Genomic DNA, 55,424 nt, shown 5'->3' on the forward strand with positions numbered 1-55,424 from the left:
GCCAGCCCCTGCCACGATTCCGGGCGGGTGTAGTGCGGGCAGTCCAGCAGGCCGTCCAGCGCTGCATTGAAGCTGTCCTCCTGGTGGCTGCCGGCGTCGTTCAGCACGCCGGGCTGCAGCCGGGCCACCGCGTCGAGCAGCGCCATGGCTGGGATCTCGCCGCCGGAGAGGACGAAGTCTCCGAGGCTCAACTGCACGTCCACATGGGCGTCGACGAACCGCTGGTCCACGCCCTCGTAGCGGCCGCACAGCAGCACGGCACCGTTGCCGGCAGCCCAGCCCGCCACGCCTTCGTGGTCCAGCCTGCGCCCGACCGGCGAGAACATCACCAGCGGCGCCACGGCATCGGGCGCCTCGCCGCGGTCCGCGCGGATGGCCTGCAGGCAGCGCTCGAGCGGCTCGGCCATCATGACCATGCCCGGCCCTCCACCGAAGGGGCGGTCGTCCACGCGGCGGTAGTTGCCCTCCGCGTAGTCGCGCGGGTTCCAGAAACGCACGTCCACGAGCCCGGTGGCATAAGCCCGCCGTGTCACGCCGCTGGCGAGAAACGGCGCGAACAGCTCCGGGAACAGCGTGATGACGTCGAAACGCACGGCGGGCTCAGTAATCCGGTTGCCAGTCCACCACGATGCGGCGCCCGGCGATGTCCACCTTGTCGACGAAGGCGGAGACGAAGGGAATCATGCGCTCCCCCTCCTTGCCGCCGTCCTGCGGGAACGACAGCACCAGGGTCGTCTGCGGACCCGTCTCGAGCAGCTCGCGCACCGTGCCGAGCGCCACGCCCTCGCGGTTGACCACCTCCAGGCCGATGAGATCGACCCAGTAGTACTCGTCCTCGGCCGCCGTGGGGAAGCTCGAGCGGGGCACGAAGATGCGGGCGCCGCGCAGGGCCTCGGCAGCATCGCGGTCATCCACGCCCTGGGCCTGCGCGACGACGGAGTCGGAATGCTCGCGCGCCTGGCGGATGGACAGCAGCACGGTCCCCGTGAAAAAGCTCTTGGCGCCTTTCTCGCTGGGCTGCAGGTACCAGCGCTTGGAGGAGAAAAGCGCTTCGGGGTCGGCGCTGTAGGGCAGCACCTTGAACCATCCCTTGACGCCCCAGGCGTCCGCGATGCGCCCCACTTCCACCGCATCGGCGGGCAGGTCGGCGGGATCGAGGATGGGAAGGGCGGGCATGGCGAAAAGAGGGATGAAAAGAAAAAAAGCGGGCTCCGTCTGCCGTGGCAACGGAGCCCGCCTCGTTCCGGGAAGATGGATCTCCCGGCTCGACGACCGAGGATCAGGCGGCGACGGCCTTCTTGGCGCCCTGCCTGATCAGGCGCTCGACGGTGTCGGACGTCTGGGCGCCCACGCCCTTCCAGTACGTCAGGCGGTCCTGGGCGATGCGCAGGCCCTCTTCGCCTTCCTTGGCGGTGGGGTTGTAGAAGCCCAGGCGCTCGATGAAGCGGCCATCGCGGCGCACGCGCTTGTCGGCAACGACGATGTTGAAGAACGGACGGCCCTTGGAGCCGCCGCGGGAGAGTCGAATCACGACCATAATGAATCCTTCGGGTGGGTGACAGCAAAATCTGTCGAGGTTTTGCGGCGTTTGAGACACGCGACATGGCCACCCGGCCAGCGACACGCTGCAAAGCCCGCGATTATATCCACATCCCGACGTATGCCAAATATCCGCCCGAGCCGCGACGAAGATCTCCCCACCATCACCGCCATCTATGGCCACCATGTGCTGCACGGCACGGGCACCTTCGAGACCGATTCGCCCAGCGCCGCCGACATGGCGGCCCGGCGCGCCGACGTGCTGGCGCGCGGCCTGCCCTACCTCGTGGCCGAGGAACAGGGGGAGATCCTCGGCTTCGCCTACGCCAACTGGTTCAAGCCGCGCCCGGCCTACCGCTTTTCCGCGGAAGACTCGATCTACGTGGCGGACGCGGCCCGGGGGCGCGGCGTGGGCCGGCTGCTGCTGGATGCGCTCTGCGACGCCGCCGAGACCGCGGGCGTGCGCAAGCTGCTGGCGGTGATCGGCGACTCCGCCAACGCCGGCTCGGTCGGCGTGCACCGCGCCGCGGGCTTCACCGAGATCGGCGTGATGCGCTCGGTCGGCTGGAAGTTCGGCGCCTGGCGCGATGTGGTGCTCATGGAAAAGCCCCTCGGCGCCGCGGACACCACGGCGCCCGAATGAACCGGCCAACGCACATGGCCCGCACGAAAAGCAAGACCGCCGCTGCGTGGCTCGCCTTCCTGGGCGGCCCGCTGGGCCTGCACCGCTTCTACCTGCACGGCATGGGCGACATGATGGGCTGGATACTGCCCATCCCCACCGCGCTGGGAATCTACGGCATCCAGCGCGTGCAGCAATGGGGGCAGGACGACCACCTGAGCTGGGTGCTGGTGCCGCTGCTGGGCTTCACCATCGCCGGCTGCGCACTGCGGGCCATCCTCTACGGGCTGATGCCTCCGGAGCGCTGGAATACCCGGTTCAATCCCGCCAGGGATCCCGAGGCGCCCGCAGGACGCACGCGCTGGGCGACGGTGTTCGCGATCGCGCTGGCGCTGATGGTGGGCACGGCCGTTTTGATGGCGAGCCTGGCGTTCAGCTTCCAGCGCTACTTCGAGTACCAGATCGAGGAAGCGCGCAAGATCTCGCAGTGACGCCGGGCGGCCCGGTCAGTACATCTGCAGGCTGATCCAGTAGGCGATGGAGGCGACGAAGGCGCTGGCGGGAATCGTCAGGATCCACGCCCAGACGATGTTGCCGGCCACGCCCCAGCGCACGGCACTGGCTCGCTGGGTGGAGCCCACGCCGACGATGGCGCCGGTGATGGTGTGGGTAGTGGACACCGGAATGCCGAGGGCCGTGGCGAGGAACAGGGTCATCGCCCCGCCCGTCTCGGCGCAGAAGCCGCCGACGGGCTTGAGCTTGGTGATCTTCTGGCCCATCGTCTTCACGATGCGCCAGCCGCCGAACATCGTGCCCAGGCCGATGGCCATGTAGCACGCGATGATGGTCCAGGTCGGGGGCGCGCTGTCCGAAGCCGAGGCATGCCCGGTGGCGATCAGCAGCAGCCAGATGATCCCGATGGTCTTCTGCGCATCGTTGCCCCCGTGGCCCAGGCTGTAGGCGCCGGCGGAGAGCAGCTGCAGGCGTCGGAACCACTTGTCCACCTTGCTGGGACGGGAGCGGCGGAAGACCCACGCCACGGCCACCATCATGAGGGAACCCAGCAGGAAGCCGAGCAGCGGCGACACGAAGATGAACGCCACGGTCTTGAAGATGCCCCCGGAAATCAGCGACCCGATGCCGCCCTTGGCGATCACCGCCCCCACGATGCCGCCGATCAGCGCGTGCGACGAACTGCTGGGGATGCCGTAGTACCAGGTAATGACGTTCCAGGTAATGGCCCCCACCAGCGCGCCGAATATGACGTGGGTGTCCACCACCCCGGGCTGCACGATCCCCTTGCCGATGGTGGCGGCCACGCTCAGGTGGAAGACGAAGATCGCGACGAAGTTGAAGAACGCAGCGAAGACGACAGCCTGCGTGGGCTTGAGCACACCGGTGGAGACGACGGTCGCGATCGAATTGGCGGCGTCGTGGAATCCGTTCATGAAATCGAACAGGATGGCCAGCGCGACCAGGAGGGCAACGACCCACAGGGCGGTTTGTACGGTTTCCATGCTTTGAGAGCGCTTGCGTCCGCCGCGGGTCAGGAGTTCTCGAGGATGATGCCCTCGATGTGGTTGGCCACGTCCTCGCACTTGTCGGTGATGGTTTCCAGCAGCTCGTAGATGGCCTTGAGCTTCAGCACCTCGCGAACGTCGGGCTCTTCGCGGAAAAGCTTGCTCATGGCGCTGCGCATGACGCGGTCGGCATCGCTTTCCAGGCGGTCGATTTCCTCGCAGGTCTTGAGCGCCGCCTCGGCCACGCCCGGGTCGGCGATCTTCTCCAGCAGCTTGACGGCATCGCGCAGCCGCTCGCAGCACTTCAGGCTCAGGTCCGTGAGGCGGGTGATCTCTTCGGTCATGTGGCGCACGTCATAGAGCGCCATGGTTTCTGCCGAGTCCTGGATCACGTCGGCCACGTCGTCCATCGTGTTGATGAGCGAATGGATCTGCTCGCGGTCGATCGGGGTGATGAAGGTCTTGTGCAGCGTGCGGTTGACCTCGTGCGTCACGCGGTCGGCGGCACGCTCGGCGTTGTCCACGTCCTGGTTGTACTTGTCGCGCAGGTGTGGGTCGTTGTAGTTGGCGACCAGCTGGGAGAAGGCCCTCGCCGCCTCGACGATGCGGTCCGCATGCTGGTTGAACATCTCGAAAAAATTGCCCTCGCGGGGCAACAGCTTTCCAAACAACATCGGGACTCCTGGACGACTGGCAGGCATGCGCCACCTGCGACGGCTGCCGCATTGTGACGAAATGGTGACGATTTCAAGAAAGGCGCGAGTTTAACCGCGACCGCGCTCCGCTCCGATCCGGATAAATGCCGCCGGATGCGCAGCGTTGGGCCGGCGTATGCGCTTTCTTGTCAGCGCATTCCTACAAATGCGGAACGTGAGTACCCACAAACCTGCGGCGCCGCGCCCCGTCCAATGGCCCCAAGGCCCGCGCGCGGGCCGAGGTGCAGCCTCCGATCCTGCCGCCGCCCAGCCGTTTTCACACCACAAGGAACACCCATGCACACACCGAACCGCTCCCTCCGCCTGCTGTCCTGCGCCCTGGCGCTCGCCTGCGGCACCATGGCCGCCCACGCCCAGGCCAGCCGCGCGACCGGCAACTCCTTCATACCCGCCACGCAGCAGGGCTATATCGGCCTGAGTGCGGGCCAATCCAAGTACGACCTGCGCAACGGCACGAGCCTCTTCAACTTCGACGACAGCGATACCGGCTGGAAGCTCTACACGGGCGGCTTCTTCCACCCCAACTTCGGGGTGGAGTTCGGCTACCTGAACTTCGGCAAGGCCAGCCGCCTCGGTGACGACACCAAGGCCCAAGGCCTGAACTTCAGCCTGGTGGGCCGCGCTCCGATCGGCGAGCAGTTCGACGTGTTCGGCAAGCTCGGCACCACCTACGGGCGCACCCGCACGTCGGGCAATCCGGGCTTCGGTGTCGCCACCGGCAAGGACGACGGCTTCGGCCTCTCCTATGGCGCGGGTGTGCGCTGGGCCTTCAATCCCCAGTGGGCCGCCGTGCTGGAATGGGAGCGCCACCGTCTGCACTTCGCCGACGGCAAGTCGGACGTGGACATGACGACGATCGGCGTGCAGTACCGGTACTAAACGCAAAAGGCCCCTCGCGGGGCCTTTTCATCGTCCACGGCGCCGGGCGCCATCGCGCGTCACTCGCCCAGGTAGGCGGCCCGCACGCGCGGATCGTTCAGCAGATCCTGGCCCGGGCCTGTCATGGTGATCAGGCCGGACTCCATCACATAGCCGCGGTCGGCCAGGGCCAGCGCGCGGCTGGCATTCTGCTCCACCAGCACGATGGTCACGCCCAGGGCATAGACGTCGCGCACCACCTCGAAGATCTTGTCCACCATGATGGGGGACAGGCCCATGGAGGGTTCGTCCAGCAGCAGCACCTTGGGCTGACTCATGAGCGCGCGGCCCATGGCGAGCATCTGCTGCTCGCCGCCGGACATGGTGCCCGCGAGCTGGTCCTTGCGCTCACGCAGGCGCGGGAAGATGTTGAACATCTTCTCGATGTCGGCCTGGATGCCGGCCTTGTCGTTGCGCGTGTAAGCGCCCATCAGCAGGTTCTCGGTGATGGTCATGCGGGCGAACACGCCGCGGCCCTCGGGCACCATCACCAGCCCCTTCTTCACGAGGTCCCAGGCGCCCTTGCCCCGGATGCTCTCGCCCAGGTACTGGATGTCGCCGTCGTTCATCGCCAGCGTGCCGGTGATGGCCTTCATCGTCGTGGTCTTGCCGGCGCCGTTGGAGCCGATGAGGGAGACGAGCTCGCCCTCGCGCACCTCGAAGTCCACGCCCTTGACGGCCTGGATGCCGCCGTAGGCCACCTTCAGGCCCTTGACCGACAGCAGTACTTTGTTGGATTTCTCGGCCATGCTCAGTGTCCTCCGGTGCCCAGGTAGGCCTCAATCACTTTTTCATTCTTCTGCACGTCGGCAGGCGTTCCTTCGGCGATCTGCTTGCCGTAGTCGAGGACAGTCACACGGTCGCACAGACCCATGACCAGCTTCACGTCGTGCTCTATCAGCAGGATGGTGCGGTTGTCCCGGCGGATGCGGTCGATCAGCTCGCGCAGTTGCACCTTCTCCGTCGCGTTCATGCCGGCGGCGGGCTCGTCGAGCGCGATCAGCTGGGGATCGGTGGCCAGGGCGCGCGCGATCTCCAGGCGGCGCTGGTCGCCGTAGGACAGGGTGCGTGCCTTGAAGTCGGCGTACTTGCCGATGCCCACGTAATCGAGGAGCTCCTGCGCGCGCCTGGCGATCGCGGCCTCTTCCTCCTTGAACGCCTTGGTGCGGAAGACCGCACCGATCAGGCCGGAGCCGGTGCGGATGTGGCGGCCCACCATCACGTTCTCCAGGGCCGTCATTTCCGCGAAGAGGCGGATGTTCTGGAACGTGCGGGCGATGCCGGCCTTGGCCACTTCGTGGACCGCCGTCGGTTCGTAGGGCTTGCCGGCGAGCTCGAAGGTTCCGCTGTCAGGCGTGTACAGGCCCGTGATCACGTTGAAGAAGGTGGTCTTGCCCGCACCGTTGGGGCCGATGAGGCCGTACACCTGGCCGCGGCCGATGGTGATGCCGACATCGGAGAGGGCCTGCAGCCCGCCGAAACGCTTGGAAATACCGGCGACCTTCAGCACCACTTCGTTGGTTGTTTCTGCCATGTTCATTGCTCTCGAAGGGTGTTCTCAGGACTTCTGCACGAGGCTCTTGCCGTGCTCGGGCGAAGGCCAGAGGCCGCGCGGGCGCAGCAGCATGATGATGATCATGGCCAGCGCGATCAGCAGCTGGCGCAGGATGGCGGAATCGAGGCGGCCGTCCGTCATGGACTGCAGCGGGCCCGCCACGTAGCGCAGCACCTCGGGCAGCGCGGACAGCAGCACGGCGCCCAGGATCACGCCGGGGATGTGGCCGATGCCGCCCAGCACCACCATGGCGACGATCATCACGGACTCCATCAGGCTGAACGACTCGGGCGAGACGAAGCCCTGGAAGGCACCGAACATCGCGCCCGAGACGCCGCCGAAGGACGCACCCATGCCGAAGGCCAGCAGCTTGAGGTTGCGGGTGTTGATGCCCATGGCCTTGGCGGCGATCTCGTCCTCGCGGATGGCCATCCAGGCGCGGCCGATGCGGGAATCCTGCAGCCGGTAGCAGATGATGACGCTGAGCACCACCAGGATCAGGAACAGGTAGTAGTAGAGCGTGACGGAGTTGATGTCATAGCCGAACACCTCCAGGCGCCGGCCGAGATCCAGGCCGAAGACCTTGACCGAGTCGATCTGGCCGATGCCCTTGGGGCCGTTGGTCAGGTTGATGGGGTGGTCCAGGTTGTTCAGGAAGATGCGGATGATCTCGCCGAAGCCCAGCGTGACGATGGCGAGGTAGTCGCCGCGCAGCTTGAGCGTGGGCGCCCCCAGCAGCGCCCCGAAGATCGCGGCCACCAGCGCGGCCAGCGGTATCACGAGCCACAGGGAGGTGTGCAGCCCGTTGGGGAACATGGCCGCGAAGCTCGCGAAGGTGTCGGACAGGTGCGGCGACGCCATGAGGCCGAAGAGATAGGCCCCCACGGCGTAGAAGGCCACGTAGCCGAGGTCCAGCAGGCCGGCGTAGCCGACCACGATGTTCAGGCCCAGGGCCAGCATGACGTAGAGCAGCGCGAGGTCGGCGATGCGCACCCAGGCGTTGCCGAAGGACTGCAGGATGAGCGGCAGGACGAGCAGCGCGATGGCGCCGATGATCCATTGGGCTTTGCTGTTTTTCATGGGAATGCGTTCCTCAGGCACGGTCGGCCACACGCTCGCCCAGCAGGCCCGAGGGGCGCAGCGTGAGGATGATGATCAGCACGATGAAGGCGAAGATGTCGGTGTAGTTGCTGCCCAGCAGGCCGCCCGTGAGGGTGCCGATGTAGCCCGAGCCGATGGCCTCGATGAGCCCCAGGAGGATGCCGCCCACCACCGCGCCGGCCAGGTTGCCGATGCCGCCGAACACGGCCGCCGTGAAGGCCTTCAGGCCCGGCAGGAAGCCCATGGTGTGCTGGGCGGTGCCGTAGTTGGAGGCATACATGATGCCGGCGATCGCGGCGAGCACGGCGCCGATGATGAAGGTGGCCGAGATGACCATGTCCGGCTTGACGCCCATCAGGGCGGCGACGCGCGGGTTCTCTGCGGTGGCCCGCATGGCGCGGCCCAGCTTCGTGTAGTTGACCAGGTAGACCAGCGAGGCGAGCGAGATGGCCGTGACGGCCAGGATCAACACCTGCGTGGAGGTGATCACCGCACCGCCGATCTGGAACGGCGTGGTCGGCAGCAGCGTGGGATAGGGCTTGTAGTTCGGCTTCCAGATGATCATGGCCAGCGTCTGCAGCAGGATGGACATGCCGATGGCGGTGATCAGGGGAGCGAGGCGGGGGCTGCTGCGCAGCGGACGGTAGGCGACCTTTTCGATGGTGAAGTTGAGCGCGGCGGCGACCACGCAGGCGATGATGGTGGCCAGCAGGAGAATGACCCAGCCCGGCGCGCCCGGCATGGCTTCCTGCATCAGCCCGATGCAGCTCCAACTGGTCAGCGCCCCGATCATGAGCACTTCCCCGTGGGCGAAGTTGATCAACTGAATGATGCCGTACACCATGGTATAGCCCAAGGCTATCAAGGCGTACATGCTGCCGAGGACCAGACCGTTGATGATCTGCTGCAGCAAAATGTCCATAGAAAAAGTCCTTCGTTGATAACGTCCCATCCCGTTATTGGGCCGGGAATCGGTTCAGCCTTTTGGGCCCGATTGCCATGTAGCAAAAAACCCGCCAGGACAGGTGCCACGCGGGTCTGGTGCGGGATTGTAGCCAGATGCCTTGCGGCCGCCTTACCACGGCCCGACGGGGTTTTCCCGGGGATGGGCAGGGCATCAGGAGCCCGCATAAGCCATTAGGTGCGCTGATCCATTCAGGCACGGACGCGGGGCCGGGCATCTGCACGTGCGGAGGCCGGCGATCATCCGTCGCCCGGCCTCCGGGACTTCATCTCATTTCTTGCCGGCTTCTTCATCCCAGCTTCTGAGCACCGCCAGCTTCTCCGCGATCTTCACCTCAAGGCCCCTGGGCACGGGTTGGTACCAGCGCGGCTCGTCCATGCCGTCGGGAAGATAGGTTTCCCCGGCAGCGTAGGCGTTGGGTTCATCATGCGCGTACCGGTACTCATGGCCGTAGCCCAGCTCCTTCATGAGCTTGGTGGGTGCGTTGCGCAGGTGGACCGGCACTTCACGGCTCTTGTCCTTCTTCACGAAGGCCCGGGCCGCGTTGTAGGCGTTGTAACCGGCGTTGCTCTTGGCTGCCATCGCCAGATAGATCACGGCCTGCCCCAGGGCCAGTTCGCCCTCCGGGCTCCCCAGCCGCTCATAGGTCAGCGCTGCGTCGTTGGCGATCTGCATGGCCCTGGGATCGGCCAGCCCGATGTCTTCCCACGCCATGCGGACAATGCGGCGCGACAGATACCTCGCGTCCGCACCACCGTCCAGCATGCGTGTGAGCCAGTAGAGGGCCGCGTCCGGATGGGAGCCGCGCACCGACTTGTGCAAGGCTGAAATCTGGTCGTAGAAGTTGTCCCCGCCCTTGTCGAAACGCCGGCTGTTCAGCGTCAAGGCGTTCTGCAGGAAGTCGGCGGTGATCTCCGTGATCCCGGAAGCACTGGCTGCCGTGCTGGTCTGTTCCAGCAGGTTCAGGAACCGTCTCGCGTCGCCGTCCGCATAGCCGATGATGGTGTCCGTTGCCAGGTCGTCGAACCGGAGATGGCTGAGGGCCATCTCCTGCGCGCGTTTCAGAAGCAGCCGCAGCTCTTCATCCGTCAGGGACTTCAGGACATAGACCTGGGCGCGCGACAGCAGAGCCGAGTTCACCTCGAAGGAAGGGTTCTCGGTGGTGGCCCCGATGAAGGTCACCAGGCCGCTCTCCGCATAGGGAAGCAGAGCGTCTTGCTGGGACTTGTTGAACCTGTGGATTTCATCCACGAACAGGATCGTGTGCTTGCCCATCGCCAGGTTGTGCTGCGCCTGCTCCATCGCCGCCCGGATGTCCTTGACGCCGGAGAACACGGCAGACAAGGCGATGAACTCGCACTGGAATGCCGTGGCCGTGAGCCGGGCCAGGGTCGTCTTGCCCACGCCTGGCGGCCCCCAGAAGATCATGGAGTGCGGCTTGCCCGACTCGAACGCAAGCCTCAACGGCTTGCCCTCCCCCAGCAGGTGGGACTGCCCGATCACCTCGTCCAGGCTGGCCGGACGCAGGGCTTCGGCCAGGGGAGCCGCAGGGGACGTGGAGAACAGATCAGCCATGGCGGTGGGATGCGATACAGCGAAGAACGTGGGTTCGGGAAGGGAAACCGGCAGGAGCGATCGGCAAAGACAGGCCGCCGCACCCATTATTCCTGCTGGCGGTATCCTGCACCAATCCGGGGACTCCGCCCCGCCCCACGTCCATGCCGTGCACCCAGCCCGACCTCACCGCCCTGCTCCGCGACGTGCGCGGCTGCACGCTCTGCGCGGGCAGCCTGCCCCTCGGGCCGCGGCCCGTGCTGCAGGCCTCCGCCGGGGCACGCATTCTCGTCGCGGGCCAGGCACCGGGGCGCAAGGTGCACGCCAGCGGCATTCCCTTCGACGATGCGAGCGGGGAACGGCTGCGCGCCTGGATGGGAGTGGACCGGGAGACGTTCTATGACCCCGGGCGCATCGCGATCATCCCCATGGGTTTCTGCTATCCCGGCACCGGCCGCTCGGGCGATCTGCCGCCGCGCCCGGAATGCGCCGCCACCTGGCGGCAGCCGCTGCTGGATGCCCTGCCCGGCATCCGACTCACCATCGTGCTCGGCGCGCACGCCTTCGCCTGGCACGGGCATGGCGCGGCGGCACCCGCATCCTTGACCGAGGCCGTGCAGGACTGGCGCCGGGGCGCGCCAGGGCTGCGGGTGCTGCCGCATCCCAGCCCACGCAACAACGGCTGGCTGAAGCGCCATCCGTGGTTCGCCGACGCATTGCTGCCCGCCCTGCGCCAGCAGGTGACGGAGGTACTCGCGGACTGATCGCGCCAGAGCGTCCGGCCGGTTCGGCAACACCAGGCACGGCGTGCGAAGCCACGCCCGGATATGCGAAGCGGCCATCCACTGCCGGCGACACGAGTCCGCGAGGTGCCAGGCTGGGCGCCGCACTGCGCGCACAATCCGGCGTCGCGCGCTTGCCCGAAGGCAAGCCCCCCAACATCCAGGAGACCCATCCATGCATTTCGCTGCCCATGCCGTCGCCGCGCTGATCGCGCTGCTGCACATCTACATCCTCGTCCTGGAGATGTTCCTCTGGGACAAGCCGGCAGGCCTCAGGGCTTTCCGAAACACGCCGGAGCGCGCGGCGGACACGAAGGTGCTGGCGGCCAACCAGGGGCTCTACAACGGTTTCCTGGCAGCCGGCCTGCTCTGGGGACTGTGGCTCGGCGGACCGCACGGGCGGGCCGTGCTGACCTTCTTCCTGCTCTGCGTGCTGGCGGCCGGGCTCTACGGCGGCGCCACGGTGGCGCGCAAGATACTGTACATCCAGACGGTGCCTGCGGCACTGGGCCTGGCGCTGTTCTGGATCTAGCAGCGGGCAGCACGGCGGCGCAGCACCCCGCCGGGGATCACTGGCGTACCACGTCCGCGCCCTGCGGAGGCTTGAACTCGAAGGTGGAGGCCGGCAGGGAGGCGCTGGACTGGACGTTCGCGAAGCGGATCACCGAACGCTGGCCGAAGCTGTCGAGGATGTCCAGGGCCGCGAGCTGCTCGCCCTGGAAACCCACGCGCACGCTCTTGAGCTGGCCGTCCTTGGTCCTGGGCGTGGCCAGCACCCATTGCAGGCCGTCCTGCTCCGGCGCGGAGTCGAGATTGAAATCCTTGCGCAGGGCCTGCAGGTCGGGGGCGGAAGCCAGCAGCGCGGCGGGCGTGGTGCCCAGCGCCTGCGCCTGCGCCCGCTGGGTGACCTGGTTCAGGTCGGCGTCGTAGAGCCAGAGCGACTTGCCGTCGGCCACGATGGTCTGGGCGAAGGGCTTGGCGTAGGTGAACTTGAAGCGCCCGGGACGCTGGAACTCGAAGGTGCCGGAGGAGGTCCGGGTGCGGGAGGCCTGGCCGTCCTTCGGGGGCGACGTCACGGTCTGGGTGAAATCCGCGCGCCCGGCCTGGGCGCCCTTCATGAACGATTCCAGGCTCGCCAGACCGTCGGCCCACGCGCTCTGCGCGCCGACCGCGATCACGGCGATCGCCAACCACTGTTTCATCATGCTTCGATCCAATCCTTGTCGTCCAGGCTCCGGCATGCCGGCGGTCATTCGCGGTGGGGCACCAGCACCTCGCGCTGCCCGCTCGCGGTGAGCGCGCTCACGAGGCCGGCCTTTTCCATGTCTTCCAGCAGTCGCGCGGAGCGGTTGTAGCCGATGCGCAGCTTGCGCTGCACGTACGAGATGCTGGCCTTGCGGTCCTTGAGGACCACTTCCACCGCCTGGTCGTACATGGGGTCTTTTTCTTCGCCTTCACCCCCCCCGCCGCCTTCACCGAAGGCGCCGTCGTCGCCATCCACGGTGCCGCCCTCGAGCACGCCCTCGATGTAGTCGGGCTCGCCCTGGCTCTTGAGGTAGCTCACGACGCGGTGCACCTCGTCGTCGGACACAAAGGCGCCGTGCACGCGGATGGGCAGCCCGGTGCCGCTGGCCATGTAGAGCATGTCGCCCATGCCCAGCAGCGCCTCGGCGCCCATCTGGTCCAGGATGGTGCGGCTGTCGATCTTCGAGCCCACCGAGAAGGCGATACGGGTCGGGATGTTGGCCTTGATGAGGCCGGTGATCACATCGACGCTGGGCCGCTGCGTGGCCAGGATGAGGTGGATGCCGGCCGCCCGCGCCTTCTGCGCCAGCCGGGCGATCAGCTCCTCTATCTTCTTGCCCACCACCATCATGAGGTCGGCCAGTTCGTCGATGATGACGACGATGTGCGGCAGGCGCTCCAGCGGCTCGGGCTCCTCGGGGGTGAGGCTGAAGGGGTTGTAGATGAACTCCTCGCGCGCCTTGGCCTCGTCGATCTTGGTGTTGTAGCCCGCCAGGTTGCGCACGCCCAGCTTGGACATGAGCTTGTAGCGGCGCTCCATCTCGGCCACGCACCAGTTCAGGCCGTGCGCGGCCTGCTTCATGTCGGTGACCACGGGCGCGAGCAGGTGCGGTATGCCCTCGTAGACCGACATTTCCAGCATCTTGGGGTCGATCATCAGCAGGCGCACGTCGCGCGCCTCGGCCTTGTAGAGCAGCGAAAGGATCATGGCGTTGATCCCCACCGACTTGCCCGAACCCGTGGTGCCGGCCACCAGCACGTGCGGCATCTTGGCGAGGTCGGCCACCACCGGATTGCCCACGATGTCCTTGCCCAGGCCCATGGTGAGCATGCTCTTGGCTTCGTGGTAGATCTGCGAGCCCAGGATCTCGGAGAGGCGGATCGACTGGCGCTTGGCGTTGGGCAGTTCCAGCGCCATGTAGTTCTTGCCGGGGATGGTCTCGATCACGCGGATGGAGACCAGCGACAGCGAGCGGGCCAGGTCCTTGGCGAGGTTCACGATCTGCGAACCCTTCACGCCGGTGGCGGGCTCGATCTCGTAGCGGGTGATCACCGGCCCGGGCATGGCCGCCACGACGCGCACCTCGACGCCGAAGTCCTTGAGCTTCTTCTCGATGAGCCGGCTGGTCATCTCCAGCGTCTCGGGCGCCACGGTTTCCTGCCGGGCCTGGGCGCCATCGAGCAGGTCCACCTGCGGCAGGCGGCTGTCGGGCATTTCGGTGAAAAGGGGCTTCTGCCGCTCCTTCACCACGCGCGCGCTCGGGGGCGCGTCCGCCATGAGCACGGGCTCGATGATCTGCACGGGCTGCGGATGGTGCTCCTGGATTTCATGGCGCTCTTCCTGCACCACCTCCTCGCGCTCGCGGGCGGCGCGCTTGCCGGCGGCGACGTCGCGGGCCTTCTCGCGGCTCGCCCGGCCGAACTGGACCAGCCCGTCGATGCGGCCGCCCAGCCGTTCGGCCAGCTGGCCCCAGGAGAAGCGGAACACCAGCGCGGCGCCGGCCACGACCGCGATCACGGCCACCAGGCCCGAGCCGGTGAAGCCCAGCCACTTCACGCCGGCGGGGCCGGTCATGTAGCCGAGCACGCCGCCGGCATGCCCGGGCAGGAGCGGCTCCAGCCGGTACAGGCGCGACCACTCGAGCGCCGTGCTCGCGCACAGCAGCAGCGCGAAACCGATCCAGAACAGCAGCCGCCGCGCCAGCGCGCTCTGTCCGGGTGTCGCGGATTCTCCGCCGCGCATCCAGCGCGCGAGCGAGGCGACCCAGGCGCGCACGCCCGCGGCCACACACCACCAGACGGAAAAGCCGAGCGCGAAATAGCTGCTGTCGGCCAGCCAGGCGCCCAGGCGCCCGGCCCAGTTCGCCATCAGCCGGCTGTCGTGGGCGCCGGAGGTGGACCATGCGGCGTCCTGCGCCGAATAGCTGGCCAGGGCCAGCAGCCAGAAAACCAGGGCCAGCAGTCCGACCACCAGGCCGATCTCGTGGCCGAAGCGCGCGGCCATGCCGCGCGGCGCCGATCTGCCCCCGGCAGAAGCATTGAGGGTGTTGAGGGAATACGTCATAGGTCGAAGAGCGCGGCAAGCTTACCCGATGCCCTGCTCTGCGGTCAGGAGCGGGACGGTCCCGCCTGTCCCTGGCACCGTCCCGGATTCCAACCGTTTCCTACAATCGCGGCGATTGAAAACCCCGTCCCCGCGCGGGACGGCCCCGGGTGGATACTCGGGCAGCCGGCCGCATCTGCGGAAAAGTCCCGGCACAAACTCTTACTTTTCACCATGTCCACTACGCAACACGCCAAAGTCATGATCCTGGGCTCCGGCCCCGCCGGCTACACGGCCGCCGTGTACGCCGCACGCGCCAACCTGAACCCGGTGCTGATCACCGGCATCGCCCAGGGCGGCCAGCTCATGACGACGACGGAAGTGGACAACTGGCCCGCCGACGTGAACGGCGTGCAGGGCCCGGAACTCATGCAGCGATTCCTGGAACACGCCGAGCGCTTCAAGACCCAGGTGGTGTTCGACCACATCAACCAGGTGGACCTGTCCAGGCGCCCGTTCACCCTCACCGGGGACAGCGGCACCTATACCTGCGACTCGCTCATCATCGCCACGGGCGCCTCGGCCAAGTACCTGGGCCTGCCCTCGGAAGAGGCGTTCATGGGCCGCGGCGTGTCGGGGTGCGCGACCTGCGATGGCTTCTTCTACCGCGAGCAGGACGTCTGCGTGGTGGGCGGCGGCAATACGGCGGTGGAAGAAGCCCTCTACCTCTCCAACATCGCCCGCAAGGTGACGCTGGTGCACCGCCGCGACAAGTTCAAGGCCGAGCCCATCCTGGTGGACAAGCTCAACGAAAAGGTCGCCGCCGGCAAGATCGAGCTGAAGGTGTTCCACACCCTTGACGAGGTGCTGGGCAACGACGGCGGCGTGACGGGCATCCGCATCAGGAGCACGCTGGACGGCAGCACGCAGGACATCGAACTGCAGGGCTGCTTCATCGCGATCGGCCACGCGCCCAACACCGGAATCTTCGAAGGCCAGCTCACGCTGGAGAATGGCTACATCGTGACGCAGGGCGGCCTCAAGGGCTTCGCCACGCAGACCAGCGTGCCCGGCGTGTTCGCCGCCGGCGACGTGCAGGACCACGTGTACCGGCAGGCCATCACCAGCGCGGGCACGGGCTGCATGGCCGCGCTCGACGCGCAGCGCTTCCTGGAACAGGAAAGCGTGATCTGACGCGCTCCCGGCCCGTCCACACGGGTCGAAGCCGTGCGGCTGGACATCTTTCTCAAGGCCGCGCTATAATGCGCGGCTTTGCTGCATCTTGCGCACCGCTTTTTCAAGCGAGCCGCCTACGGCAGCAGATACCAACCGGGTTACCGCCACCCTATCTGGCGAGGTGAGGCCGCGCGGACAGGCTTTCGCGAACCAGCGGAGCGTGCATGTCCTGCGGCTGTATTTTGAAAAATCGGAGTGTCCTCATGGCACGCGTCTGCGACGTCACGGGCAAGAAGCCCATGGTCGGGAACAACGTTTCCCACGCCAACAACAAAACCAAGCGCCGGTTCCTGCCGAACCTGCAATACCGCCGTTTCTGGGTCGAGAGCGAAAACCGCTGGGTGCGCCTGCGTGTTTCCAGCGCCGCCCTGCGTCTGATCGACAAGAACGGCATCGATTCCGTGCTCGCCGACCTGCGTGCACGTGGCCAGGCTTAAGGAGTAGCACCATGGCAACCAAAGGCGGACGCGACAAGATCAAGCTGGAATCCACCGCAGGAACCGGCCACTTCTACACCACCACCAAGAACAAGAAGACGATGCCCGAGAAGATGTCGATCATCAAGTTCGACCCCAAGGCTCGCAAGCACGTCGAGTACAAGGAAATGAAGCTGAAGTAAGGCACCAGCCGCTTCCAGCGCCTTCCCGGAAAAGCCGCCCCACCGAGGGCGGCTTTTCTTTTTCCCGTGCGCCTCGGAACCTGTTCTCAGGCCGCGGCGGCCCGTCGCCCCTCTTCCCGCAGCGGCGCGCGGCCGGCGTTCTGCAGGACGTCGCACTGGCCGGCCAGCAACTCGCCCAGCACCCGGTAGCCCTCTTCCACCGCCGGCGTGAACGGCATGCCGCAGCTGAGCCGCAGGAAGCGCTCGTAGCGGCCGGTATTGGAGAACATGGGCCCGGGCGCCACGCGGATGCCGCGCGCCAGGGCGTCGTCGTAGAGCCGCGTGGAGGACAGGCCCGCGGGCAGTTCCAGCCACAGGCTGATTCCACCGGGCGGCAGGCTCAGGCGGGTTCCCGACGGGAAGTACCGGGCCACCGCGCGCGCCGACTGCTCGCGCTGCTCTTTCAGCGACGCCCGCATGCGGCGCAAGTGGCGGTCATAGGCGGGCGAGCCCACGGTGCGGGCGGCGAGCAGCTGCGACCAAGTCTGCATGTTGCGCGTGCGGGCGAACTTGAGCATCTGCACGCGCGCGTTCCAGCGCCCTGCGCTCATCCACCCCTGGCGCAGCCCGGGCGCGAAGCTCTTGCTGAGCGAAGCGCAGTAGATCACCTGCCCCGCGTCGCCCGGGCGGTCCCAGGCCTTGGCGGGGCGCATCGGCTGGGCGGACTCGACGAACTCGCGGTAGATGTCGTCCTCGATGAGGGCGAGGCGATGCTCCACGCACAGCGCGACGAGGCGCTCCTTGTGGGCATCGGGCATGACGCTGCCCTGGGGCATCTGCAGGTGCGGCACCACCACCACCGCCCTGAGCCGGGGCTCGTTGCGGGCCGCGAGCTCCAGGGCCTCGATCGATATGCCGGTGTGCGGGCTGCAGGGAATCTCTAGCGCGCGCAGGCCGCGCACCTCGATGGCCTGCAGGATGCCGAAGAAGGTGGGCGATTCGACCGCGATCACGTCGCCCGGCTCCGCCACCGCATCGAGGGCGAGGTTGACGGCCTCCGAGTTGCCGTGCGTGGCGCCGATGCCCTCGGGCGCGAGGCTCAGGCCGAAGCTCAGCGCGTTGTGCGCCATGGCCCGCTGGAACTCCGGATGCGTGGAGGGCGCGGACGGGCTGTACACGAGGATCTCGGGCTGCTCGCGCAGCAGCCGGATCGCGAGGCGGTTGAGCGCCTCGGCATCGAACAGCGCGGGCGCCGGCATGGCGCTGCCCAGGTCCAATGCCAGGGGCGCCCGGCGGGCCTTTTCGAGGAAGGTGGAGATGCGCTCGTTGATGCCGGCGAACACATGCGGATCCGGGGCAAGCGGCTCATGCAGTTCCGGCTCGCGGGCGGCGGGCAGCGAAGACACGCGGCCCGGAATGGATGCGAAATACCCCACCCGCTCGCGCGCCTGGGCAAAGCCTTCGGCCTCGAGGTGCCGCAGCACCTGCAGGGCGGTGGTGAGGCTCACGCCGTGACGCTGGCACAGCTCCCGGACGGAGGGCAGGCGCTGGCCGGGCTGCAGGCTGCCTGCCGCGATGGCCTGCGCGTACAGGCCCGCGATCTGCCGGTAGCGTGGCTGGCCCGCGGCCTGCGCGGCGGGAGGCAGGGGGAATTCTGCGACGGAATCGTTCATGGCGAAGACGCCTCGGCGGAAGCGAAACGGGGGCATGGCCGTGGAAGGCCGGTCCGGCCATCATGCCGTGGACCTGGGCGGCCGCACAGATACAGACAGGCCGTGCCCAAACCATAACAGAGACAGGAAAACCCGCGCTGTTCCCCTTCGCAAGCGGACAGCCTGTGCCTGTTCCCGCATCAGGGTTCTTCCTAGGATGAAGCCCTGTCCCGATGCATTGCGCCCCAAGGAGAAACCATGCCGCAAACCACCCGCCCCGCCGCCATCCCTGCTCCTGCGGCTTCGCCGCTGTCCGTACAGCCCGGCCAGAAGCTCCTGGTGTGCCTGCCACCCGGCGCTTCGCTGGTGGTGGAAAGCGGCCGGCTCGCGCTCCGGTCCGGCCCCGTGGTCTGGGGCCAGGTGGTGGCCTCCCAGGTGGACCTGGGCCATCTGGAAGCCGGGCAGTGCCGGGAGGGCGTACCGGGCTGCGGGGCGGAATGGATGGAGGTGTCCAATCCAGGGCACGCCACGGCGCATGCGGTGCTGCTGGAGCCGGCGCCGGTCCTGCAGCCGGTGGGCGCCGTGCCCGGGGCTGGCCTGGCGGTACTGGCTGGAGCGGCCTCGGCGGCGCAAGCACTGCTGGCCGCCGTGGCGGCATGGACCGGATCGCGACGCGGAGCGACTGCCGGCCCGCGCACCACCACGGCACGGTAAGCGGCCCGCCCCCGCCGGAACGTCGGCAGCCGTGAAGGTTGTTGGCAGCGTCAGGCCTGGGCGGCCCGCAGCCTCTGGGAGAACTCGCGCAGCGCGGCGACGCCGCTTTCCTCGGCGCGGCGGCACCAGGCCTGCAGGTCGGCCGTCAACTGGTCGCGCGAGTGCGAGGTATTGAGCCAGAGCTGCCGCAGTTCCTCGCGCATGGTGACCATGGTGTCGAGCACCGGGTGGGCCGCACGGGCACGGGCGATCTGTTCCTGGACGCGCGCAGGCACTTTCTCGGCATCGCGGTGCAGCCAGCGGCGCGCGGCGCGCAGCACGGAGACGTCCGCATTGCGGGCCTTGAGGGCGGCGATCTCCTCGCGGCAGGCGCGGCGCATGCCCCGCGCATAGCCGGCCATGACCTCGTAGCGGTTGGCGATCAGGGCCTCCAGGGTCTTTTCGTCGGCCACCGGCTTGACGGCACCCAGGCGCAGCTTGGGCGGCACCTTCCTGACGGTGGCCCAGCCCACGCGGCGCATCAGGCTGATGTAGAGCCAGCCCACGTCGAACTCGTAGGGCTTGACCGAGAACTTGGCGGAAGTGGGATACGTGTGGTGGTTGTTGTGCAGCTCCTCGCCGCCGATCACGAGCCCCCAGGGCACGAGGTTGGTGCTGGCATCCTGCGCCTCGAAGTTGCGGTAGCCCCAGAAATGGCCGATGCCGTTGACCACGCCCGCGGCCCAGAACGGGATCCAGAGCATCTGCACGGCCCACACGGTGGCGCCGACGGCGCCGAAGAGCAGCAGGTCGATCACCAGCATCAGGCCCACGCCCTGCCATGCGAAGCGGCTGTAGAGGTTGCGCTCGATCCAGTCGTCGGGCGTGCCGTGGCCGAACTTGGCGAGGGTTTCGGCATTGCCGGCCTCGGAGCGGTACAGCTCGGCGCCGCGCCACATCACGGTGTCCAGGCCCCGGGTCTGCGGGCTGTGGGGATCGTCGGCGGTCTCGCACTTGGCGTGGTGCTTACGGTGGACGGCCACCCATTCCTTCGTGACCATGCCCGTGCCCAGCCACAGCCAGAAGCGGAAGAAGTGCGACGGCACGGCGCCGAGGTCCACCGAGCGGTGCGCCTGGGCGCGGTGCAGGAAGATCGTCACGGCGGCGATCGTAATGTGGGTGGTCACGAGCGTGTAGAGGACGATCTCCCACCAAGACAGGTCCAGCAGGCCATCGGCCATCCAGGAGAGGATGGCATCGAGAACGGCCCGGTCGGGAAGGTGCATAGGAAGCCTTAGAGGAAAACGGACGTGGAAGACCCAGAGCTGCCCGATCGCGGGCAGTTCAGGGATTTTAGAAGCCGATACGCCCGGGAAGTTGCACAAGACCGCGCAGCGCACGGTGTCTTCATCGGTGGATCAGCCGGTAAAAATCAGCCTTTTCTGGTCCATACCGCGGCGAAGAACCCGTCGGTCTGGTGCAGATGGGGCCACAGGCGCAGATAGCCAGTGCCGCTGGCGCCCCCGCTGCACAGTCCCGCCGCGCCCTCGACCTTGAGCTGCGCGAGCAGTGCGCCCACGTCTTCCGCCACGAAATCGGCATGTGCCGCGCTGAAGGCTTCCGCGATACCCTCGTTTTCCTCGGGCAGGATGCTGCAGGTGGCATACACCAGGCGTCCGCCCGGCTTGAGCAGGCGCGCGGCACTCTGCAGGATGGCGGTCTGCTTGGCCACCAGTTCCTGCACGGTCTGGGGCGACTGCCGCCACTTCAAATCCGGATTGCGGCGCAGGGTACCCAGGCCGGAGCACGGCGCGTCCACCAGCACGCGGTCGATCTTGCCGGCCAGGCGCTTGATGCGCTCGTCGCGCTCGTGCGCGATCGCGGCGGGGTGCACGTTGGAGAGGCCGCTGCGGGCCAGCCGCGGCTTGAGCGCGTCGAGCCGGTGGGCGGACACGTCGAACGCGTAGAGACGCCCGGTGCTGCGCATGGCCGCACCGATGGCGAGCGTCTTGCCGCCCGCGCCCGCGCAGAAATCCACCACCATCTCGCCGCGACGGGGCTGCAGCAGCAGCGCGAGGAGCTGCGAGCCCTCGTCCTGCACCTCGATGGCGCCGCGCACGAAGGCGTCCAGTTTGGTGAGCGGTGGCTTGCCGTCCACGCGCAGGCCCCAGGGCGAGCAGGGCGTGGGCAAGGCGGGAATGCCGGCCTTGGCAAGTTCCTTCTGCACGTCGGCGCGCCTGGCATTCAGGTCGTTGACGCGCAGGTCGAGGGGTGCGGGCTGGGCCAGGCTCTCTGCCAGGGCCCAGAAGCCGTCGCCCACCTGCCGCCTGAGCGGCTGCACGAGCCATTCGGGCAGATTGTGGCGGTGGGGCTCCAGCAGGTCGGACGCAGGCACGGCATCGCACTGGTCGAGCCAGACCTTCTCTGCATCGGTCAGCGCGCTCTTGAGGAAGTCGCGCGGGCCATGGAAGCCCAGGATGGCGAGGCGCCGCTCGCGCGGGCCCGAGCCGGAGCGCGCGAGTTGCTCGAACAGCAGCTTCTTGCGCAGCACGGTGTAGGCGGTTTCGGCCAGCGTGGCCCGCTCGCGCGGGCCGAGCGAGCGGTGGTCCCGGAAATAGCGGGACACGATGGCGTCGGCGGGATGTTCGAATTGGAGGGTGAGCCTGACGAGTTCCGCGCAGGCATCCAGAAGGGCTTTCGGGTGCATGGGCCGATTGTCCCATCCATGTGCGCCGGGAACGCTGGTGTTACGGAATGCAATGCGCTGCAGAAGAAATCCCTATGCGTTTTGCCCGTGCATCGGGCTTCGGCGGGATTAGATTGGCCGGCCTATGTTCCATGCACCGATCCGAACACGACGCCCCGGCACGGCCCTGCTGCCTCCGGCACTCCGCGCGCTGCGCCTGGCAGCCGCTGCCGCGGCGGCGACAGTGATGGCCTGCGCCTGCGGCGGCGAGGGTGCGGCAGCCCAGGCCGCGACGGCGCCCGCGGGCAGCATCGATTCGCTGGGCGCGACAGGCTGGGCCTCCTACGGCACACCGACGACCGGGGGACAGGGTGCCGCGGCGGAAAGGACCTACACGGTGGCGAACCGCAACGAGCTCATCCAGGCCCTCTACGGCAACACCGCCGTGATCGCCCCGGACGGCTGGGTGCAGGGAACGCCGGACAAGGCGCCCAAGATCATCCGCATCCGGGGCACCATCGACCTGAACGTGGACGGCCGGTTGCGCCCCTACACGCCGGACCGCTACGTGGCGGGCTCCTGCGCATCGACAGTGCACGGCTATACGTCCCAGGCCGGCCTCTGGTCGGACTACCTCGCGGCTTACCGCCCGGGCATCTGGGGCAACACGCGCCCCGTGAGCGGCAGGCCGGAGGACGCGCGCGCCTGCGCGGCGGACCTGCAAAGGCGCGTCGTTGCGATCAGCGTGCCGGACAACACATCGCTGCTGGGCATCGGCACGGACGCGAGGATCCTGCACGGCAATCTCCTGCTGGGTACGCCGGAGGCGCCGGTCGCCAACATCGTGATCCGCAACATCGCCTTCGAGGACGCATTCGACGACTTTCCCCAGTGGGACCCGACGGACTCGTCCGACGGCCGGTGGAACTCGGAGTACGACCTCGTTTCCGTGGCCCATGCCACCCACGTGTGGATCGACCACAACACCTTCAGCGACGGCGACCGCCACGACCACGCCTTCCCTTCCGTGTGGCAGGAGACAGTGCACGGCACGGACTACCGCGGCAGCGATTTCAAGGTGCAGCACCACGATGGCCTCGTGGACGTGACCCGGCACGGCAACTACGTCACTTTGTCGAACAACCATTTCCACGACCACGAAAAGGCGTTCCTGATCGGTGGAACCGACACGCCCGGGGCGGACAGCGGCAACCCGCGCATGCTGAAGGTCACGTTCAGCGGCAACCATTTCCAGAACCTGCGCCAGCGCCAGGCCCGGGTCCGCTACGGGATGGTGCACTTCTACAACAACTACTACGAGAACACGCGGGACACCCCCGCCGAGTATCCCTGGCTCGCCGGCATCACGCTGGGCCAGAGCGGCAAGGTGCACGCGGAGAACAACGTGGTGTCGCTCGCCGGAGCGGACCGGCCTGCGCGGCCGGCCGACGTGGCCAACGCCCGGATCTCGGAGGCACGGATGCAGGGCTGCACCGGGCTGTTCTCCTCCGGCGAATGCGCCTCCACCTTCCACGACAGTGGCACGGTGCTCAACGGGCAGACTGTGGACCTCACGGCCACCGTGCGCGGGTCATCGGCCCTGGTGACCGCCTCCGCATGGAAGCCATCGGACTTCTACCACTATGAACTCGACGGCACGGCGGATCTGCCGGCCCGCGTCACCGCCTGTGCAGGTGCAGGCAAGCTCGAAGGCCCGGCGTCGCAGCGCTGACCCAGGCGATGGACAGGCGCGCCCCCTGGTGCGCAATGGCCCGGCGCACAATCCGGCCATGATGCATAGCCCTTCCCATCCCGACGGCGAACTGCCGCCCCTGCAGTCCACCCTTCCAGGGCTCTACCGGCATTACAAAGGCATGCTCTACGAGGTGATCGGCACCGCGCGGCACAGCGAGACGCTGGAGCCGATGACGGTGTACCGAGCGCTTTACGGCGACCGCGGACTGTGGGTGCGGCCCGCGGCCATGTTCGCAGAGACGGTGCAGATCGACGGACAGCCCCGCCCCCGGTTCGAGCGCGTCGGGGACGCGGGGTCCCCGGCGGGCTGAACCGCGCGGGCACCGCCTGCAGCAGCGCGTCAGGCCGGCACGTGTCCGGGGGCGCCAGGGTCGTCCGGGCGCGGCAGGACCACGGTCGCCCGCAGACCTCCGCCGGCGGCATTGGACAGCAACAGGCTGCCCCCATGACGCTGCACGATGTCGCTGGCGATCGACAGGCCCAGGCCGGCTCCCCCGGAATGCCGGTTGCGCGAGGTCTCGACGCGATAGAAGGGCTGGACCACCCTGCCCAGCTCGTCCGGCGGCAGGCCGGGCCCGTGGTCCCGCACATGGATGCGCAATGCATCGGGTGCGTCTTCCAGTGCGACCTCCGCGCTGCCGCCGTAGCGCACCGCGTTGCCCACGAGGTTGTCCAGGCAACGCCTGAGCGCGCCGGCGCGGGCGGGCAGCGGGCGGGCAATGCCGGAGCAGTGCACCTCGTGGCCGCAGGCCTGCTCGTCGTCCACGAGGCTCTCGAGGAGGGCCTGCACGTCCAGCAACGCCAGCGGTTCCGCGCCCGCCACGCCACGCAGGTGGTCGAGCGTGGCTGCGATCATGGCGTCCATCTCGGCGATGTCGCGCGCGAACGCGGTGCGCTCGGCGTCCTGCCCGAGCGACTCGGCCCGCAGGCGCAGGCGCGTCAGGGGCGTGCGCAGGTCGTGCGAGACGGCCGCGACGAAACGGTCACGCTCATCCAGCTGGCGGCGGATGCGCGCCTGCATCTGGTTGAACACCCGGCTGGCTTCCCGGCATTCGGCCGTGCCGTCTTCAGGCAGCGGCGGGCGATGGATGTCCGCGCCGAGCTGCCGCGCCGCCGTGGCGAGCCGGCGCAGCGGACGCGCCAGCCAGCGCGCGCCCCACCAGGCCGCGAGCATCAGGGCAGCCAGGCGGACGCCGATATCCAGCAGCAGTCCCGGATGCCACCACCCCGGGGGATGCCGGGCCTGGGGCGGAAGCGGTGGCTCCGATCCACCCTGCCCCCCGCCCGGCCAGTCCGCCGCCGCCGGCGGCCCGTGGCGGAGACCCGGGCCCGATCCTGGCCGCAACTCGAACATCAGCGTCAGCGCCAGCACATGGCTGGCCAGTACCGCCACGAAGAGCAGCAGTGCCAGCCGGCCGAACAAAGTGTCGGGCAGGCAGCGGGCGGCGAAGCGCCAGCCTGCAGGCCCCGGGGGCGGGGGCACCGGTGCCGCTGACGCATCCTGTGTTGCGGCGGGCATGTCAGGCCCGGGCCGCCAGGCCCTGCACGGTCCGGATGTCGAACAGGTAGCCGGAGCCGCGCACGGTCTTGATCAGCGCCGGTGCGCGTGGATCGTCGGACAGCTTGCTCCTCAGCCGGGAGACCAGCAGGTCGATGCTGCGCTCGAAGGATTCCATGGCACGTCCCCGCGCGTGCTCCATCAACTGGTCGCGGCTGCATACGCGCCGCGGCATGCGCAGGAAGGTGCACAGCAGGCGGTATTCGGCATTGGACAGCGGCACGGTCACGCCTGCGGGCGACACCAAGTGGCGCTCCACGCTGTGCAGCGACCAGCCATCGAAGCGCACGACCTCGGCCACCGGCGGCACGCCGCCGGACTCTCGCAAGGCAGGCGCCGTGCGGCGCAGCACGCTGTGGATGCGCGCCACAAGCTCGCGGGGCTCGAAAGGCTTCGTCATGTAGTCGTCGGCGCCCAGTTCCAGCCCCAGTACGCGGTCGTAGGCGTCGGCGCGGGCCGTGAGCATGATGATGGGCACGCCGGACCTGGCACGCAGTTCGCGCGCCAGGGCCATTCCGTCCGTGCCGGGCAGCATCAGGTCCAGCACCACGAGATCGATGGACTGCGCGGACATGCGGGCGCGCATGGCCGCTGCGTCGCCCGCAGCATGGGCCGTGTAGCCGAAACGGCCGAGGTATTGGGTCAGCAGCGCGGTGATGTCGTCGTCGTCATCGACCACCAGGATGTGTTGCATGGCGCGGGGGCGGGAAGCTGGATGGGGAGGCTGCCGGTCTTGCGCCGAGTGTAGGCAGCGCGCGCCCGGCCCCAGGCTGCGAACAGGCCGGGTTTCACCCCGCTGTTCGGGCCTTGCGCCCGCCCCATGTACCAATGCCGGTACAAACGGGACAAAACGCCGTTACCGGCGACGCCAAGAATCCTGGACAGGCCTGAGAAGCGCCCGGCACCGCGGCCCACGCGACCTCCCTGGCGGAGGTGCGCGGGCTGCCGGGGTCTCCCATCCACCCAGGAAGAAAGGAAGGAACGACGATGACGACCATCAGCAGTGTCGGCGGCAGCGCGTGGTCCTCCGCGGCAGCCATGCAGCGGACCCAGCAGCGCCGGGGACCGTCGCCCGAGGACATGCTGTCGAAGCTCGACAGCGACGGCAACGGCAGCGTGAGCGGCACGGAATTGCAGGGATTGCTCGACAAGGTGGCGAAGAAAGGCGGGGCCGATGGCACCGCGGCCGACGCAGGCGAACTCGTGTCCCGTTATGACAGCGACGGCGACGGCAACCTGAATGCGCAGGAACTGGGCAAGACCCTGGAGAGCCTGATGCCGCAGCGCTCCACCATGGACTTCGCGCAGACGCGCGGCGCGGGTGCGAGCCCGGGCCAGGCGGGCGACGACCTGTTCGGCAAGGTGGATGCGGACGGCGACGGCAGCGTCAGCCAGGCCGAACTGCAGTCGCTGGTGGCGAAAATGTCCGGGGCGTCCGACGGCAGCACCTCCGCCACGGACGCGGAAAGCACCGAGCTGTTCAAGAAGCTCGATAGCGACGGCGATGGCCAGCTGTCCGAGGCGGAATTCGATGCCGGCCGGCCGTCGGACCAGCGTGATTCGCGGGTCGCGGGCGGCATGCCGCCACCGCCCGGGGGCGCTGGCGGGCCGGGCGGACCTGGTGGCCCGGCAGGCGCTGGGTCCACCTCGGCCACTTCGGACAGCACCACCTACGACCCGCTGGACACCAACGAAGACGGTACGGTCTCCGCGGCGGAGCGGGCAGCAGGCGCGGCCAGCGGCAAGGATGCGGTCACCGCGCTGTTCAATGCGATCGATACCGATGGCGACAAGACGCTGAGCAACAGCGAGGCGCAGAGCTTCATCACGCAGCTCGCGGGCCAATATGCCGCAGCCTCTTCTACCGCGGACGCCAGCGGCAGCTCCGGCACGACGTCGAATGCAGCGACCGGGGACGGCCGGCGGCTGGACCTCGCCCGGCTGGCAGACATGGCGCGGCAGCGGTATGAAGCCGCCGCCGCGGACTGGGCCGGCAGTGGCCGCTCCAGCGCCGTGAGCGCCACCGCCTGAGGCCGGCGAGGCACATGCGATCGCCGTACCTCCGCAGTGCTGCGAAGCCCGTCACTGGACGAGCTGCGGAGGCCGGCCCCCTGCGATGCTGCCGGAAAGCTGCCTGCGTGCGGCCGCGGCGCAGTCCTGTCGAGGGCCGCCGCACCCGTCCTACAGCCCCCTTGCCGCCGCCTGCATAAGGTTGCCCCCATGGTGCGCCACACGGCGCCTGGATACGAGGAACTTCACCATGGACCATCTTCTGCAAGGCATGTTCGGCGAGAGATCGCTGGCCAAAGTGACCGGGATCTTCGGCGACAAGCCCCCCGCCGAGGCCCTGGTCGGCCGGCTGCTGCGGCTGCCGGACATGCGGCCGGGACAGATCCGGCTGCTGGGGCCGCAGGATGCGCGGGCTTCGCGGCGCGATCTGTTCGGCCGCAGGCCGGAGCCCGGACAGTCCGGACAGTCCGGCATTTTCCGCACGCTGATCCGCTCGCATCTCGGGGCCGGCCTGGCCGGCGCAGTGGCAGGGCTGCTTTTATATGAGTGGCTGATGCGCTCCGGCCAGCCAATGGTGGCTGCCAGCCCGCTGACGGCATTCATCGCAATCGTGGGCGTCTCCACCGTCCTCGGCCTGCTGTTCGGCGGGCTGGCATCGCTGCTGCGCCCGGACCATGTGCGGCTCATCAGCCAGGTACGCTCCGCTCTGCGGGCAGGGCACTGGGCCGTGGTGGTTCACCCGGTGGATTCCTACCAGGCCCAGCTCGCCAGGGACCTGCTGGAAGGCAGCAGTCCCGGAAAGATCGTCTCGCCGCTGTGAACGGCGCTGGCCCCTTTACCGGCGATCCAGCAGCAGCTGCAGCACGGCCGGCGCGTAGATCGCATGCTCCTGGGCCAGCACCCGCCCGGCCAGGCGCTCGGCCGTATCGCCCGGCAGCACCGGCACGACGCCCTGGGCCAGGATGGGCCCTGCGTCCAGTTCGGGGGTGACGAGGTGCACGGACGCCCCGGCCACCTTGCAGCCCGCGTCGATGGCGCGCTGGTGGGTATGCAGGCCGGGAAAGGCCGGCAGCAGCGAAGGGTGGATGTTGACCAGCCGCCCTGCATAGTGCGCCACGAAGCCGGGGGTCAGGATGCGCATGAAGCCGGCCAGCACCACCAGCGCGGGATCGTGCGCGTCGATCCGCTGCGCGAGCATCTCGTCGAAGGACTCGCGCGAGGCCTGGGCCCGGTGGTCCACGGCGTCCGTGGCGATGCCCTGCTCCCGCGCCCAGGCGAGGCCGGGCGCATCGGCCTTGTTGCTCAGCACGGCAGCCACCCGCACGCCATGGCGGCCTGCCCAGTCCTGCATCCGGGCCGTCCGCACGATGGCTGCCATGTTGGAGCCCCCGCCCGAGATCAAAATCACGATGTTCTTCATGGGGCGCGGATTATCGCCGCGTCCGTTCCTCCTCCTTGCGTGCCACGGCGCCATCCGTCCTCTTTCCATGCCCTTCGATCCCCGCCTCCAGCCCCTGACCGCCGCCGAAGCCCGCGTGCTCGGCACCCTGATGGAAAAGGCCCGCACGGTGCCCGACAGCTATCCATTGACCCTGAACGCCGTGGTGACGGGCTGCAACCAGAAGTCGAGCCGCGACCCGGTGACGGCGCTCACCGACGCCGAAGTGCAGGAAGCGCTGGACAGCCTGCGCCGCCGCGCGATGGCGATGGAGATCGGCGGCCAGCGCGCCACCCGCTGGGAGCACAACTTCACGCGCGCGGTGGGCGTTCCCGACCAGTCCGCGGCCCTGCTGGGTCTGCTGATGCTGCGCGGGCCGCAGACCGCGGGCGAATTGCGCATCAACGCCGAGCGCTGGCACCGTTTTGCCGATATCTCCTCGGTCGAGGCGTTTCTGGACGAGCTGCAGTCGCGCAGCGAGGAAAAAGGCGGCCCGCTGGTGGCCCTGCTGCCGCGTGCGCCGGGCGCCCGCGAATCGCGCTGGACGCACCTGCTATGCGGACCCTTGAGCGCAGCCGACATGGCCGCCCAGGCGGCCCAGGCCGCGGCCCCCGCCTCCCCGCGGGCGGCCGATCCGGCGCTGGCCGAGCGGGTCGCGGCCCTGGAGGCCGAGGTGGCGGCGCTGCGCGGATCGCTGGCGGCCCTGTGCGACCAGCTCGGGGTGTCGCTCCCCGGACAGCCATAAAAAGCACGACCGTGCTACAAATTGCGGTATCGCGCCGGCCACGTCGGCGTCCACACGGAGACAACGCATGGACCTTGCATTCACCCCCGAAGAACAGGCCTTCCGCGAAGAGATTCGCGCGTGGGTCCGCGAGCACCTGCCGGCCGAGACCGCGCACAAGGTGCACAACGCGCTGCGCCTGACGCGCGACGACCTGCAGGGCTGGGCCAAGATCCTCGGCAAGAAGGGCTGGCTGGGCTTCGGCTGGCCCAGGCAGTTCGGAGGCCCCGGCTGGACGGCCGTGCAGAAGCACCTGTTCGAGGAAGAGTGTGCGCTGGCCGGCGCGCCACGCATAGTGCCGTTCGGCCCGGTGATGGTGGCGCCGGTCATCATGGCGTTCGGCTCGCCCCAGCAGCAGCAGCGCTTCCTGCCCGGCATCGCGAGCGGCGAGGTCTGGTGGAGCCAGGGCTACAGCGAGCCGGGATCGGGCTCGGACCTGGCCAGCCTCAAGACCCGCGCCGAGCGCCGCGGCGACAAGTACATCGTCAACGGCCAGAAGACCTGGACCACGCTGGGCCAGTACGGCGACTGGATGTTCAACCTCGTGCGCACCAGCACGGAAGGCAAGCCACAGACCGGCATCAGCTTCCTGCTGCTGGACATGAAGTCGCCCGGCGTCACGGTGCGGCCGATCAAGCTGCTGGACGGCGAGTGCGAGGTGAACGAAGTCTTTTTCGACAACGTCGAGGTACCCGCCGAGAACCTGATCGGCGAGGAGAACAAGGGCTGGACCTACGCCAAGCACCTGCTCAGCCACGAACGCACCAACATCGCCGACGTGAACCGCAGCAAGCGCGAGCTGGAACGCCTCAAGCGCATCGCCAAAACCGAGGGCGTGTGGGACGACCTGCGCTTCCGCGACCAGATCGCGCTGCTGGAGGTGGACATCGTGGCGCTGGAGATGCTGGTGCTGCGCGTGCTGTCTGCCGAGAAGTCGGGCAGGAACTCGCTGGACATTGCCGGCCTGCTCAAGATCCGCGGCAGCGAAATCCAGCAGCGCTATGCCGAACTGATGATGCTGGCTGCCGGCCCCTACGCCCTGCCCTTCATCGAGGAGGCCATGGAAGCGGGCTGGCAGGGCGATGCGGCGATGGGCGCGCTGGGGGGATTCCCGGTCGGCACAGTGGCGAATGCGCCACTGGCATCGACGTACTTCAACCTGCGCAAGACCACGATTTATGGAGGGAGCAACGAAGTCCAGCGAAACATCGTCGCTCAGACGGTGCTGGGCTGATTTTGCTTCCGGGGGGGCGACGATGTTTCGCTGGCGCGGTAACGCACGGCTCCCCCGGGCCCCCTCCGGGAGGGGGTTCCAGCATGAGCTTCGCTGATCTTTGAAGGGGGCGTGCAAGCGCCCTGCTCTGAACCGCTTTTGGAGACAACCATGGATTTCGATTTTTCTGAAGACCAGCAATCGTTGCGCGATGCGGTGCGGCGCTGGGTGGACAAGGGCTATGCGTTCGAGCGGCGCCGCGGCATCGTGGCGGCGGGCGGGTTCGACCGTGCGGCGTATGGCGAACTGGCGGAGCTGGGCCTGGCGGCGCTGACGGTGCCGGAGGCGTACGACGGGCTGGGCCAGGGTGCGGTGGATGCGATGGTGGCCATGGAGGAGCTGGGGCGCGGCATCGTGCTGGAGCCGCTGGCGCAGACTTTCGTGGCCAGCGGGGTGCTGGCGCAGTGCGCGCCGGAGGCCGTGCAGGCTGCGTGGCTGCCGCGCATCGCGAGCGGCGAGGCGCTGGTGGTGCTGGCGCACCAGGAGCGCAAGGCGCGCTACCGGCTGGACGTGTGCGAGGCCCAGGCCACCGGTTCGGGCGACGGCGCCACGGTGACGGGCACCAAGAGCCTGGTGCCTGCGGGCGACCAGGCCGATGCGTTCCTGGTGCCTGCGCAACACCAGGGCCGCATGGCCCTCTTCCTGGTCGAGCGCGGCGCGCAGGGCGTGGCCACGCGCGGCTATGTGACGCAGGACGGCAGCCGCGCGGCGGAGGTCCAGTTCGACAACGCGCCGGCCACGCTGGTCGCGGAAGACGGGCTGGCGGCACTCGAGCTCGCGGTGGACATCGGCATCGCCGCGGCGTGCGCCGAGGCCGTGGGCGTGATGGACCAGACCGTGGCCCTCACCGTGGACTACATGAACCAGCGCAAGCAGTTCGGCGTGCCGATCGCAAGCTTCCAGGCGCTGCGCCACCGCGTGGCCGACATGAAGATGCAGTTGGAACTCGCACGCTCGATGAGCTATTACGCCAGCCTGAAGCTGGGTGCGCCGGCCGGGGAGCGCCGCCGTGCCCTGTCGCGCGCCAAGGTGCAGCTCGGGCAGTCGATGCGCTTCGTGGGCCAGCAGTCCGTGCAGTTGCACGGCGGCATCGGCGTGACCGACGAATACATCGGCAGCCACTACTTCAAGAAGCTCACGCAGCTGGAGATGACCTGGGGCGACACGCTGCACCACCTGGGCGAGGTGTCGGCGCGCATGCAGGACACGGCGGGCGTGTTCGCCTGACGGGAGCGGCAACGCGACCGTCTGCGCGCGGTAACACGAACCCCGCGACGGAGGGGTAGGCACAGCGGGCACTCTGTGGTCAAGTGCGCGGTTCATCCGACACGTCACTTGTCACGAGGGAGTTCCATGCATCACACGCCATCACCATCCCGCCGCCCGTCCGCATCCGCCCTGCTGCTGGGTGGCGTCATCGCCGCCTGCGCCGCCCCCGCATGGGCCCAGACGGCCGAGCCCGAGCCCGGCATGTGGAGCTTCGACGGCGAGCTGGATGGCCGCCCGGGCCGCAGCCTGCACATCGACACCCAGGCCGGCCGCACCATGGCCGTCTCCTACCTGGGGTACCGCGCCGACGGCTCGTCGTTCTTCCTGCAGGCCGCCGGCAACCGGCCCAACACCTCTTCCACCTTCGACGGCACGCTGAACGAGTTCCGCAACGGCCCCGTGATCGGCGGCGGCGCCGGCCAGGGCGAAACCGCAGCCACCGCGGGCCCCGTGAAGATCGTCTTCGACACGCCCACCACGGGCACCGCCACGCTGCCGGGCGACGTGCCGCGGCGTATTTCGCGCTACCAGTACGAAGACCCTGGCGTGCGGCTCACGCGCGACTCCATCGCCACCGACACGTTCGCCGCAGTGACGCAAAGCCGGAGAACGCCGCATTGGATCGACGTGAAAATGCAGGATGGCCAGTTCTCCATGCAGATCGAAACCAGTGCGGAGCGACTGAGCTCCTGCACCTACACCGGCAACGTTCAGCCTGCAGGCTCGGGCGTGTCTTCCGAAGGAACGTATCTGTGCACCTCGCGCGACGGGGCGCAGGAGACAGGCGCCTACCGCGCAGAGCATTTCATGATGCAGGCCGATGGCATGTTCCGGGGGACCCTGTGGCGCGACGGCGCGTCCACCGACCTGCTCGGCTACTGCATGGGGGGCGCCGTTTTCATGGACTGGCCCGGGCTTTGCGCCACGGCATGGAATGCTCAGCCGCAACCGGAGCCCGGCATCTGGGGCTTCGAGGGCGAGGTGAACGGCCGCCCCGGGCGCAGCCTGCAGATCGACACGCAGCAGGGACGGGCCATGGTGGTGACCTATGTGGGCTACCGGCCCGACGGCTCCTCCCTCTTCCTGCAGGCCGGGGGCGTCCGGGCCGAGGGTGACACCGCATTCACCGGCAACCTGCACGAATACCGCAACGGACCTGTGCTGGGCGGCGGTACCCGCAGCGGCGAGCAGGCCGCCGACCTGGGCCCGATGCGCATCACCTTCGACTCCACCACCACCGGCACCGTCACCCTGCCCGGTGACACGCCCCGGCGCATCGTTCGGCTCCAGTACGAGGATCTCACGGCGCGATTCAACCAGACCTACCGCATCCGGTTCGCCGAAGGCTCTACATTGGGGGGCGCACCGTCCCTGCAGCTCACGTTCCAGGCACGCGACGGGCAGTTCCAGATGGTCCGAAACGGCGGGGACGGCACCCAGGGCTGCACCTACACCGGCAGCTACCGGTTCGCCGGCCGGAGCCTCGTCAGCCCTTCCGGAACTTACGTGTGCGACGGGTCCGGGGAAACGGGCACCTACAGCAACTACCAGTTCGAAGTGGATGCCGGTGGGCACATCGTTTTCTACAAGTCCCCGCGCCGGGTCTTTGGCGGCGGTTTCTGCATCCGGCGCGCTGAAGGAGGCGGCTTCCGGCCCTGCAGCACCGAAGAGCTGAACACGCCGGCCTCCTGACGAGGCCTGCAGCCACGGCGCGGGCCGGGTTGCGCATGCCCCGCGGCGTGGTACGCCGCCGTGCCGGGCACTGCGGCATCCCAAAGCGATACCCTCAGCATTGCATGCATGGCGCCGCATTGACGCGCCGCCTCCCCGGGCCGAGAGTGCGGAGCCCTGCATACCGAGGAGCACCGCAAATGAGGACACCCTGGACCCGCACCCTGGGCATCGCCTGCCTGGCCATCCTGGCCGCCCCTGCCTGGAGCGACACGGCCGTGTCCGCCCACGCATCGACCAGCGCCGCAACGCCCGCACGCGAAGTGGTGGGCTACTTCACCTCCTGGGGCATCTACGCCCGGGGCTACACCGCGAAGAGCCTGGCCACCCAGGGCGCCCTGCCCCGCATCACCACCCTGAACTATGCGTTCGGCAGCGTGGCGCCCGCCAGCGCGGACGGCAGCGGCCCGGTGGGCTGCGGGCTCGGCGATGCGTGGGCCGACGTGGAGCGCCCGTGGACGGCCGAGGAAAGCGTGGACGGCACGGCGGTGGACGGCAGCGAGCCGCTGCGCGGCAACTTCCAGCAGCTGCGCGCGCTCAAGCGCCTGCAGCCCGGGCTGAAGGTGCTGGTTTCGCTGGGCGGCTGGAACGGATCGAAATGGTTCTCCGACGCAGCCCTCACGCCCGCATCGCGCAGCGCGTTCGTGAAGTCGTGCGTCGATCTCTTCATCCGCGGCCGCACCGGCGGGGAGACTGACGGCGACGGCCCGGCAGCGGGCGTGTTCGACGGCATCGACCTCGACTGGGAGCACGTCGCCGCCGAGGCGGCCCCCGGCAACATCGTGCGGCCGGAGGATACGGCGAACTTCACGCTGCTTCTGCAGGAATTCCGCCGGCAGCTCGACGCGATCGACCCGGCGCTGCGCCTGACCATCGCGGCACCCGCGGGCCCGCAGAACAGCGCGAAGATCGAGCTCGCGGCGGTGGCAAAGACGGTGGATTTCATCAACCTGATGGCCTACGACCTGCACGTTTCCTCGGAGCGGCGCACCAACCACCAGGCCGCACTCGCCCCCAGCCCGCGCGACCCCGACCGGGCACAGGATCTCTCGGTGGTGGAAGCCGCCGGCCGGTACCTGCAGGCCGGGGTGCCGCGCAGCAAGCTCGTGATCGGGGCACCGCTGTATTCGCAAGGCTGGAGCGGCGTGGGCCCGGCCGGCAACGGCCTCTACCAGCCGGCCACGGGCCCGGCACAGGGCACCTACGAGGCCGGCGTGGACGATTTCAAGACCGTGCGCGCCAAGCCCGGCTTCACGCGCCACCGGGACGCGTGGTCGCGCGCGGCCTGGCTCTTCGACGGCAGCACGTTCTGGACCTTCGATGACGAGCAGGTCGTGCGCGAGAAGGCGCGCATCGTGCGGGCCACGGGCCTGCGCGGCATGATGTTCTGGGAGCTTTCGGGCGATGGCGGCGAGCTGGTGCGGGCGGCCGGAGAGGAGCTGTCCACGGGCCGCTGAAACCCGGGGGACGCGCCGTGGAAGGCGAATCCGGGATAATCCCGCGATTCCCTGCAGCCGGGCCGAGCGCCCGGCTCTCTATTTTCAGTACGAGACATGAGCGCCACTGCAACCCCCACCGACCCGAACCGCCAACACCTCGAAACGGCGCGCGAGCAGATCGCGCGCGGCGACCTGCAGCAGGCCGCGCTCACGCTGAACAAGGCCCAGCGCACCCAGCCCAACGACCCGCGCGTGTTCATGCTGGCAGGCCTCATGGCCGAGAAGGCGGGCAATATCCCGAAGGCTTTCGACGGCCTGCGCCGCGCCGTGACGCTGGCGCCCGACTGGGGGCCGGGCCAGCTGGAACTGGCCCTGCTGCACGCGCGCCAGAACCAGCTGCGCGAAGCCGTGGACCTGGCCGAGAAGGTGGCTGCGCGCGAGCCGCGCAACCTGGTGGCGCTCGCCGGCGTGGTGGACATCGCCCACCGCGCGGGCGACCTGGACATGGCCGTGCGCCACCTGCGCCGCGGCCTGGAGATGGTGCCCGGCGACGTGCAGCTGCGCCGCCTGCTCGCACGCGACCTGAGCGACCAGGGCCAGCACGCAGAGGCGCTGCAGACCTGGGGGGCGCTCATCGACGAGAACCCGCAGGATGCCGAGGCCCGGCTGGGCCGGGTGAAGACCTGCATTGCGGCCGGCACGCCGGCGCAGGCGGTGGCCGATACCACGGCGCTGATGGAGATCGCGCCCGGCGACTCCGTGGTGGCCTACTACACCGCCATCGCCCACGGCGTGACGCCGCAGCACCAGCCGCCGGAGCTGCACCGCGCGCTGTTCGACGAACTCGCGGGCCTCTACGACCAGCACATGGTCGCCGGCCTGAAGTACAAGCTGCCGAAGATCGCGGCCGCAAAGATCCTCGAACGCTACCCCGACAAGCGCCTCAACGTGCTGGACCTGGGCTGCGGCACGGGACTGCTGGGCGTGTGCCTGGGCCGCATCGACGGCTTCCTCATCGGCGTGGACATTTCCATCAAGATGATCGAGCAGGCGGCACGGCACAACGTGTACGACCGCTTCCACACCGTCAACCTGCTGGACGCGCTGCGCGACACGCCCTCTTCCATCTACGACGTGGTGGCGGCGCTGGACGTGTTCATCTACGCGGGCGACCTGTCGGACACCGTGCCCGATGCCTTCCGCCTGCTCGTGCCGAACGGCGACTTCCTCTTCTCGTGCGAGGCCGCTCCCGAGGACGGCCCGGACCTGGTGCTGCAGGCCAGCGGTCGCTACGCCCACAAGCGCAGCCACGCCGAGACCGTGTGCCGGGCGGCGGGCTTCACCACGGTGGAGATCGAGGACCTCGTGCTGCGCTACGAGGGCAATGCGCCCGTGCAGGGTTTCCTGGTGGCCGCAAGGAAGTAACGGCTCCCCCCTTGAGGCGCCTGCGGCGCCATCCCCCCCAGGGGGACGACGCTGGCAGCCCGGCGGAGCCGGTTCTGCGGCGTCTGCTGGCGTGGCCTGCTCCACAGCCATCGGACCGGTGGCACCCTGCCTGACAGACGGCCGGGGCGAGGTCAACGGTGCGGCCGCCACGGGCCGCATGCCACGTCAGAAGCCCAGCGCGTGCGGCAGCCAGGTGGAGATGGCGGGCACGAAGGTGAGCAGGGCCAGCACGATCAGGTGGGCCAGGAGGAACGGCGGCAGTTCGCGCGTGAGCGCCGCCAGCGGTACCTTGGTGGCCACCGAGGTGACGAACAGCAAGCCGCCCACCGGCGGCGTGATCATGCCCAGCGTGAGGTTGACGATCACCACCATGGCGAAGTGGATCGGGTCGATGCCCAACGCCGCCGAAATGGGCGCGAGGATGGGCACGAGAATCATCACGCCCGGCAGCGGCTCCATGAAGATGCCGAAGAGCAGCAGCAGGATGTTGACCGCGATGAGGAAGGTGACCGGCGAGAGGTTCCATCCCACGATCGTCTCGGCCAGCTGCTGGGGCACGCCCTCCACCGTCAGCACCCAGGCGAAGGCGGCCGAGGCGGCCACCACCAGCAGGACCGAGGCGGTGAGCAGCGCCGAGCGCGCGGCGATGTGCGGCAGGGCCTTCCACTCCAGCGTGCGGTAGATCCACTTGCCGCAGACGAGGGCGTAGAACACGGCCACCACGGAGGCCTCGGTCGGCGTGAAGATGCCGAAGCGGATGCCCACCAGGATCAGCACCACCAGCATCAAAGCCGGAATGGCGCGGATGCTGTTGGCGAGCATTTCCCGGCCGCTCGGGCGCGGCTCGCGCGAGCGGTAGTCGCGCTGCACGCACACGCGCCAGTTGACGATGGCCATGGCCACGGCGATGAGGATGCCCGGCGCGAAGCCCGCGATGAAGAGCGCGCCGACCGAGACCTGCTCGTCCTGCAGCGCGTAGATGATCATGATGATCGACGGCGGGATGATGGGCCCCACGATGGCCGTGCTGGCGGTGAGCGCGGCGGCATAGGCGCGCGAGTAGCCCGCCTTGTCCATCATTTTGACCATCATCGAGCCGGGCCCCGCCGCGTCGGCCAGGGCCGAGCCCGAGATGCCCGAGAACAGCGTGAGCGACAGGATGTTGGCGTGCCCCAGCCCGCCGCGCAGGTGGCCCACGAACTGCGCGGCGAAGCGCAGCAGCACCACGGTGAGCGCGCCGCCGGACATGATCTCGGCCGCCAGGATGAAGAACGGCACGGCCATCAGCGGGAAGCTGTCGATGCCGGTGAACATCTCCTTGAACACGATCAGCTGCGGATAGCGCCCGCCCACGAAGACCGCGATGGCGGCCGACATGGCGAGCGCGAACGCGACGGGAAAGCCCAGAGCCATCAGCAGGACGGCGGAAACGAAGAGGGTGATGGCCATGGCGTCAGTTTCTCGCGGGCATCAGAGGGAGGCCGCCGATTCGGCGTCCATCTCGTCGGATTCGACGTAGCGGCCATCGCGGATATAGCCGCGCGCCATGAAGAGCAGGTGCACGAACAGCAGCACGAAGCCCGCCGGCATGGCCGCGTAGATCCACGCGAAGGGGATGTCGGTGGCGGGCGTGGTCTGGAAGCGCGTGGCCCAGACGTACTGCACCGAGCACCAGGCCATCACCAGGAAGAACGCGCCCAGCGCCACCACGATGCCGCCGCGCAGCGCCCGCGCGCCGCGCTCGCCCAGCACGTGGTGCAGGTTGTCGATGGCCACATGGCCGCCGAAGCGCAGCACCAGCCCGGCGCCCAGGAAGGTGCACCAGATCATCAGGTGGCGCGCCACCTCTTCGGCCCAGACGATGGAGTCGCCCGTGGTGTAGCGCAGCACCACATTGGCGAAGACGATGCAGGCCATGGCCAGCAGCAGGAAGATGAGCAGCCAGCGGTTGCCGGCGACCAGGGCGCGCTCGAAGCGAGGGAGCATGGTGGAAACGGGAGGATCTGGAAAAGACAAAGCCCGGACGCGCCGGGCACAGGGAAACGGCCATGAGGAGCCGGCGGGCCGAAAGGCCCGCCCAGGCTCACTTCACGCTGGCGATCTGGTCCAGCGTCTTCTGGCCGAACTTGGTGGCGTACTGCTTGTAGGCCGGCTCCAGCGCCTTCTGGAAGGCGCTCTTGTCCACCGACTCCACCACCTGCATGCCGGCGGCCTTGACTTCGGCCAGGCCCTTCTGCTCCACGTCGTCGACGAACTTGCGCGAGGCCAGCGCGCCGGCTCTGGCGCCCTGCGCGAAGGCGGCCTTCTGCGCATCGTTCAGGCCCGCCCAGAAGCCGGGCGAGACGATGAGCGCCATCGGGGCGTACACGTGGCCGGTGAGCGAGAGGTACTTCTGTACCTGCGGCAGCTTGGCCGAGACGATCACCGACATGGGGTTCTCCTGCCCGTCGATGGTGCCCTGCTGCAGCGCGCCGATCACCTCGGGCCAGGACATGGGCGTGGGCGAGGCACCCAGCGTGCGGAAGGCGGTGATGTGAACGGGGTTCTCGGTCACGCGGATCTTCAGGCCCTTCAGGTCGGCGGGCGTCTTCACCGGGTGCTTGTTGTTGGTCAGGTGGCGGAAGCCCTGCTCGCCCCAGGCCAGCGCGACGAGGCCACGCTTCTGGAACTTGCCCAGCAGTTCCTGGCCGAAGGCGCCGTCGAGCACGGCGCGGGCATGGGCCGTGTCGCGGAACAGGAAGGGGATGTCCACCACGCCCACGTCGGGCACGAAGTTGCTGAGCGCCCCGGTGGAGACGATGACCGCCTCCACCGTGCCCAGCTGCAGACCCTCGATCAGCTCGCGCTCGCCGCCCAGGGCGCTGGAGGGGAACTGCTTGAACTTGACGGCTCCATTGCTGGCCTTCTCGACCGTGTCGGACCACGCCTGGGCCGCGGCGCCGTAATGCGAATTGACGGCCAGCGCATAGCCGAGCTTGACCTCCCTGGCCTGCTGCGCGTGGGCCGTGCCCGCAGCCAGGCAGGCGATGGCGGCCAGCGCGGCGGCAAGGCCCTGGCGGCGCAGGACGCGGCGGGCAGGCAGCGGGACGGAGGACGAGGGAACGGCGAAAGCGGAATCGGCGGCGTGGCGCATGGGTACGGGTCCGATGAACGTGGAGAGCCTGGCAGGGCCGGCAGCGGCGAAGAAAGCGTGCCGCACGGGGCGGCCGGCGATTATCGCGATGCCGGCACCGCTTCCGGAAGCGGGAATGCCCTGAGCGCGGAGTCTGCCGGAGGCGCATACCGCATGCCGGAACGCACCCGTCAGAAGCTGTAGCCCGCGGACGCGTAGATGTTGCGCGGCGGGCCCGGCGTGAGGTAGTTGCTGACGTGCAGGTGGCTGGAGACGAAGTAGGCCTTGTCGAACACGTTGCGCAGCGCGACCTGCAGTTCGAGCAGGCCCCCGCCCATCCGGTGCTTCCAGGTGTGCGACAGGTCCACGCGGGCGTACCCCGGGAGTGTGGTCGTGTTGGCGATGTCGGCCCGGCGGCTGCCCTGCGCCTGGATGCCGACGCCGGTGGCGTGCTCTGCGCTCCAGCGGTACTGCCCCCACAGGCTGAGGGCATGCCGGGCCACGTTCGGGATGCGGCGGCCCGGGTAGTCCGCGTTCGCCCCGTACCGGGCATCGGTGTAGGCGTAGGCGAAGGCCACGCCGATGCGGCGCGCCAGGTCGCCGCTCAGGCTCGCTTCGATGCCCTGGGATCGTCCCGTTCCGGCAATCGTCTTGTCGTAGATGTTCGGCGTGGAGGGATCGTCGGCCAGCAGGTGGGTCTGCCGCAGCCGGTACACGGCGAGGTCGGACTGCAGGCGCCCACCGTTCCACAGGGCCTTCCAGCCCGCCTCGTACTGCCTGGAGGCACGCGACGGCAGCGACTGGCCGGAGGCCGAGTATGCCTGGTTCGGCGCGATGCCGGTGCTGTACGCGACATAGACGGAATCCGAGGCCGAGAGCTTGCGTAGCAGGGCGAGGCGGGGCGAGGTATCGGACTCCCGGATGCCTGCCGTGCCGGCGGCGCCGTAGAGAAAATCCTGCCGCGTGGTCCGCAGGCCCGCGACGGCGCTCCAGTCCCCCCACTCCACCCGGTCCTGCAGCGACAGCACCGTGCTGCGGAGATCCTGCGTGGTGGTCGTGAAGCTGAAGGATGGCGGCGGGACCGCCGGGCCGCGGACCGGCGCGTAGACATTGATGGCCGGACTGGCCAGGCCGGCGCTGCGCTGGTCCAGGGTTTCGGTATAGCGGTCCACGCCGGCGAAGAGGTGGTGCCGCATGCCTGCCCATTCGTGCACGCTGGTGATGCCGGTGGCGAGTGCGTCGATGCTGCGCTCCGTGCCCGGCTCGTAGGCGAGCCGCCGGCTGAAGGTTCCCGGTGGCGCGCCCGCGACGGCGGGGCCCAGGGATTGCCGCACCGATGTGCTGTGCGCCCGGAGACGGGTGTAGTCGAAAAGCATCCGTGCCGTTGCCGAGAGGGCCGCATCCCCATGCAGGTCCACGATGGTGTTGCGGGCCGTCGAGTCGCTCCAGGGTTCGCTGAGCTGGAGGTCGGGCGGGACCGCCGCGGGCCTGCCGCCGATGCCCGGCAGCCCGAAGTCGGGGCGGTAGGTCTGGTCGGTGTACTCCACGCCGAGGCGGAGGTGGTAGCGGTCGGCGTCGCTCTTGGCGATGCCCGCCTTGAGCCCGTCCAGCCGGTCCGGAACGTGGCGCCATTCGCTCGCTGACGAGTGCACGGCGATGACGCGGGCCGCCAGTTCCTGCTCGGCGGACAGCACGCGGTTGATGTCCAGGTGGGTGTCGAGCGCGCCATGCGATCCGCCGCCCAGGCCGGCCGAGCCGAAGTCGCCCAGTTCGGGCTGCTTCGTCACGATATCGACGGTGCCCCCCGGCTCGCTGCGCACGCCGATGGCGGCGCCGGGGCCGCGCAGGACATCGACCCGCTCCACGAAGGCGGGCGTGAAGGGATAGTTGGACAGCCGCACGCCGTCGCGCATCACGCGGGAGGCACCGGTGCCGCTGTCCGCGATGGCGCCCCGGAGCACGAAGAACTGGCTGCGGCTGCCGTTGAAGCCCGAATCGGCCTGCGCGCCGGGCACGTTGCGCAGTGCCTCCTGCAGGGTGGTGGCCCCCTGGGCCCGGATGAGCTCGGCGGGCACGGAGGTCACGGACGCGGGCGTATCCAGCGGCGCGGCGGGGCTGCCGGTGGCCAGGCCGGAAGCCGGCGCCGCGGATTCCGCGGCCTGGATGGTGACGGTGCCGAGCGAAGGCTCTCGCGCTCCGTCTTCCGCGGCGCGGGCGAGGCTGGGGAGCAGGCAGGCACAGAGGGCGGGTGCGGCGTGGAATGCATGGCGCATGCGGCGGCGAAGACCTGTGGGGACCATGGTGGATGTGTTCTTTCCTGATGCTTGGGAACGCGCGAGCCCCCGGCCGGCGCGCGGTGGCAGCGCGGCCGTGGCGGGTGCTTGCGGTTGCGATGAAACGGAAGCAGAGCGCGCGGCACGGCCGAGGCAGTTCGGCGCCGGCAGCCTGCGCAGGCCCGGGGGCCCGTGAGGGTGTCAGGACAGCACGGGAGGGCCGCGTGGCGGCAGCGGCGCACCGGCGATGCCCGCGATGTGCGCCCGAACGACAGGCAGCAGGGCATGCGCGAGCGGCTGGGGCACGATGCCCGCACCGCGCACGGGGGGCGGAGGCAGGGAGAAGCCGAGGCACGCCGGGCAATCCAGCGCGCCGTGCGCGGCCTCCCCGGCACCGTCGTCGCCAGGCTCCACCCACTTCATGGCGCCGCCGGTGCTGCAGACCATCTCCGACGGCACGGGCCGGAGCATCGGGGAAGCGATGGCGACGCCCAGCGCCAGGACGAACCACGCCATGACGAGGCGGACCAGCCGTGGCGATGTACGCAGGACGTGCATGGCGACGCATTATGGGTGCGCGACCCCGCGGGCGGTGCGCCCGCCCTGCCCGTGCGGCAATATGTCCACCCGGGGCCGCAAAGATCCATGGCAGGCGCCACGCGCCCGCCTCGCCGCGTCAGCTCAGCAGCCGCGAGGACTTGGGCACGTGCGCCATGAGGAACTCCATCTGGTCGGCGAGGATGCGCCGGTTGCGCAGGATGAAGTCTTCCCACAGGCTGGGCACGTAGGGGGCGTACAGCAGCGGCATGTGGGCCTGCTCGGGCGTGCGCGGGCCCTTGCGGTGGTTGCAGGCGCGGCAGGCGGTAACCACGTTCATCCAGTGGTCGGCGCCGTTGCGCGCGAAGGGCACGATGTGCTCGCGCGTGAGGTCTTCCTCGTGGAAGTGGCCGCCGCAGTAGGCGCAGATGTTGCGGTCGCGCGCGAACAGCTTGCTGTTGGCGAGGGAGGGCTTGAGGCCGAAGGGGTTGATGCCGGGCACGCCCTTGGTGCCGATGATGCTGTTGACCTCGATCACGGACTGCTCGCCCGTGAGCGCGTTGTGCCCGCCGCGGAACACCGCGATGGGGCCGCCGGATTCCCAGCGCACCTCGCCCGCGGCATAGTGCGTGACCGCCTGTTCCAGCGAAATCCACGATTGCGGCAGCCCCTGGGCCGACAGCTTCAAGACCTTCACAACACCCTCCTTGCAACACGACAAGATTCGGAACGCTGATGTCTCGCGGGCCACCCGCGGGGGCCCGTGTCGCACAATATACTCCCAAATCATGACAGATTGGCGGCCAGCGCTTGGCCCACCTGCCTGTCACGCTATCAAAAAACTAGCATTCCGATGAAGATATTCCGCGGCCTCCAACACCCCGGCATCGCTCCTGCCTGCGCGGTCACCATCGGCAATTTCGACGGTGTCCACCGCGGGCACCAGGCCATGCTCGCGCTGCTCGCCAGCGAAGCGGCGCACCGCGGCGTGGAGAGCTGCGTGCTGACCTTCGAGCCGCATCCGCGCGACTATTTCGCCAGCGCCCTGCGGCGGCCCGAACTGGCGCCCGCGCGCATCGGCACGCTGCGCGACAAGCTGGAGGAGCTGGCGCGCTGCGGCGTCCGGCAGGCGGTGGTGCTGCCGTTCAACGAGCGGCTGGCCCGCCAGTCGCCACAGGCCTTCATCGACGACGTGCTGGTGCGCGGGCTGGGCGCACGCTACGTGCTGGTGGGCGACGACTTCCGGTTCGGCGCACAGCGCGCGGGCGACTACGCGATGCTGGACGCCGCCGGGCGCGAGCGCGGCTTCGACGTGGCGCGCATGAACAGCTACGAAGTGCATGGATTGCGCGTGTCCAGCTCGGCCGTGCGCGATGCGCTGGCGCGCGGCGACATGGAGGCCGCAGCGGCGCTGCTGGGACGGCCCTATGCGATCAGCGGCCATGTGGTGCACGGTCGCAAGCTCGGCCGTGCGCTGGGCGCGAGCACCGAGGGCGCCGGGGATGGCTTCCGCACCCTGAACCTGCGCTTCGCGCACTGGAAGCCCGCGGCCGGCGGCATCTTCGCCGTCCTGGTGCACGGCCTCTCGGATGCGCCCCTGCCCGGCGTCGCCAACCTGGGCGTGCGCCCCTCGCTCGACCCCGCGGACGTCAACGGCGGGCGCGTGCTGCTGGAGACGCACTGCCTGCAGTGGCCCGCCCACCTGGGGGCCGAAGGGGCCTACGGTAAAATCGTGCGCGTGGAACTCCTGCACAAACTGCACGACGAGCTGAAGTACGACAGCCTCGACGCCCTCACCGCCGGCATCGCCCGGGACTGCGAGGACGCGCGGGCGTATTTCGCGTCCACCCCGGCGGCCAGCTACACCGAAACCCGTCGCCAGACCACACGCGACCGAATTTGACGCCCGCGCGGCCCGCCCCGGCGGCCGCGCCCGCTCCGCCCCGAGCCGCACCCCGGTGCGCGGCCCCCTCCCGCCCCCTTTCTTGCCTCCGCCCTGGCGGCCCCGGCACCTGCCGGCAGCCAGGCATCTCCTGCCCAGCCATGTCCGACACCACGCCTTCCGCCTCCGAATCCACGCCCGGAACCGACTACCGCGCGACGCTGAACCTGCCCGACACGCCCTTCCCCATGCGCGGCGACCTGCCCAGGCGCGAGCCGGGTTGGGTGAAGGAATGGGACGAGAAAGGCATCTACAAGCGCCTGCGCGACGCCCGGCGCGGGGCTCCGAAGTTCATCCTGCACGACGGCCCGCCCTACGCCAACGGCCAGATCCACATGGGCCATGCGGTGAACAAGATCCTCAAGGACATGATCACCAAGGCGCGGCAGCTCGAAGGCTTCGACGCGCTCTACGTGCCCGGCTGGGACTGCCACGGCCTGCCGATCGAGAACGCCATCGAGAAGCAGCATGGCCGCAACCTGCCGCGTGACGAAATGCAGGCCAAGGGCCGCGCCTACGCCACCGAGCAGATCGCGCAGCAGATGGCCGACTTCCAGCGCCTGGGCGTGCTGGGCGAATGGGACCACCCCTACAAGACGATGAACTTCGCCAACGAGGCAGGCGAAATCCGCGCGTTCAAGCGCGTGATGGAGCGCGGCTTCGTCTATCGGGGCCTCAAGCCCGTCTATTGGTGCTTCGACTGCGGCTCGTCGCTGGCCGAGTTCGAGATCGAATACCAGGACAAGAAGAGCACCACGCTGGACGTGGCCTTCAAGGCGCACGACCCGGCCGCGCTGGCCGCCGCCTTCGGCCTGCCGGCCCTGCCCAAGGACGCCTTCGTCGTCATCTGGACCACCACCGCCTGGACCATCCCGGCCAACCAGGCGCTGAACCTGAACCCCGAGATCCGCTATGCGCTGGTGGACACGGGCGAGCGCATCCTGCTGGTGGCCGAGCCGCTGGTGGCATCGTGCCTGGAACGCTACGGCCTCACGGGCAGCGTGATCGCCACCACCCTGGGCAGGCAGCTGGGCGGGCTGGAATTCGAGCACCCGCTCCACGACGTGGCGAGCGATGACGGCAGTTACGGCTACCGGCGCCTCTCGCCGGTGTACCTGGCCGACTACGCCACGGCCGACGACGGCACGGGTATCGTGCATTCGTCGCCCGCCTACGGCCTGGAGGATTTCAACTCCTGCGTGGCGCACGGCCTGGCGCTGGACGACATCCTCAACCCCGTGCAGGGCAACGGCGCCTACGCGGCCGACTTCCCGCTGTTCGGCGGCCAGCACATCTGGAAGGCCGTGCCGGCCGTCATCGAGGCATTGAGGAACGCAGGCCGCCTGATGGCCACCAAGGACATCGTCCACAGCTATCCGCACTGCTGGCGCCACAAGACGCCGGTGATCTACCGCGCCGCGGCGCAATGGTTCGTTCGCATGGACGAGGGCGAGGGCGTGTTCACGAAGCCCGGCGAGAAGCCCGCGAAGACGCTGCGCCAGATCGCCCTCGACGCCATCGAGCACACGAGCTTCTATCCGCAGAACGGCAAGGCGCGCCTGCACGACATGATCGCCGGGCGGCCGGACTGGTGCATCTCGCGCCAGCGCAGCTGGGGCGTGCCCATCCCGTTCTTCCTGCACAAGGACTCGGGCGAGCTGCATCCGCGCACCATGGAGATCATGGACCAGGCCGCCGCCATCGTCGAGGCGGGCGGCATCGAGGCCTGGAGCCGCGTGACGGTGGAAGAGATCCTGGGCGCCCAGGACGCGCCGCACTACACCAAGAGCACCGACATCCTGGAGGTGTGGTTCGACTCCGGCTCCACCTTCTTCCACGTGCTGCGCGGCACCCATCCGGAGGTGCACCACGACAGCGGCCCCGAGGCCGACCTGTACCTGGAGGGCCACGACCAGCACCGCGGCTGGTTCCATTCCTCGCTGCTGCTGGCGAGCGCCCTCTACGGCCGTGCGCCCTACCGGGGCCTGCTCACGCACGGCTTCACGGTGGACAGCCAGGGCCGCAAGATGAGCAAGTCGCTGGGCAACGGCATCGATCCGCAGGAGATCAACAAGAAGCTGGGCGCGGAGATCATCCGCCTGTGGGTGGCGGCGAGCGACTATTCGGGCGACATCGCGGGCGACGACAAGATCCTGGCGCGCGTGGTGGACGCCTATCGCCGCATCCGCAACACGCTGCGCTTCCTGCTGGCCAACGTGAGCGACTTCGATCCCGCCACGGACGCCGTGCCGTTCCCGCAGATGCTGGAGATCGACCGCTATGCGCTCACGCGCGCGGCGGAGTTCCAGGCCGAGGTGCTGGCGCACTATCAGGTGTATGAGTTCCACCCGGTGGTGGCCAAGCTGCAGCTCTACTGCTCGGAGGACCTGGGCGGCTTCTACCTCGACGTGCTGAAGGACCGGCTCTACACCACCGCGCCGAAGAGCCTGGCGCGCCGCAGCGCCCAGACCGCGCTGCACCAGATCACGCACGCCATGCTGCGCTGGATGGCGCCATTCCTGTCCTTCACGGCCGAAGAGGCCTGGAAGACCTTCGGCCACTCCGAATCCATCTTCCTGGAGACCTACCAGCCCATCGCCGGGGCCGACGAAGGCCTGGCCGCGAAGTGGACACGCATCCGCGCCATCCGCGATGCGGTGAACAAGGAGATCGAGGCGGTGCGCGCCGCGGGCCAGGTGGGCTCGTCGCTGCAGGCCAACGTCACCCTGGTGGCCGGCCCGGAAGACCATGCGCTGCTGTCCAGCCTGGGCGAGGACCTGAAGTTCGTGTTCATCACCTCCGCCGTCGAGCTGGTGGCGGGCGATGCGCTCGACATCCGCGTGGCGGCCAGCCCGGACGCAAAGTGCGAGCGCTGCTGGCACTACCGCGCCGACGTGGGCCGTGACCCGGCCCACCCGACCATCTGCGGCCGGTGCGTGAGCAACCTGTACGGCAGCGGCGAAGCGCGGGAGCACGCATAAATGGCCCGCGGCAACGCTTCCTCCTCCGCGTCCGGCAAGGGCTCGCTGTGGCCCTGGCTGGCCTGGGCCGTTCTGCTGCTCGTGGCCGACCAGTTCACCAAGACGCTGATCCTGGGCTATTACCGCCTGGGCGACGCCACCTACGTCACCAGCTTCTTCAACATCGTGCGGGCGCACAACACCGGCGCGGCGTTCTCGTTCCTGGCGGATGCGGGCGGCTGGCAGCGCTGGGTGTTCACCGGCATCGGCGTGGCGGCGGCGCTGTTCATCGTCTGGCAGCTGCGCGCCCATCCGGGGCAGAAGCTGTTCTGCTTCGCACTCTCCAGCATCCTGGGCGGCGCCATCGGCAACGTGGTGGACCGCATGATGCACGGCTACGTGGTGGACTTCCTGGACTTCCACGCACGCGGCTGGCACTTCCCGGCCTTCAACCTGGCCGACTCCGCGATCACGGTCGGCGCGGCCTGCCTGATCATCGACGAGCTGATGCGGGTGCGGCGGGGCAGCTGACCGCATGCCGGATGCCACCGGCCCGGGGCGCGCCGGGCCGTCAGGACGTTCTCTGGCGGAGCCGGCAGGCGGCGCCGTACAGCAAGGCGGGCACTTCTGCCACGGCCTGGCGCACGCCCAGCCCGGCGGTCATCTGCCGGGCCACGCCCACGGCCTGCACACCATAGCGCAGCGCGCGCCGCGCATCCTGCATCGCGGGTAGCGCCTCCAGTGCCTCACGGGGCACCCCGGCACTGGCGGCCCGCTCCGCCTCTCCGGCACCGGATAGTTTCCGCTGGATCCTGCGCTCGAAGGCCCTGCTGACGGCCGGCATGGCTGGATAGGCATAGCCGGGGGGAGGCAGGGAGCCTTCCGGAACCTGGCTCCGTTCGTACTCGACCCATGCATGCAGGGCGGCGCCGGAGTGTGCGAGCAACCCGTCGAGGCAGGCTTTTTCCGGGCCGCCCTGCACGAAGTATTCCTGCTTGGTCGCCGGCGTGTCGGACCACTGCCCATCGGGAGCGAACACGGCGGGCCCTTCCAGCCAGGCATCCATGACGAGGTCGTCCTCCGGCCCGCCATCACCGCGCACTTCGGTCCATACGTGCGGGATCTCGTGGGAAATCACCTGGCAGAGCGACTCTTGCGGTCGCAACCGGGGCACATGCAGCAGGGCTGCGAGCGCCGCATGCTCGTCGCAGTTGCCGGCCCCGGCCGCGATCGCCCCGGCGGCGCTTGCGGCCACCTGGGGCCAGCCGGCACCCACCAGATGCCCCGCCACGGCCCTGGCGGCGATCATCCCGCGCAGGCTCTCGCCTCCGGTGCGCTCGATGTCCTGCGCCACATTGCCCCGCCCTGTGTACAGCAGGCCGCGCGTTGCCTCGACCGTACAGTGGGCCTGCCGCAATCGGGCCAGATCCGGAACTTCCACGTGCCGTCCGTCGATCGCCCGCGCCATGACATAGGGCCGTAAAAGCGCATCGCCAGCCACACCGCGGCGTGGCGCAGGCAGCCCTGGGGGCACCCCTCGGGGCCGCAGTTCCCCGCCGGCACCGGCCACGACGGTGGAGGATCCGCCGTGTGCATGCGGCAGGGATGCGGCAGGCGCGGAACGGGCCCGGGGCGATGGCAGAGCGCTGGCCGAGGTGAGGCGGGAAACCATGGGCGAGATGCTGGACGCTCCCATGCCATCCGGCGGCCTGCTGGACGAAGCAGGTGGCCAGGTAAACGAAGGCATGGTCCCGGTGGGCGGCCCCGCTGTCATCGCCCCGTCACGCGGTCGGGCTCCAATGCCATGAAATCGATTACATGGCCTGTCTGCAGCCGCCTTCCCCGCATGACCATCCAGCACGTCGCCCACGAAGCCGGTGTATCGGTCGCCACCGTCTCCCGCGTTTTCAACACCCCCGACAAGGTGATGCCTGCCACGCGCGCCTCGGTGCTCGGCGCCGCCGAGCGGCTGGGCTATGTGCCCAACGCCACGGCGCGCACGCTGCGCACCCAGCGCAGCCACGTCATCGGCGTGGTGCTGCCCACGCTGCTGAATCCGGTGTTCGCGGAATGCCTGGACGGCATCGCGCAGGCCGCGGCCCGGGGGGGCTACGCCATCCTGCCGTTCACCACCAGCTACGCGGTGGCGCAGGAAGAGCGCGCCGTGCACCAGTTGCTGGCGGGCAATGTGGACGGCATGGTCCTCGTGGTGTCCCAGCCCCAGGACTCGGCCGCGCTGGAGCGGCTCGCCGCGGCGCAGCTGCCGTATGTGCTGGCCTACAACCGGCATCCGGCCCATCCCTGCGTCTCGGTGGACAGCGAAGGCGCCGTGGCGGAACTGGTCGCGCAACTGGCCGCCCTGGGACACCGCCGCATCGCCATGGTGAGCGGGCAGCTCGCCGCGTCCGACCGGGCGCAGCAGCGCTGCCGCGGCTTCGTGTGCGGCATGGCGCAGGCGGGCCTGGCCCCGGCGCGGGTCGTGGAAGTGCCCTTCGTCGAGACCGCCGTGCAGGAAGTGGCCGAGCTGCTGAGCGGCCCGCAGCGGCCCACCGCCCTGGTCTGCTCCAACGACCTCATCGCGATCCGCTGCCTGCGCGCGGCGCACATGGCAGGGCTCGAAGTGCCGCGCGACCTCAGCGTGGTGGGCTTCGATGGCATCGCGCTGGGACGGGACCTGACGCCCGTGCTCGGCACGGTGGCACAGCCCAATGCCGATATCGGCCGCTGCAGCGTGGAACTGCTGATCCACGCCATGGCCTCGCACATGCCGTCCACGCCGGAGGCCAGCCTGACGCTGCCGCACCGCTTCCGCGCCGGTGGCTCCTGCGCTGCGGCACCAGGCGGCGACTGACCCCAGGGCCTGCCGCACCCGTTTCCCTTCGTTCCCTTTCTTTGTTCCTCGCCATACAGGAGTTCCCCGATGCGATCCGCCCTCCAGCAATTCACCCGCGCCGCCGCGCTCGCCCTCGGCCTGACCGCCACCGGCGGCGCCTTCGCGCAGACCGCCATCTGCTACAACTGCCCGCCCGAATGGGCCGACTGGGGCGCCCAGCTCAGGGCCATCAAGGCCCGGACCGGTGTCACCGTGCCGCCGGACAACAAGAACTCCGGCCAGTCGCTCGCACAGCTGTCCGCCGAGCGCGCCAGCCCCGTCGCCGACGTGACCTACCTGGGCGTGACCTTCGCCATCCAGGGCCAGAAGGACGGCCTGCTGGGCACCTACCAGCCCGCCGGCTGGAAGGACATTCCCGACGGCCTGAAGGACCCGGCCGGCCACTGGTTCACGATCCATTCGGGCACGCTGGGCTTCATGGTCAACGTCGATGCGCTGGGCGGCAAACCGGTGCCGAAGTCGTGGGCCGACCTGCTCAAGCCCGAGTACAAGGGCCTGGTCGGCTACCTGGACCCGGCCTCGGCCTTCGTGGGCTACGTGGGCGCCGTGGCCGCCAACCAGGCGCGCGGCGGCACGCTGGAGAACTTCGGCCCCGGCATCGAGTACTTCAAGGCGCTGCAGAAGAACGAGCCCATCGTGCCCAAGCAGACCGCCTATGCGCGCGTGCTCTCGGGCGAGATCGCGATCCTGCTGGACTACGACTTCAACGCCTACCGCGCCAAATACAAGGACGGCGCCAACGTGCAGTTCGTCATCCCGGCCGAGGGCACGGTGGTGGTGCCCTACGTGATGGGCATGGTCGCCAGCGCACCCCACGCCGCCGACGCGAAGAAGGTGCTGGACTTCGTGCTCTCCGACGAGGGCCAGGCGATCTGGGCCAAGGCCTACCTGCGGCCAGTGCGCGCCGCCGCCATGCCCGCCGACGTGCAGGCGCGCTTCCTGCCTGCCATCGAATACCAGCGTGCGAAGACGGTGGACTACGGCCGCATGGCCGCGGTGCAGAAGGCGTTTTCCGACCGCTACCTGCAGGACGTGAAATGAGTTCGCGCCACGGCGGTTTCGCCCCCTCGCGCGGCCTGCTGGCCGCGTGCGCCGCGCCGGCCGTGGCGTTCTTCGCGGCCTTCTGGCTGCTGCCCACGGCCCTGCTGCTGGCGCTGCCGGCACGCCAGGGCTGGGCCACGTATTTCGCGGTGCTGACGAACGGCCGCTACCTGCAGAGCCTGCTGCAGACGCTGGGCCTGTCGCTGGCCGTCACGCTGGCCACGCTGGTGCTCGGCGCACTGGTGGGCATCACGCTGGCGCGCCAGCGCTTTCCCGGCCGGCAGCTGCTGTTGTCGCTGCTGACGCTGCCGCTGTCCTTCCCCGGCGTGATCGTGGGCTTCTTCATGATCCTGCTGGGCGGGCGCCAGGGCACCCTGGCGGGCCTGACGCAGTCGCTGGGCTGGGGCCGCGTGACCTTCGCCTACGGTCTGACGGGCCTGTTCCTCGCCTACCTGTACTTCTCGCTGCCGCGCGCCATCGCCACCTACACGGCGGCGGCCGGCGCCATGGACGCACAGCTGGAAGAAGCGGCCCGGTCCCTGGGTGCCTCGCGCTGGCGCGTGGCGCGCGACGTGTGGATGCCGGCGCTGGCACCCACCACGCTGGCCTGCGGCGCGATCGTGTTCGCCACAGCCATGGGCGCTTTCGGCACGGCGTTCACGCTGTCCGCGAAGTTCGAGGTGCTGCCCATCACCATCTATGACGAATTCACCAACTATGCCAACTTCGCACTGGCGGCCAGCCTGTCGATCGCGCTGGGGATCATCACCTGGCTGGTGCTCTGGCTCTCTCGCCGCTGCCAATGAGGAACACCCCCCCTGAGGCGCTGCGCGCCTTCCCCCCGCTCTCGCACCGCTGCGCGGCGCGGGCAGGGGGACGACGCCAGCGCGGCGGGGCGGCCCTTGCGCGGCGTCCGCTGGGCTGGACCGCGCCCGACATGCACGCCGCGACCACGGCCATTCGCGATTGACAACGACTTACTGAGATAGCACCCATGAGAAACGCACGACAGGCACCCTGGGCGCTGATCGCCCTCACCGCGGTGGTGGCCCTCTTCATGGCCGCGCCCATCGCCCTGTCGGTGATGGCCGGGCTGGTCAACAACTACGGCACGGGCCTGCGCAGCGGCCTCACGCTGCGCTGGCTGGGCGAGGTGTGGGAGAACTACGGCAGCACCGTGGGCCGGTCGCTGTGGCTGGCACTGCTGTGCGTGGCGGGCAACCTGCTGATCGGCGTGCCCTGCGCCTATGCGCTGGCGCGCAGCCGCTCGCGCGCCGCGCGGCTCTTCGAGGAGCTGCTGACCCTGCCCGTGGCAGTGCCGGGCCTGGCCAGCGCCCTGGCGCTGATCCTGGCCTACGGCCAGCTTTCAGGCTTCCGCCAGAGCTTCGCCTTCATCCTCGTCGGACACATGGTGTTCACCCTGCCCTTCATGGTGCGCACCGTGGGCGCGGCCTTCCGGAAGGACGAGCTGCGCTCGCTGGAAGAAGCCGCGCGCTCGCTGGGCGCCCGCTTCGTGCAGCGCTTCCTCGGCGTGCTGGTGCCGGCCGTGCTGCCGGCCATCGTGGCGGGCAGCATGATGGTGTTCACGCTCTCGGTGGGCGAATTCAACCTCACCTGGATGCTGCACACCCCGCTCACCCGCACCCTGCCCGTGGGGCTGGCAGACAGCTATGCCTCCATGCGCATCGAGATCGGCTCGGCCTATACCCTCGTCTTCCTCACCGTCATCCTGCCCGTGCTCTGGGGCCTGCAGGCCGTCGGCACCCTCATCGAGAGACACCATGGCACTTGAACTCGAACGCACGCGCGTGGACATCGTCCGGTGCGCCAAAACCTATACCGGCGGCACCCGCGGCCTGCAGCCCACCGACCTGGCCGTGGAGCCCGGCGAGGTACTCGCCCTGCTGGGCCCCTCGGGCTGCGGCAAGACCACGCTGCTGCGGTTGATCGCCGGGCTGGAGGCGCCCGACGCCGGCAGCCGCATCGCCTTCGGCGGCACCGACGTGACGCAGTGGCCCATCGAGCGGCGCGGCGTGGGCATGGTGTTCCAGCACTACGCGCTGTTCCCGCAGATGACGGTGGAGAGCAATATCGGCTATGGCCTGAAGATCCGCGGCACGCCCGAAGCCGAGCGCCGCCGCGTGGTGGGCGAGCTGATCGACCTGGTGCGCCTGAATGGCCTGGAGAAGCGTCGCCCGGCGGAGCTTTCGGGCGGGCAGCGCCAGCGCGTGGCCCTGGCCCGCGCCGTGGCCGTGCGCCCGCGCGTGCTGCTGCTGGACGAGCCGCTCACCGCACTGGACGCCAAGCTGAAGGAATCGCTGCGCGACGAGCTGGCCGAGCTGCTGCGCCGCCTGCACATCACCGCCATCCACGTCACCCACGACCAGCAGGAAGCGCTCGCCATCGCCGACCGGCTGGCCGTGATGCAGGCCGGCCGCATCGTGCAGGTGGGCGACGGCGAGACGCTCTACCGAGCCCCCGCCCACCCCTTCGTGGCGTCCTTCCTGGGGCGGGTGAACCGGCTGGAACAGCCCGCCGGCGGGCGCCAGGGCATGATCGACCTGGGCGGCCTGGAACTGCCCGCTCCGGCCGGCCCGCACTGCAGCGCCTGGCTGGTGCGGCCGGAAGACGTGGAAGTCGAGCCCACGGTGCCGGGACGGCCCGGCTGGGGCCATGCCGAAGTGACACACCGCAGCTTCCTGGGCGACCGCGTACAGCTCACGCTGAAGGCGTCCGGCCAGGCCCCGCTGCGCGCCGACGTGGCCCGCGACCATGCCGCCCGCGTGGGCGACGGCGTGGCCGTGCGCATCGCCCCCCAGCGCCTCATGCCCCTGAGCGAAGCAACACTCCCGACACCATGACCGCATCCGCATCCACCACGACGATCCTGCTGCAGCTCTCGGACCTGCACATCCGCGAGCCCGGCCGCCTGGCCTACGGCCGGCTGGACACCGCGCCCTACCTGCGCCGGGCGGTGGAGACGGTGCTGCGCATGCCGCAGCGCCCCGATGCCATCGTCGCCACGGGCGACCTCACGGATTTCGGGCGGCCCGGGGAATATGCCCACCTGCGCGAACTGCTCGCGCCGCTGGGCGCCATCCCGCTCTACCTGCTGCCCGGCAACCACGACGACCGCGCGCAGCTGCGCGCCAGCTTCCCGGAACACGCCTACCTGGGCACGGACGGCTTCGTGCAGTTCAGCGTGCCCGCGGGTGGCCTGCAGCTCATCGCGCTGGACACCGTGGTGCCAGGCGCGAGCGAGGGCAGCCTCTGCGCCGAACGGCTGGCATGGCTTTCCGCGCAGCTCGACGCCTGCAGCGGCCGGCCGGTGGTGATCGCCATGCACCATCCGCCCTTCCGCACGCTGATCGGCCACATGGACGAGATCGGGTTGCTGCAAGGCTCTGAAGCACTGGAGGCCCTGGTGGCGCGCCACCCCAACGTCGAGCGCGTGGTCTGCGGCCATCTGCACCGCAGCATCCAGGTGCGCTTCGGCGGCACGATCGCGGCCACGGTGCCGTCGCCGGCCCACCAGGTGTGCCTGGACCTCGCGCCCGATGCCGCCTCGGCCTGGACGCTGGAGCCCCCGGGCTTCGCCGTGCATGCGCTGCCCGCAGGCGGGCGGCTGGTGAGCCACCTGGCGGCCAGCGGGCAGTATCCGGGCCCCTACCCGTTCCATGACGGCGGTCGGCTCATCGATTGACGCGGCGGCGCGCGCGGCGCCACAGCCGCCGCCAGAACGGGCCGCGCCGCGGGACTCAGAACAGGATCTTGCTGAAATTCCGCTCCTTCTGCTCCTGCACCTCATCGGTGGCTTCCGAAAGGCGATGCCGCAGGTTGGCGATGCCGCCGTCGATCTGCTCCAGCCGTTGCTTGGGCCGGGCCTCAAGGATGCCCTCCCATTCCCTGTGGCGATTCCAGTCGATGCCCAGCGCCTTTCCCGAGTCTTAGGCTGCGCGGAGCTGCACCACATCCTCCGCCAGTTGCACCTTCTGCGCCCGGACCTGCAGGAGTTCGTCCAGCTTGCGCTGCAGGGCCCCGATCTGTTCCACATCCGCGGCGGAAGGCCTGCTGTGGACGGCCGTGCCCAGCCGCAGCGACACCAGCGGCTTCAGCCGGTCGGCGGCGCTGTCGGCACGCGCGAGTTGCGCCTCCTGTTCAGGAGTGCGGACGACGGCCTCCACCGGCCCGTTCGAGAGGAAGCGGGCCGCGAACGTCAGCGTGTCCGGCGCAGCGGGCCGCGGCGGCGTCCGGTGCCC

General features: G+C 69.2%; 54 protein-coding genes (2 of these 54 cut by a window edge). 28 read left to right on the forward strand and 26 right to left on the reverse strand.

Annotated elements, in window-relative coordinates:
• The 3 genes from trmD to rpsP all read right to left on the reverse strand — a co-directional run.
• Window positions 1-593, reverse strand: partial view of a tRNA (guanosine(37)-N1)-methyltransferase TrmD gene (trmD, locus tag BLR05_RS05855; RefSeq protein WP_092832871.1) — the 5' portion only. The gene continues 175 nt to the left of window position 1, outside the view; only the first 593 of its 768 coding nucleotides appear in the window; the start codon lies at window positions 591-593; its stop codon lies beyond the left edge, outside the window.
• A 7-nt stretch (window positions 594-600) separates the two neighbouring features.
• Complete coding sequence (gene rimM, locus BLR05_RS05860; protein ID WP_092832872.1) at window positions 601-1,176, reverse strand: ribosome maturation factor RimM; 576 nt, start codon at window positions 1,174-1,176, stop codon at window positions 601-603.
• Between the two features lie 103 nt (window positions 1,177-1,279).
• The gene (rpsP, locus tag BLR05_RS05865; protein WP_092832873.1) at window positions 1,280-1,537 is read right to left on the reverse strand and encodes a 30S ribosomal protein S16; all 258 of its coding nucleotides are present in this window, start codon (window positions 1,535-1,537) and stop codon (window positions 1,280-1,282) included.
• Window positions 1,538-1,660: 123 nt separating this feature from the next.
• Between rpsP and BLR05_RS05870 the strand changes: the two genes are divergently transcribed.
• A complete protein-coding gene (locus BLR05_RS05870; protein WP_092832874.1) occupies window positions 1,661-2,182 on the forward strand; it encodes a GNAT family N-acetyltransferase in 522 nt (173 codons plus the stop codon).
• On the forward strand, window positions 2,179-2,652 hold the full coding sequence (locus BLR05_RS05875) for a TM2 domain-containing protein (RefSeq protein ID WP_092832875.1): 474 nt from the start codon (window positions 2,179-2,181) through the stop codon (window positions 2,650-2,652). The genes BLR05_RS05870 and BLR05_RS05875 overlap by 4 nt, the downstream gene beginning before the upstream one ends.
• Window positions 2,653-2,667: 15 nt before the next feature.
• Here the strand turns inward: BLR05_RS05875 and BLR05_RS05880 are convergent, their stop codons facing one another.
• Complete coding sequence (locus BLR05_RS05880) at window positions 2,668-3,678, reverse strand: inorganic phosphate transporter (RefSeq protein WP_092832876.1); 1,011 nt, start codon at window positions 3,676-3,678, stop codon at window positions 2,668-2,670.
• A gap of 29 nt (window positions 3,679-3,707) precedes the next feature.
• A complete protein-coding gene (locus BLR05_RS05885) occupies window positions 3,708-4,355 on the reverse strand; it encodes a DUF47 domain-containing protein (protein WP_092832877.1) in 648 nt (215 codons plus the stop codon).
• 318 nt (window positions 4,356-4,673) lie between these two features.
• On the opposite strand from BLR05_RS05885, the gene BLR05_RS05890 reads away from it, so the two are divergent.
• The gene (locus tag BLR05_RS05890; RefSeq protein ID WP_092832878.1) at window positions 4,674-5,276 is read left to right on the forward strand and encodes an outer membrane beta-barrel protein; all 603 of its coding nucleotides are present in this window, start codon (window positions 4,674-4,676) and stop codon (window positions 5,274-5,276) included.
• Between the two features lie 59 nt (window positions 5,277-5,335).
• On the opposite strand, the gene BLR05_RS05895 is transcribed toward BLR05_RS05890, so the two are convergent.
• The 5 genes from BLR05_RS05895 to BLR05_RS05915 form a co-directional block, all read right to left on the reverse strand.
• A complete protein-coding gene (locus BLR05_RS05895; protein ID WP_092832879.1) occupies window positions 5,336-6,064 on the reverse strand; it encodes an ABC transporter ATP-binding protein in 729 nt (242 codons plus the stop codon).
• A gap of 2 nt (window positions 6,065-6,066) precedes the next feature.
• The gene (locus tag BLR05_RS05900; protein WP_092832938.1) at window positions 6,067-6,849 is read right to left on the reverse strand and encodes an ABC transporter ATP-binding protein; all 783 of its coding nucleotides are present in this window, start codon (window positions 6,847-6,849) and stop codon (window positions 6,067-6,069) included.
• A 24-nt stretch (window positions 6,850-6,873) separates the two neighbouring features.
• Window positions 6,874-7,950 (reverse strand): ABC transporter permease subunit, encoded by a 1,077-nt coding sequence (locus tag BLR05_RS05905; RefSeq protein ID WP_092832939.1) that lies wholly within the window; start codon window positions 7,948-7,950, stop codon window positions 6,874-6,876.
• Window positions 7,951-7,963: 13 nt separating this feature from the next.
• On the reverse strand, window positions 7,964-8,893 hold the full coding sequence (locus BLR05_RS05910; RefSeq protein ID WP_013595675.1) for a branched-chain amino acid ABC transporter permease: 930 nt from the start codon (window positions 8,891-8,893) through the stop codon (window positions 7,964-7,966).
• Window positions 8,894-9,205: 312 nt separating this feature from the next.
• Window positions 9,206-10,510, reverse strand: coding sequence for a replication-associated recombination protein A (locus tag BLR05_RS05915; RefSeq protein ID WP_092832880.1), 1,305 nt, complete (start codon window positions 10,508-10,510; stop codon window positions 9,206-9,208).
• A 143-nt stretch (window positions 10,511-10,653) separates the two neighbouring features.
• Between BLR05_RS05915 and BLR05_RS05920 the strand changes: the two genes are divergently transcribed.
• Both BLR05_RS05920 and BLR05_RS05925 read left to right on the forward strand, forming a co-directional pair.
• Window positions 10,654-11,253, forward strand: a complete 600-nt coding sequence (locus tag BLR05_RS05920; protein ID WP_092832881.1) for a uracil-DNA glycosylase family protein — start codon at window positions 10,654-10,656, stop codon at window positions 11,251-11,253.
• A gap of 193 nt (window positions 11,254-11,446) precedes the next feature.
• Window positions 11,447-11,803, forward strand: a complete 357-nt coding sequence (locus tag BLR05_RS05925) for a DUF1304 domain-containing protein (protein ID WP_092832882.1) — start codon at window positions 11,447-11,449, stop codon at window positions 11,801-11,803.
• A 37-nt stretch (window positions 11,804-11,840) separates the two neighbouring features.
• On the opposite strand, the gene lolA is transcribed toward BLR05_RS05925, so the two are convergent.
• Window positions 11,841-12,476: an outer membrane lipoprotein periplasmic chaperone LolA gene (gene lolA, locus BLR05_RS05930; RefSeq protein ID WP_092832883.1), complete on the reverse strand. Its 636-nt coding sequence runs from the start codon at window positions 12,474-12,476 to the stop codon at window positions 11,841-11,843.
• A gap of 44 nt (window positions 12,477-12,520) precedes the next feature.
• Complete coding sequence (locus tag BLR05_RS05935; RefSeq protein WP_092832884.1) at window positions 12,521-14,860, reverse strand: DNA translocase FtsK; 2,340 nt, start codon at window positions 14,858-14,860, stop codon at window positions 12,521-12,523.
• 213 nt (window positions 14,861-15,073) lie between these two features.
• Here BLR05_RS05935 and trxB point away from each other — a divergent pair, with 213 nt between their 5' ends.
• The 3 genes from trxB (at window position 15,074) to rpmG (ending at window position 16,694) form a co-directional block, all read left to right on the forward strand.
• Window positions 15,074-16,033: a thioredoxin-disulfide reductase gene (gene trxB, locus BLR05_RS05940; protein WP_092832885.1), complete on the forward strand. Its 960-nt coding sequence runs from the start codon at window positions 15,074-15,076 to the stop codon at window positions 16,031-16,033.
• Window positions 16,034-16,278: 245 nt separating this feature from the next.
• Window positions 16,279-16,512 (forward strand): 50S ribosomal protein L28, encoded by a 234-nt coding sequence (rpmB, locus tag BLR05_RS05945; RefSeq protein WP_005797187.1) that lies wholly within the window; start codon window positions 16,279-16,281, stop codon window positions 16,510-16,512.
• 11 nt (window positions 16,513-16,523) lie between these two features.
• Complete coding sequence (rpmG, locus tag BLR05_RS05950; protein WP_011796484.1) at window positions 16,524-16,694, forward strand: 50S ribosomal protein L33; 171 nt, start codon at window positions 16,524-16,526, stop codon at window positions 16,692-16,694.
• Window positions 16,695-16,780: 86 nt separating this feature from the next.
• On the opposite strand, the gene BLR05_RS05955 is transcribed toward rpmG, so the two are convergent.
• Complete coding sequence (locus tag BLR05_RS05955; RefSeq protein ID WP_092832886.1) at window positions 16,781-18,346, reverse strand: aminotransferase-like domain-containing protein; 1,566 nt, start codon at window positions 18,344-18,346, stop codon at window positions 16,781-16,783.
• A gap of 237 nt (window positions 18,347-18,583) precedes the next feature.
• Between BLR05_RS05955 and BLR05_RS05960 the strand changes: the two genes are divergently transcribed.
• A complete protein-coding gene (locus tag BLR05_RS05960; RefSeq protein WP_092832887.1) occupies window positions 18,584-19,039 on the forward strand; it encodes a hypothetical protein in 456 nt (151 codons plus the stop codon).
• 50 nt (window positions 19,040-19,089) lie between these two features.
• On the opposite strand, the gene BLR05_RS05965 is transcribed toward BLR05_RS05960, so the two are convergent.
• Window positions 19,090-20,304: a DesA family fatty acid desaturase gene (locus BLR05_RS05965; RefSeq protein ID WP_092832888.1), complete on the reverse strand. Its 1,215-nt coding sequence runs from the start codon at window positions 20,302-20,304 to the stop codon at window positions 19,090-19,092.
• 146 nt (window positions 20,305-20,450) lie between these two features.
• Window positions 20,451-21,725: an RsmB/NOP family class I SAM-dependent RNA methyltransferase gene (locus tag BLR05_RS05970; protein ID WP_092832889.1), complete on the reverse strand. Its 1,275-nt coding sequence runs from the start codon at window positions 21,723-21,725 to the stop codon at window positions 20,451-20,453.
• Window positions 21,726-21,849: 124 nt separating this feature from the next.
• On the opposite strand from BLR05_RS05970, the gene BLR05_RS05975 reads away from it, so the two are divergent.
• On the forward strand, window positions 21,850-23,436 hold the full coding sequence (locus tag BLR05_RS05975; protein ID WP_092832890.1) for a pectate lyase family protein: 1,587 nt from the start codon (window positions 21,850-21,852) through the stop codon (window positions 23,434-23,436).
• A gap of 61 nt (window positions 23,437-23,497) precedes the next feature.
• The gene (locus BLR05_RS05980) at window positions 23,498-23,770 is read left to right on the forward strand and encodes a DUF1653 domain-containing protein (protein ID WP_092832940.1); all 273 of its coding nucleotides are present in this window, start codon (window positions 23,498-23,500) and stop codon (window positions 23,768-23,770) included.
• Between the two features lie 29 nt (window positions 23,771-23,799).
• Here BLR05_RS05980 and BLR05_RS05985 read toward each other — a convergent pair whose 3' ends face one another.
• Both BLR05_RS05985 and BLR05_RS05990 read right to left on the reverse strand, forming a co-directional pair.
• On the reverse strand, window positions 23,800-24,978 hold the full coding sequence (locus BLR05_RS05985; RefSeq protein ID WP_092832891.1) for an ATP-binding protein: 1,179 nt from the start codon (window positions 24,976-24,978) through the stop codon (window positions 23,800-23,802).
• A 1-nt stretch (window position 24,979) separates the two neighbouring features.
• Complete coding sequence (locus BLR05_RS05990; protein ID WP_092832892.1) at window positions 24,980-25,711, reverse strand: response regulator; 732 nt, start codon at window positions 25,709-25,711, stop codon at window positions 24,980-24,982.
• 293 nt (window positions 25,712-26,004) lie between these two features.
• On the opposite strand from BLR05_RS05990, the gene xopAW reads away from it, so the two are divergent.
• Both xopAW and BLR05_RS06000 read left to right on the forward strand, forming a co-directional pair.
• Window positions 26,005-27,048: a XopAW family type III secretion system calcium-binding effector gene (gene xopAW, locus BLR05_RS05995; RefSeq protein ID WP_092832893.1), complete on the forward strand. Its 1,044-nt coding sequence runs from the start codon at window positions 26,005-26,007 to the stop codon at window positions 27,046-27,048.
• 229 nt (window positions 27,049-27,277) lie between these two features.
• Window positions 27,278-27,847, forward strand: coding sequence for a hypothetical protein (locus tag BLR05_RS06000; RefSeq protein ID WP_092832894.1), 570 nt, complete (start codon window positions 27,278-27,280; stop codon window positions 27,845-27,847).
• Window positions 27,848-27,862: 15 nt separating this feature from the next.
• Here the strand turns inward: BLR05_RS06000 and purN are convergent, their stop codons facing one another.
• Window positions 27,863-28,447, reverse strand: a complete 585-nt coding sequence (purN, locus tag BLR05_RS06005; RefSeq protein ID WP_092832895.1) for a phosphoribosylglycinamide formyltransferase — start codon at window positions 28,445-28,447, stop codon at window positions 27,863-27,865.
• A 67-nt stretch (window positions 28,448-28,514) separates the two neighbouring features.
• Between purN and BLR05_RS06010 the strand changes: the two genes are divergently transcribed.
• From BLR05_RS06010 to BLR05_RS06035, 6 genes are all read left to right on the forward strand, one after another.
• On the forward strand, window positions 28,515-29,210 hold the full coding sequence (locus BLR05_RS06010; protein WP_092832896.1) for a YceH family protein: 696 nt from the start codon (window positions 28,515-28,517) through the stop codon (window positions 29,208-29,210).
• Between the two features lie 67 nt (window positions 29,211-29,277).
• Window positions 29,278-30,483, forward strand: coding sequence for an acyl-CoA dehydrogenase family protein (locus BLR05_RS06015; protein ID WP_092832897.1), 1,206 nt, complete (start codon window positions 29,278-29,280; stop codon window positions 30,481-30,483).
• Between the two features lie 150 nt (window positions 30,484-30,633).
• Window positions 30,634-31,749, forward strand: a complete 1,116-nt coding sequence (locus BLR05_RS06020) for an acyl-CoA dehydrogenase family protein (RefSeq protein ID WP_092832898.1) — start codon at window positions 30,634-30,636, stop codon at window positions 31,747-31,749.
• Between the two features lie 126 nt (window positions 31,750-31,875).
• Window positions 31,876-33,483: a hypothetical protein gene (locus BLR05_RS06025; protein WP_092832899.1), complete on the forward strand. Its 1,608-nt coding sequence runs from the start codon at window positions 31,876-31,878 to the stop codon at window positions 33,481-33,483.
• Between the two features lie 179 nt (window positions 33,484-33,662).
• Entirely contained in the window at window positions 33,663-34,979 is a 1,317-nt protein-coding gene (locus tag BLR05_RS06030; protein WP_092832900.1) for a glycoside hydrolase family 18 protein, read from the forward strand.
• A 96-nt stretch (window positions 34,980-35,075) separates the two neighbouring features.
• A complete protein-coding gene (locus BLR05_RS06035; RefSeq protein WP_092832901.1) occupies window positions 35,076-36,386 on the forward strand; it encodes a tetratricopeptide repeat protein in 1,311 nt (436 codons plus the stop codon).
• A gap of 186 nt (window positions 36,387-36,572) precedes the next feature.
• Here BLR05_RS06035 and BLR05_RS06040 read toward each other — a convergent pair whose 3' ends face one another.
• The 6 genes from BLR05_RS06040 to BLR05_RS06065 form a co-directional block, all read right to left on the reverse strand.
• A complete protein-coding gene (locus BLR05_RS06040; protein ID WP_092832902.1) occupies window positions 36,573-37,856 on the reverse strand; it encodes a TRAP transporter large permease in 1,284 nt (427 codons plus the stop codon).
• 21 nt (window positions 37,857-37,877) lie between these two features.
• On the reverse strand, window positions 37,878-38,393 hold the full coding sequence (locus tag BLR05_RS06045; RefSeq protein ID WP_092832903.1) for a TRAP transporter small permease: 516 nt from the start codon (window positions 38,391-38,393) through the stop codon (window positions 37,878-37,880).
• 97 nt (window positions 38,394-38,490) lie between these two features.
• On the reverse strand, window positions 38,491-39,471 hold the full coding sequence (locus tag BLR05_RS06050) for a TRAP transporter substrate-binding protein (protein ID WP_167361206.1): 981 nt from the start codon (window positions 39,469-39,471) through the stop codon (window positions 38,491-38,493).
• Window positions 39,472-39,710: 239 nt separating this feature from the next.
• Window positions 39,711-41,819, reverse strand: coding sequence for a TonB-dependent receptor (locus tag BLR05_RS06055; protein ID WP_225978935.1), 2,109 nt, complete (start codon window positions 41,817-41,819; stop codon window positions 39,711-39,713).
• Between the two features lie 174 nt (window positions 41,820-41,993).
• Entirely contained in the window at window positions 41,994-42,350 is a 357-nt protein-coding gene (locus tag BLR05_RS06060) for a DUF2946 family protein (protein WP_092832905.1), read from the reverse strand.
• Between the two features lie 118 nt (window positions 42,351-42,468).
• The gene (locus BLR05_RS06065) at window positions 42,469-43,026 is read right to left on the reverse strand and encodes an HNH endonuclease (protein ID WP_092832906.1); all 558 of its coding nucleotides are present in this window, start codon (window positions 43,024-43,026) and stop codon (window positions 42,469-42,471) included.
• 156 nt (window positions 43,027-43,182) lie between these two features.
• Here BLR05_RS06065 and BLR05_RS06070 point away from each other — a divergent pair, with 156 nt between their 5' ends.
• The 3 genes from BLR05_RS06070 to lspA all read left to right on the forward strand — a co-directional run bounded on the left by BLR05_RS06070 (window position 43,183) and on the right by lspA (window position 47,762).
• Entirely contained in the window at window positions 43,183-44,232 is a 1,050-nt protein-coding gene (locus tag BLR05_RS06070) for a bifunctional riboflavin kinase/FAD synthetase (RefSeq protein ID WP_092832907.1), read from the forward strand.
• Between the two features lie 140 nt (window positions 44,233-44,372).
• On the forward strand, window positions 44,373-47,252 hold the full coding sequence (gene ileS, locus BLR05_RS06075; RefSeq protein WP_092832908.1) for an isoleucine--tRNA ligase: 2,880 nt from the start codon (window positions 44,373-44,375) through the stop codon (window positions 47,250-47,252).
• On the forward strand, window positions 47,253-47,762 hold the full coding sequence (gene lspA / locus BLR05_RS06080) for a signal peptidase II (RefSeq protein ID WP_092832909.1): 510 nt from the start codon (window positions 47,253-47,255) through the stop codon (window positions 47,760-47,762).
• Between the two features lie 40 nt (window positions 47,763-47,802).
• On the opposite strand, the gene BLR05_RS06085 is transcribed toward lspA, so the two are convergent.
• On the reverse strand, window positions 47,803-48,672 hold the full coding sequence (locus BLR05_RS06085; protein WP_244160052.1) for a hypothetical protein: 870 nt from the start codon (window positions 48,670-48,672) through the stop codon (window positions 47,803-47,805).
• 405 nt (window positions 48,673-49,077) lie between these two features.
• On the opposite strand from BLR05_RS06085, the gene BLR05_RS06090 reads away from it, so the two are divergent.
• The 6 genes from BLR05_RS06090 (at window position 49,078) to BLR05_RS06115 (ending at window position 54,868) form a co-directional block, all read left to right on the forward strand.
• The gene (locus BLR05_RS06090) at window positions 49,078-50,082 is read left to right on the forward strand and encodes a LacI family DNA-binding transcriptional regulator (RefSeq protein ID WP_092832910.1); all 1,005 of its coding nucleotides are present in this window, start codon (window positions 49,078-49,080) and stop codon (window positions 50,080-50,082) included.
• Between the two features lie 69 nt (window positions 50,083-50,151).
• Window positions 50,152-51,165 (forward strand): ABC transporter substrate-binding protein, encoded by a 1,014-nt coding sequence (locus BLR05_RS06095; protein ID WP_092832911.1) that lies wholly within the window; start codon window positions 50,152-50,154, stop codon window positions 51,163-51,165.
• Window positions 51,162-51,971 (forward strand): ABC transporter permease, encoded by an 810-nt coding sequence (locus BLR05_RS06100; protein WP_092832912.1) that lies wholly within the window; start codon window positions 51,162-51,164, stop codon window positions 51,969-51,971. The genes BLR05_RS06095 and BLR05_RS06100 overlap by 4 nt, the downstream gene beginning before the upstream one ends.
• A gap of 188 nt (window positions 51,972-52,159) precedes the next feature.
• A complete protein-coding gene (locus BLR05_RS06105; protein ID WP_092832913.1) occupies window positions 52,160-52,957 on the forward strand; it encodes an ABC transporter permease in 798 nt (265 codons plus the stop codon).
• Window positions 52,947-54,026: an ABC transporter ATP-binding protein gene (locus tag BLR05_RS06110; protein ID WP_092832914.1), complete on the forward strand. Its 1,080-nt coding sequence runs from the start codon at window positions 52,947-52,949 to the stop codon at window positions 54,024-54,026. Before BLR05_RS06105 ends, BLR05_RS06110 begins: the two co-directional genes overlap by 11 nt.
• Window positions 54,023-54,868: a phosphodiesterase gene (locus BLR05_RS06115; protein ID WP_092832915.1), complete on the forward strand. Its 846-nt coding sequence runs from the start codon at window positions 54,023-54,025 to the stop codon at window positions 54,866-54,868. Before BLR05_RS06110 ends, BLR05_RS06115 begins: the two co-directional genes overlap by 4 nt.
• Window positions 54,869-55,112: 244 nt before the next feature.
• Here BLR05_RS06115 and BLR05_RS06120 read toward each other — a convergent pair whose 3' ends face one another.
• A protein-coding gene (locus BLR05_RS06120; protein ID WP_244160053.1) for a hypothetical protein crosses the window boundary here: on the reverse strand, window positions 55,113-55,424 show its 3' portion. The gene runs 228 nt beyond the window's last position; 312 of the gene's 540 nt are visible here — the last part of the coding sequence; its start codon lies off the right edge, out of view; it ends in the stop codon at window positions 55,113-55,115.

Origin of the sequence: Paracidovorax cattleyae, from assembly GCF_900104515.1 — a bacterium.
GTDB lineage: Bacteria > Pseudomonadota > Gammaproteobacteria > Burkholderiales > Burkholderiaceae_C > Paracidovorax > Paracidovorax cattleyae.

Bases quoted from the DNA above. Each gene is read 5' to 3' on its own strand.
- rimM (WP_092832872.1), bottom strand. From the start codon at position 1,176: ATGCCCGCCCTTCCCATCCTCGATCCCGCCGACCTGCCCGCCGATGCG.
- rpsP (WP_092832873.1), bottom strand. From the start codon at position 1,537: ATGGTCGTGATTCGACTCTCCCGCGGCGGCTCCAAGGGCCGTCCGTTC.
- BLR05_RS05870 (WP_092832874.1), top strand. From the start codon at position 1,661: ATGCCAAATATCCGCCCGAGCCGCGACGAAGATCTCCCCACCATCACC.
- BLR05_RS05875 (WP_092832875.1), top strand. From the start codon at position 2,179: ATGAACCGGCCAACGCACATGGCCCGCACGAAAAGCAAGACCGCCGCT.
- BLR05_RS05880 (WP_092832876.1), bottom strand. From the start codon at position 3,678: ATGGAAACCGTACAAACCGCCCTGTGGGTCGTTGCCCTCCTGGTCGCG.
- BLR05_RS05885 (WP_092832877.1), bottom strand. From the start codon at position 4,355: ATGTTGTTTGGAAAGCTGTTGCCCCGCGAGGGCAATTTTTTCGAGATG.
- BLR05_RS05890 (WP_092832878.1), top strand. From the start codon at position 4,674: ATGCACACACCGAACCGCTCCCTCCGCCTGCTGTCCTGCGCCCTGGCG.
- BLR05_RS05895 (WP_092832879.1), bottom strand. From the start codon at position 6,064: ATGGCCGAGAAATCCAACAAAGTACTGCTGTCGGTCAAGGGCCTGAAG.
- BLR05_RS05900 (WP_092832938.1), bottom strand. From the start codon at position 6,849: ATGGCAGAAACAACCAACGAAGTGGTGCTGAAGGTCGCCGGTATTTCC.
- BLR05_RS05905 (WP_092832939.1), bottom strand. From the start codon at position 7,950: ATGAAAAACAGCAAAGCCCAATGGATCATCGGCGCCATCGCGCTGCTC.
- BLR05_RS05910 (WP_013595675.1), bottom strand. From the start codon at position 8,893: ATGGACATTTTGCTGCAGCAGATCATCAACGGTCTGGTCCTCGGCAGC.
- BLR05_RS05915 (WP_092832880.1), bottom strand. From the start codon at position 10,510: ATGGCTGATCTGTTCTCCACGTCCCCTGCGGCTCCCCTGGCCGAAGCC.
- BLR05_RS05920 (WP_092832881.1), top strand. From the start codon at position 10,654: ATGCCGTGCACCCAGCCCGACCTCACCGCCCTGCTCCGCGACGTGCGC.
- BLR05_RS05925 (WP_092832882.1), top strand. From the start codon at position 11,447: ATGCATTTCGCTGCCCATGCCGTCGCCGCGCTGATCGCGCTGCTGCAC.
- lolA (WP_092832883.1), bottom strand. From the start codon at position 12,476: ATGATGAAACAGTGGTTGGCGATCGCCGTGATCGCGGTCGGCGCGCAG.
- BLR05_RS05935 (WP_092832884.1), bottom strand. From the start codon at position 14,860: ATGACGTATTCCCTCAACACCCTCAATGCTTCTGCCGGGGGCAGATCG.
- trxB (WP_092832885.1), top strand. From the start codon at position 15,074: ATGTCCACTACGCAACACGCCAAAGTCATGATCCTGGGCTCCGGCCCC.
- rpmB (WP_005797187.1), top strand. From the start codon at position 16,279: ATGGCACGCGTCTGCGACGTCACGGGCAAGAAGCCCATGGTCGGGAAC.
- rpmG (WP_011796484.1), top strand. From the start codon at position 16,524: ATGGCAACCAAAGGCGGACGCGACAAGATCAAGCTGGAATCCACCGCA.
- BLR05_RS05955 (WP_092832886.1), bottom strand. From the start codon at position 18,346: ATGAACGATTCCGTCGCAGAATTCCCCCTGCCTCCCGCCGCGCAGGCC.
- BLR05_RS05960 (WP_092832887.1), top strand. From the start codon at position 18,584: ATGCCGCAAACCACCCGCCCCGCCGCCATCCCTGCTCCTGCGGCTTCG.
- BLR05_RS05965 (WP_092832888.1), bottom strand. From the start codon at position 20,304: ATGCACCTTCCCGACCGGGCCGTTCTCGATGCCATCCTCTCCTGGATG.
- BLR05_RS05970 (WP_092832889.1), bottom strand. From the start codon at position 21,725: ATGCACCCGAAAGCCCTTCTGGATGCCTGCGCGGAACTCGTCAGGCTC.
- BLR05_RS05975 (WP_092832890.1), top strand. From the start codon at position 21,850: ATGTTCCATGCACCGATCCGAACACGACGCCCCGGCACGGCCCTGCTG.
- BLR05_RS05980 (WP_092832940.1), top strand. From the start codon at position 23,498: ATGCATAGCCCTTCCCATCCCGACGGCGAACTGCCGCCCCTGCAGTCC.
- BLR05_RS05985 (WP_092832891.1), bottom strand. From the start codon at position 24,978: ATGCCCGCCGCAACACAGGATGCGTCAGCGGCACCGGTGCCCCCGCCC.
- BLR05_RS05990 (WP_092832892.1), bottom strand. From the start codon at position 25,711: ATGCAACACATCCTGGTGGTCGATGACGACGACGACATCACCGCGCTG.
- xopAW (WP_092832893.1), top strand. From the start codon at position 26,005: ATGACGACCATCAGCAGTGTCGGCGGCAGCGCGTGGTCCTCCGCGGCA.
- BLR05_RS06000 (WP_092832894.1), top strand. From the start codon at position 27,278: ATGGACCATCTTCTGCAAGGCATGTTCGGCGAGAGATCGCTGGCCAAA.
- purN (WP_092832895.1), bottom strand. From the start codon at position 28,447: ATGAAGAACATCGTGATTTTGATCTCGGGCGGGGGCTCCAACATGGCA.
- BLR05_RS06010 (WP_092832896.1), top strand. From the start codon at position 28,515: ATGCCCTTCGATCCCCGCCTCCAGCCCCTGACCGCCGCCGAAGCCCGC.
- BLR05_RS06015 (WP_092832897.1), top strand. From the start codon at position 29,278: ATGGACCTTGCATTCACCCCCGAAGAACAGGCCTTCCGCGAAGAGATT.
- BLR05_RS06020 (WP_092832898.1), top strand. From the start codon at position 30,634: ATGGATTTCGATTTTTCTGAAGACCAGCAATCGTTGCGCGATGCGGTG.
- BLR05_RS06025 (WP_092832899.1), top strand. From the start codon at position 31,876: ATGCATCACACGCCATCACCATCCCGCCGCCCGTCCGCATCCGCCCTG.
- BLR05_RS06030 (WP_092832900.1), top strand. From the start codon at position 33,663: ATGAGGACACCCTGGACCCGCACCCTGGGCATCGCCTGCCTGGCCATC.
- BLR05_RS06035 (WP_092832901.1), top strand. From the start codon at position 35,076: ATGAGCGCCACTGCAACCCCCACCGACCCGAACCGCCAACACCTCGAA.
- BLR05_RS06040 (WP_092832902.1), bottom strand. From the start codon at position 37,856: ATGGCCATCACCCTCTTCGTTTCCGCCGTCCTGCTGATGGCTCTGGGC.
- BLR05_RS06045 (WP_092832903.1), bottom strand. From the start codon at position 38,393: ATGCTCCCTCGCTTCGAGCGCGCCCTGGTCGCCGGCAACCGCTGGCTG.
- BLR05_RS06055 (WP_225978935.1), bottom strand. From the start codon at position 41,819: ATGGTCCCCACAGGTCTTCGCCGCCGCATGCGCCATGCATTCCACGCC.
- BLR05_RS06060 (WP_092832905.1), bottom strand. From the start codon at position 42,350: ATGCACGTCCTGCGTACATCGCCACGGCTGGTCCGCCTCGTCATGGCG.
- BLR05_RS06070 (WP_092832907.1), top strand. From the start codon at position 43,183: ATGAAGATATTCCGCGGCCTCCAACACCCCGGCATCGCTCCTGCCTGC.
- ileS (WP_092832908.1), top strand. From the start codon at position 44,373: ATGTCCGACACCACGCCTTCCGCCTCCGAATCCACGCCCGGAACCGAC.
- lspA (WP_092832909.1), top strand. From the start codon at position 47,253: ATGGCCCGCGGCAACGCTTCCTCCTCCGCGTCCGGCAAGGGCTCGCTG.
- BLR05_RS06090 (WP_092832910.1), top strand. From the start codon at position 49,078: ATGACCATCCAGCACGTCGCCCACGAAGCCGGTGTATCGGTCGCCACC.
- BLR05_RS06095 (WP_092832911.1), top strand. From the start codon at position 50,152: ATGCGATCCGCCCTCCAGCAATTCACCCGCGCCGCCGCGCTCGCCCTC.
- BLR05_RS06100 (WP_092832912.1), top strand. From the start codon at position 51,162: ATGAGTTCGCGCCACGGCGGTTTCGCCCCCTCGCGCGGCCTGCTGGCC.
- BLR05_RS06105 (WP_092832913.1), top strand. From the start codon at position 52,160: ATGAGAAACGCACGACAGGCACCCTGGGCGCTGATCGCCCTCACCGCG.
- BLR05_RS06110 (WP_092832914.1), top strand. From the start codon at position 52,947: ATGGCACTTGAACTCGAACGCACGCGCGTGGACATCGTCCGGTGCGCC.
- BLR05_RS06115 (WP_092832915.1), top strand. From the start codon at position 54,023: ATGACCGCATCCGCATCCACCACGACGATCCTGCTGCAGCTCTCGGAC.